Source organism: Streptomyces sp. NPDC101166 (genome assembly GCF_044768125.1).
Lineage (GTDB): Bacteria > Actinomycetota > Actinomycetes > Streptomycetales > Streptomycetaceae > Streptomyces.
This window is the reverse complement of record NZ_JBIWPF010000020.1, coordinates 52,248-109,918: the sequence shown is the minus strand read 5'-3', so window position 1 is coordinate 109,918 and position 57,671 is coordinate 52,248. Positions and strand designations below refer to the sequence as shown.

Below are 57,671 nucleotides of genomic sequence, written 5' to 3'. Positions count from 1 at the left end.
GCGGCGCACATCGTCTGGGACTGGAACGGCACGCTGTTCCACGACAACGACGCGATCATCGGGGCGACGAACGCGGCGTTCGTCGAGTTGGGCCTGGAGCCGATCACACTGGAGCGGTACCGGGCGCTGTACTGCGTGCCGGTGCCGAAGTTCTACGAGCGGCTGCTGGGCCGCCTGCCCACGGACGCCGAGTGGGAGGTCATGGACGAGGTCTTCCACCGCTACTACGCCGAGCACCGGGTGCGCTGCGGGCTCACCGAGGGGGCGGCGGAGCTGCTCGCCGGGTGGCGGCGGGCGGGGCGCAGCCAGTCGCTGCTGAGCATGTACGTGCACGACGAACTCGTGCCGCTGGTCAGGGGCTTCGGGATCGAGCCGCACTTCGTGCGGGTGGACGGGCGGACCGGGCCGTCCGGGGGCAGCAAGGCTCAGCACATGGTGCGTCATCTCCAGGCGCTGGCCGTGGTCGAGCCGGAGCGCACGGTGGTGATCGGGGACGCCGCCGACGACGCGGTGGCCGCGTTGCACGTGGGGGCGCGGGCCGTGCTGTACACGGGCGGGTCGCACAGCCGGGCCAGTCTCGAGGTGGTGGGCGTGCCGGTGGTGGACTCGCTGGCGGAGGCGGTCGAGGTGGCTCAGGAGCTGGCCGCGTAAGGGGATGGGGCCCGGGAACGCGAGCCGGGCGGCGCATTCCGACGTGGTGTCGGGACACGCCGCCCTCGGGCGGTGCGGACTGCGGGCGGCGGCCCGCGCTGTCATGGCGGTTACTTCGGGTCGCGGTGGAACTTCGCGGCCGACCAGAAGTAGCCGAGCACCGCGAGCCCCACGCACCAGGCGACGGCCAGCCATCCGTTGTGGCCGATCTCGGTGCCGAGGAGCAGCCCGCGCAGGGTCTCGATGGCGGGGGTGAAGGGCTGGTACTCGGCGATCGGCTGGAACCAGCCCGGCATCGCGTCGACCGGGACGAACGCGCTGGAGATGAGGGGCAGGAAGATCAGTGGCATCGCGTTGTTGCTGGCTGCCTCGGCGTTCGGGCTGACCAGGCCCATGCCGACCGCGATCCAGGTGAGCGCCAGGGAGAACAGCACGAGCAGGGCGAAGGCCGCCAGCCACTCCAGGGCGGTGGCGTCCGTGGAGCGGAAGCCGATGGCCACGCCGACGGCGCCCACCAGGATCACGCTGGCGACCGACTGGATCACGCTGCCGGCGACGTGGCCGATGAGCACCGAGCCGCGGTGGATGGCCATGGTGCGGAAGCGGGCGATGATGCCCTCGTTCATGTCGGTGGCGACGGACACCGCGGTGCCGATGGTGGTGCTGCCGATGGTCATCAGCAGCAGTCCCGGCACCAGGTAGGCGATGTAGGCGGAGCGGTCCCCGCCGCCGATGCCCGCGCTCATGGTGTCGCCGAAGATGTAGACGAAGAGCAGCAGCAGCATGATCGGCGTGAGCAGCAGGTTCAGGGTGAGGGAGGGGTAACGGCGGGCGTGCAGGAGGTTGCGCCGCAGCATGGTGGCCGAGTCGCGGACGGCGAGGGAGAGCCGGGTCGGGCGGGCGGGGGCCAGGGGGGTGCTCATCGGGCGTTCTCCTTGGACTGGTGGGGGACGTCGGCCGGGCTGGTGAGGGCGAAGAACACGTCGTCGAGGTCGGGGGTGTGCACGGTCAGCTCGTCCGCCTCGATGCCGGCCGAGTCCAGCCGGTCGAGGACGGCGCGCAGGTCGCGCTGGGTGCCGTCGCTGGGGATCTGCAGTGCCAGCGCTTCGTCGTCCCGGGTGGCGGCGCCGAGGGCGACGGCGGCGCCCCGGTAGGCGGCGGGGTCGGAGAAGCGGAGCCGGACATGGCCGCCGGGGACGATCCGCTTGAGCTCCTCGGCGGTGCCCTCGGCGGCGATCGTGCCGTCGTGGAGCACGGCGATGCGGTCGGCGAGCTGGTCGGCCTCCTCCAGGTACTGGGTGGTGAGGAAGACGGTGACGCCGCCCGTGACGAGTTCGCGGATGATCTGCCACATGGTGTGCCGGGAGCGGGGGTCGAGGCCGGTGGTGGGTTCGTCGAGGAAGATGACGCGCGGGCCGCCGACCAGGGTCATGGCGATGTCGAGGCGGCGTTTCATGCCGCCGGAGTAGGTGGAGGCGGGCTTCTTCGCGGCCCCCACGAGGTCGAAGCGCTCCAGCAGTTCGGCGGTCACCCGCCGGCCCTCGCTCCTGGACAGGTGGTGCAGGTCCGCCATCAGGAGCATGTTCTCCTCGCCGGTGATCAGCCCGTCGACGGCGGAGAACTGTCCGGTGACGCCGATCGCGGAGCGCACGGCCTGCGGGTCGGCGGCGAGGTCGTGGCCGGCGATCCTGGCCCGGCCGCCGTCGGCGGTGACGAGGGTGGAGAGGATCTTCACGGCGGTGGTCTTGCCGGCGCCGTTCGGCCCGAGCAGGGAGAAGATCGTCCCTTCGGGGACGGCCAGGTCGACGCCGTCGAGCACGGTCTTGTCGCCGTAGGACTTGCGCAGCCCGTTCGCCGCGATGGCCAGGTTCGTCATGGTGGGTGTCTCCTCGAAGGCCGCGGGTCAGAGGCTGCGGGCGATGATGTCGCCGTAGCCGGTGGTGGCGTGGATGGTCAGGCCGGCGTCGGCTCCGTCGGTGTTCTTCAGCGCGTTGTCGATCCGGCCGTGGCCGGTGCCGGCGTCGAGGGAGGCGGAGACGCCGCGGGCGGCGCCGACCGACACCTGGCCGTACTCGGTGCGCAGCACGACCGTGCCGCTGACGGCCTCGGCGATCCGCAGGTCGCCCTTCTGGGTGCTGAGCTCGGCGGAGCCGCCCAGGCGGCCGACCGTGATGTCGCCGGCGAGGACGGCGAGGCGGGCGCTCGCGGCCTCGTCGAGCTTGACCGTGCCCTGCGCGCTGTCGAAGGCGACGTCGCCGAGTCGTCCGACGCCCCGGAGCTCGGCGTCGGCGGTCTTCGCCTCGACACGGGAGCCGGCCGGCAGCTGGACGGTCACCTCGACCGCTCCGGACTGGCCGAGGACGCGGTTCTTCGCCGGTGCGGCCTCGATCCGCAGGACGCCGTCGCCGTACTCGACCGTCATCTGCTCCGCCGCCTTCACGTCGCGGCTCTTCGAGGCGTCCGCGGGCAGGACCTCGACAGTGGTGTCGGCGCGGTCCGCTGCGATGAACCGGATGCGGCCGGCGGGGACGTCGAGGACGGTGGCGATCGCGGCGGGGGTGTTGAACGTCTGCATGGTGTTCTCCATCGACTCGTTGCTCGTGCTTGTTTCTGACGATGGAAAAGCTACGTTGCATTCATGGATCGCTCAACACCAACATTGCAATCAAGGTGAATAAGTGCAGCTCAGAATGGCTAAATCATTGCAATGGATCAGAACTTAACGCAACATCAGGAGGTCTGATCGTTGCAATGGATGGGAGTGAACGCTAAGCTGGCGGCATTCGACGGGCGACATGAGGAGAACGCGATGCCGGGAGGCAGGCTCACCCAGCAGGAACGCCAGCAGATCGCCCTGGGGCTGGCCGACGGCCTCGCCTACGCGGAGATCGCCAGGCGCCTGGGCCGCCCGACCTCGACCGTCACACGTGAGGTGATGCGCAACGGCGGTCCCACCGCCTACCGCGCCGACCTGGCCCACCGCGCCACCGAGCGCCGTACGCACCGGCGCAGGCAGGCCGCGCCCCGGGGAGCGGACGCGTCCCCCCAGCCCTACGGGCGGGACGCCGAGGCCGTACGCGAGTTCGAGGAGACGTTCACCACCGTCATGATGGCCTCCGGCATGACCGCGATGCCGGCGCGGGTCATGGCCTCCCTCTCCCTCAGCGACGAGGGCAGCCTCACCGCCTCCGAACTGGTCCGGCGTCTCCAGGTCAGCCCGGCGTCCGTCTCCAAGGCGATCGCCTTCCTGGAGAGCCAGAGCCTCGTCCGCAGGGAGCGCGACGAACGGCGCCGCGAGCGGTACATCGTCGACGACGACGTCTGGTACCAGTCGATGATGGCCAGCGCCCGCGCCATCGCCCACGTCGTCGAGGTCGCGCGCCAGGGCGTGGACGTCCTCGGTCCCGACACCCCGGCCGCCGCCCGCCTGGAGAACGTCGCCCGGTTCCTCGACTTCGTCGCCGAGAACACCGCCCGCGCGGCGGAGCAGGCCCGGGCGGTGCTCCACACGAAAGCCACGCCCCCGTCGACCGCCGGCGCCGGCGACGCCGACGAGCCGGGAGCGGACCATGAGCCGGGAGCGGACCGCGCGTGACCCGGCCTCAGAGCGCCGGCGCCTTCGCGCGCAGGACGGCCAGGAACTCGCGCATCCAGGCGGGATGGTCCGGCCAGGCGCGGGAGGAGACCAGCGTGCCGTCGACGACCGCCTCGGCGTCCTGGAAGGTCGCGCCCGCGGTCTGCATGTCGAGCTCCAGTGCCGGGTACGCCGTGACGCGGCGGCCGGTGAGGCCGTCGACCGCGGCGGTGAGGAGCGGGCCGTGGCAGATCTGGGCGACGGGCTTGTCCGCGTCGAAGAACGACTTGAGGATCTTGCGGAGTTCGGGGTCGTTGCGCAGGTACTCCGGGGCGCGGCCGCCGGGCACGACGACGGCGGCGTACTCGCCGGGATCGACCTCGGAGAAGGCCAGGTCGGCGGGCCAGGTGTAGCCGGGTTTCTCGGTGTAGGTGTCGAAGCCGGGTTCGAAGTCGTGGACGACGAAGCGGAGCCGTTTGCGGGCGGGGGCGGCGATGTGGACCTCGTAGCCCTCCTCACGCAGGCGCTGATAGGGGTAGAGGACTTCGAGGCTCTCCGCTGCGTCGCCGGTGACGACGAGGATCTTCACGGTCATGTCGGGCGGCTCCTCACGGACGGACGCTCCTCGGACGTGCCCCTCGGCACGGCCCTGCCGAGCGGCGGCGTGTTCTCAGGGTCCCTCCGGGGCGGGCGCGCGGCGACCTCTGTCGCGGCACGCCCCTCACACATCCCACCCGCCCCCGCCCCTGTGCAGAACGTCAAACTTCGACCCCTGGTTTTGTACACATACGGCTCATGACGACCCCCGGGTCGAGGGCGATAGCCTTGTGGCGTGATCAGCGCGATAGTTCGCGGGGGCGTCGTGGCCCCTGCCCTGCGCCCGGTGACCTCGGAGGAACTCCGAGGCCGGGCGGCGGTCGCTGGTCCTCGCGGGCGGGACGGGGTCAAGAGGGCCCCCAGGACGCCGTGCAGATCCCCGGAGCCGACGGTGCAGAGAGCAGCGTCACACCCGCAGGGAGCACCGAGTATGGCCGATATCCCCCCGCTCATCTCAGCCTGCGGCATAGCGTCGAAGCAGACCGGACACCCCGCGTCGTGGCGTCACGCCGCACGGAAAGAGACCGTACTTCCTTCTACGTCACGCAACGGCGCGCGACAGGAGCCAGAGGACAATGCAGACCAAGCTGGACGAAGCCAAGGCCGAGCTGCTCGAGAGGGCGGCCCGGGTCGCTGAGAACAGCCCGGTCGGGGCGCACCTACCGACCGGGACGACGGGCGAGGGCACTGAGGGAACCCCGGGCGCCCCCGACCACGAATCCGTGCTCTCGTTCCTCCAGCGCTACTACCTGCACACCGCCCCCGAGGACCTCGCCGACCGCGACCCGGTCGACGTCTTCGGTGCCGCCTTCTCCCACTACCGTCTCGCGGAGAACCGGCCGCAGGGCACGGCGAACGTGCGTGTCCACACCCCCACCGTCGAGGAGAACGGCTGGACCTGCAGCCACTCCGTCGTCGAGGTCGTCACCGACGACATGCCCTTCCTCGTCGACTCGGTCACCAACGAGCTGACCCGCCAGGGCCGCGGCATCCACCTCGTCATCCACCCCCAGGTCGTGGTCCGCCGGGACGTCACCGGCAAGCTCATCGAGGTGCTCGCTGTGGCGCCCTCGTCCCGCGACCTGCCGCACGACGCGCACGTCGAGTCGTGGATCCACGTCGAGACGGACCGCGAGACCGACCGCGCCGACCTCAAGCAGATCACCGCCGACCTGCTGCGCGTCCTGTCCGACGCCCGCGAGGCCGTCGAGGACTGGGGGAAGATGCGCGAGGCGGCGCTGCGCATCGCCGGCCGGCTCGGCGAGGAGCCCGTCCCCGGCGACCTGCCCGGGCCCGAGGTGGAGGAGGCCCGCGAGCTGCTGCGCTGGCTCGCCGACGACCACTTCACCTTCCTCGGCTTCCGGGAGTACCAGCTGCGGGAGGACGACTCCCTGGCGGCGGTCCCGGGCACCGGCCTGGGCATCCTGCGGGCCGACCCGCACCACGCCGAGGGCGACGCCCACCCCGTCAGCCCCTCCTTCGAGCGGCTCCCGGCCGACGCCCGCGCCAAGGCGCGCGAGCACAAGCTGCTGGTGCTGACCAAGGCCAACAGCCGGTCCACCGTGCACCGGCCGTCGTACCTGGACTACGTCGGCGTGAAGAGGTTCGACGCCGACGGCAACGTGGTCGGCGAGCGGCGCTTCCTCGGACTGTTCTCCTCCGCCGCCTACACCGAGTCCGTGCTGCGGGTCCCGGTGATCCGGCGCAAGGTGGACGCCGTTCTGGAGGGCGCCGGTTTCTCGCCCGACAGCCACGACGGACGTGACCTGCTGCAGATCCTGGAGACGTACCCGCGCGACGAGCTGTTCCAGACCCCGGTCGACGAGCTGCGCTCCATCGTGACGTCCGTGCTGTACCTGCAGGAGCGCCGGCGGCTGCGGCTGTACCTGCGGCAGGACGAGTACGGGCGCTACTACTCGGCCCTCGTCTACCTGCCCCGCGACCGCTACACCACCGGCGTGCGGCTGCGGATCATCGACATCCTCAAGGAGGAACTGGGCGGCATCAGCGTCGACTTCACCGCCTGGAACACCGAGTCGATCCTGTCCCGGCTGCACTTCGTCGTCCGCGTCCCGCCGGGCACCGAGCTGCCGCAGCTGTCCGACTCCGACAAGGAGCGCATCGAGGCGCGCCTGGTGGAGGCGGCCCGGTCGTGGGCCGACGCGTTCTCCGAGGCGCTCACCGCCGAACTCGGCGAGGAGCGGGCTGCGGAGCTGCTGCGCCGCTACAACAACGCCTTCCCCGAGGGCTACAAGGCCGACCACACCCCGCGCTCCGCGGTGTCCGACCTCGTCCACATCGAACGGCTCACCGAGGAGCGCAACTTCTCGCTCAGCCTGTACGAGCCGGTCGGCGCGGCCCCCGACGAGCGCCGCTTCAAGATCTACCGCAAGGGCGACGCGATCTCCCTGTCGGCGGTGCTGCCGGTGCTGAACCGGCTCGGCGTCGAGGTCGTCGACGAGCGGCCCTACGAACTGCGTCGCACGGACCGCAGCGTCGCCTGGATCTACGACTTCGGCCTGCGCATCCCGACCTCGCTGCGCGGCGGCGCCGGCGACCACCTCGGCGACGACGCCCGCGAGCGGTTCCAGGAGGCGTTCTCGGCGACCTGGACGGGCCAGGCGGAGAACGACGGCTTCAACGCGCTGGTGCTGGGCGCCGGTCTGACGTGGCGGCAGGCGATGGTGCTGCGCGCGTACGCCAAGTACCTGCGGCAGGCCGGTTCCACGTTCAGCCAGGACTACATGGAGGACACCCTCCGCACGAACGTCCACACCACGCGGCTGCTGGTGTCGCTGTTCGAGGCGCGGATGTCGCCGGACCGGCAGCGCGCCGGGATGGAGATCGTCGACGCGCTGCTGGAGGAGCTGGACGCGGCCCTGGACCAGGTGGCGTCCCTCGACGAGGACCGCATCCTGCGTTCCTTCCTCACCGTCATCAAGGCGACGCTGCGCACCAACTTCTTCCAGAAGTCGGCGAGCGGCGCCCCGCACGACTACGTGTCCATGAAGTTCGACCCGCAGGCCATCCCCGACCTGCCGGCGCCGCGCCCCGCGTTCGAGATCTGGGTGTACTCGCCGCGGGTGGAGGGCGTGCACCTGAGGTTCGGCAAGGTCGCGCGCGGCGGTCTGCGCTGGTCCGACCGGCGTGAGGACTTCCGCACGGAGATCCTCGGCCTGGTCAAGGCGCAGATGGTGAAGAACACGGTCATCGTGCCGGTGGGCGCCAAGGGCGGCTTCGTCGCCAAGCAGCTGCCCGACCCGGCCGCGGACCGCGACGCGTGGCTGGCGGAGGGCGTCGCCAGCTACCGCACGTTCATCTCCGCGCTGCTCGACATCACCGACAACATGGTCGCCGGCGAGGTCGTGCCCCCGGCGGACGTCGTCCGGCACGACGAGGACGACACCTATCTGGTGGTCGCCGCCGACAAGGGCACGGCGACGTTCTCCGACATCGCCAACGACGTCGCCGGCAGCTACGACTTCTGGCTGGGCGACGCCTTCGCCTCCGGCGGCTCCGCCGGCTACGACCACAAGGCGATGGGCATCACCGCGCGCGGCGCCTGGGAGTCGGTGAAGCGGCACTTCCGCGAGCTGGGCGTGAACACGCAGGTCGAGGACTTCACGGTCGTCGGCATCGGTGACATGTCCGGTGACGTGTTCGGCAACGGCATGCTGTTGAGCGAGCACATCCGTCTGGTCGCCGCCTTCGACCACCGGCACATCTTCATCGACCCGAACCCCGACGCGGCCACTTCCTACGCCGAGCGGCGCCGCCTGTTCGAGCTGCCCCGCTCCAGCTGGGCCGACTACGACACCTCCCTCATCTCCGCCGGCGGCGGCGTCTTCCCCCGCACGGCGAAGGCGATCCCGGTGGGCGCCCACATCCGCGAGGCCCTCGGCATCGAGGCCGGCGTCACCAAGGTCACCCCGGCCGACCTGATGAAGGCGATCCTCAGCGCTCCGGTGGACCTGCTGTGGAACGGCGGCATCGGCACCTACGTGAAGGCCTCCACCGAGTCCAACGCGGACGTCGGCGACAAGGCCAACGACCCGATCCGCGTCGACGGGCAGGACCTGCGCGTCAAGGTCGTCGGCGAGGGCGGCAACCTGGGCCTGACCCAGCTGGGCCGGATCGAGTTCGCCCGCGCCGGCGGAAAGACCAACACGGATGCCATCGACAACAGCGCGGGCGTGGACACCTCCGACCACGAGGTGAACATCAAGATCCTGCTGAACGGCCTGGTCACCGAGGGCGACATGACGGTCAAGCAGCGCAACAAGCTGCTCGCCGAGATGACCGACGAGGTCGGCGCGCTCGTCCTGCGCAACAACTACGCGCAGAACACGGCGATCGCCAACGCCCTCGCCCAGTCCAACGACATGCTCCACGCCCAGCAGCGCTTCCTGCGCCACCTGGTGCGCGAGGGCCACCTGGACCGCGCGCTGGAGTTCCTGCCCACCGACCGGCAGATCCGCGAGCGTCTCGGAGCGGGGCAGGGCCTCAGCAGCCCGGAGACGGCCGTGCTGATGGCCTACACCAAGATCACGGTGTCGGACGAGCTGCTGCACACCTCGCTGCCCGACGATCCCTATCTGCACTCCCTGCTGTACGCGTACTTCCCGACGGCGCTGCGCGAGGAGTTCGCCGAGCAGATCGAGCACCACCCGCTGCGCCGCGAGATCACCACGACGGTGCTGGTCAACGACACCGTCAACACCGGCGGCACGACCTATCTGCACCGGCTGCGGGAGGAGACCGGGGCGTCGCTGGAGGAGATCGTGCGGGCGCAGACCGCGGCGCGGGCGATCTTCAGTTCGGCGCCGGTGTGGGACGCGGTCGAGGCGCTCGACAACCAGGTCGAGGCGGAGGTGCAGACCCGGATCCGGCTGCACTCGCGCCGGCTGGTGGAGCGCGGTACGCGCTGGCTGCTGAACAACCGGCCGCAGCCGCTGCAGCTCGCCGAGACGGTCGAGTTCTTCGCCGAGCGCGTCGAGCAGGTGTGGGCGCAGCTGACGAAGCTGCTGCGCGGCGCGGACCTCGAGTGGTGGCAGATGATCCACGACGAGCTGACCGGGGCCGGGGTGCCCGACGAGCTCGCCACCCGGGTCGCCGGCTTCTCCTCGGCGTTCCCGGCGCTGGACATCGTGTCGGTGGCCGACCGTATGGGCAAGGACCCGCTGGACGTCGCCGAGGTGTACTACGACCTCGCCGACCGGCTGCGGATCACCCAGCTGATGGACCGCATCATCGAGCTGCCGCGCGCCGACCGCTGGCAGTCCATGGCCCGCGCCTCCATCCGTGAGGACCTGTACGCGGCCCACGCGGCGCTGACCGCGGACGTCCTGGCCGTCGGAAACGGCACCTCGACGCCTGAGCAGCGCTTCACGGCGTGGGAGCAGCGCAACCAGGCCATCCTGGGCCGGGCGCGCACCACGCTGGAGGAGATCCAGGGTTCGGACTCCTTCGACCTGGCGAACCTGTCGGTGGCGATGCGGACGATGCGCACGCTGCTGCGCACGCACTCGTAGCGGGTACACGAGGCCACATGAGGACAGGGCGCCCCGAGCCGTCACGGCTCGGGGCGCCCTGTCGTCGTCGGGGGGCCGTGAGGTCGCTCAGGCGGCCTTCGGCGCCGCCGCCGGCTTGGCCTTGTTCTTGTCGGGGCCGCCGGTGAACGCCTCGTACGCCTGGAGGACCTCCTCGGTGGGCCCGTCCATGCGCAGTTCGCCCCGCTCCAGCCACAGCACGCGGTCGCAGGTGTCGCGGATCGACTTGTTGCTGTGGCTGACCAGGAACACCGTGCCGGCGTGCTTGCGCAGTTCGCGGATGCGTTCCTCGGAGCGCTTCTGGAAGGAGCGGTCGCCGGTGGCGAGCGCCTCGTCGATCAGCAGGACGTCGTGGTCCTTGGCGGCGGCGATGGAGAACCGCAGCCGGGCCTGCATGCCGGAGGAGTAGGTGCGCATCGGCAGGGTGATGAAGTCGCCCTTGTCGTTGATCCCGGAGAAGTCGACGATGTCCTGGTAGCGCTCCTTGACCTGCTCGCGGGACATGCCCATGGCGAGCCCGCCGAGGTGGACGTTGCGTTCGCCGGTCAGGTCGTTCATCAGGGCCGCGTTGACGCCGAGCAGGGAGGGCTGGCCGTCGGTGTGGATCCTGCCGTTCTCCACCGGGAGCAGGCCGGCGACCGCCTTGAGCAGGGTCGACTTGCCGGATCCGTTGGTGCCGATGAGGCCGATCGCCTCGCCCCGGTAGGCGACGAACGACACGTTCTTCACGGCGTGCACCTTGCGCACTCCGGCCGCCTTCTCGGCCTTCCCGCGGCGCAGGACGCGGTGGAGGGCGGCGGTCGCGGAGCCCCGGCCGGCGCCGGTGCCGTTGACGCGGTAGACGATGTCGACGCCGTCGACGACGACGGTGGGGATCCGCTCGCCGCCGGCGCGGCTGGTGTCGGGGGTGGTGTTGTCAGCCACGGCCGTACGTCTCCTCAGCCTTCCAGAAGTAGATGAACCCGCCGACTCCGGCGAGCAGCGCCCAGCCCGTCGCGATCAGCCACACGTGGTGCGGCAGCTGACCGGCGTGGAAGGAGTCGATCAGGGCGAAGCGCATCAGGTCGATGTAGACGGCGGCGGGGTTGGCCTGGAGAACGGGGGCGACCCAAGACGGCAGGCCGTGGTGAGCGCCGGCCAGCTTGTCGATGCTCCACATCACGCCCGAGACGTACATCCAGGTGCGCAGGACGAACGGCATCAGCTGGGCGATGTCCGGGGTCTTCGCGCCGAGCCGGGCCATGACCATGGAGACCCCGGCGTTGAAGGTGAACTGCAGCAGCAGCACCGGGACGGCCAGCAGCCAGGACGCGGAGACCGGCACGCCGAAGCAGAGCAGGATCACGACCAGCGCGGCCATGGAGAACAGCAGTTGCTGGAGCTGCTGGAGGCAGAACGAGATGGGCAGCGCGGCCCGCGGGAAGTGCAGGGCCCGCACCAGGCCGAGGTTGCCGGAGACGGCGCGGGTGCCCGCCATGATCGAGCTCTGCGTGAACGTCCACACGAACACGCCCGTGACCAGGAACGGGACGTAGTCCGGCACGCCCTGCTTGGTGCCCAGCAGCACGCCGAAGATGAAGAAGTACACCGCCGCGTTGAGCAGCGGGGTCATCACCTGCCAGAGCTGGCCCAGCTTCGCCTGGCTGTACTGGGCGGTGAGCTTGGCGGTGGCGAACGCGCCGATGAAGTGGCGGCGCGCCCACAACTGGCGCACATAGGCGGGCAGTGAAGGGCGGGCGCCGCTGACCGAGAGGCCGTGGCGGGCGGCGAGCGCCGCCAGGTCTTCGTGGGGCTCGGACCGCGTCGGGGGCGGTGTGTGGAGGACCTGACTCACATCCGCTGCTTTCACTCGGGGGGAGGGTGACGCCTCGGGGCGGCGCGCACGGGCGGGCGGCGTTCCTTTCACGCGTTCCTTGCCGTCTCCTTACGTCGGGACGGCACCGTATCGTCGCAACGCGAGAGTAAGGCGAGTCGACGTCGGAACGCAACCGTATCGTCGTCACGCCCTATGCTGGTCGGCATGACGACGAACGCCGACGAGCCCTCGACGCGTCCGCGCCGCCGGGCCCCCGCCGGAGCGGCCGTGCTGCGCGAGGACGTGACGGAGGCCATCCGGGCCGCCGTGTTCGAGGAGCTCGCGACCGTCGGCTACGCCCGGATGTCCATCGAGGGCATCGCCCGACGCGCCGGGGTGGGAAAGACCGCCGTGTACCGGCGCTGGCGCTCCAAGCTGCACCTGGTCCTGGACATCGTCTCGGCCATCGCCGTACAGGGCCTGCCCGCGCCGTGCACGGGCAGCCTGGAGGGCGACCTGAGAATGCTGTACGAGGTCACGTCACGGGCGTTGCGGCACCCGGTGGCCTCGCAGATCATCCCGGACCTCCAGGCCGAGGCGGCCCGCAACCCGGAGATCGCCGAGGCCCTCCAGAAGGCCCTGCGGGACGGGCAGGAGGGCGTCGCCCTGAAGATCGTCGCGGCGGCGACCGAGCGCGGGGAGGTGCGCCGGGACGCCGACGCCGAACTGGCCCTGGACCTGATCTCCGGCCCGCTCTACTGGCGCTCCGTGGTCATCCGCAGCCCGAAGCTCCCCAAGGACTACCTCGCGGCCCTGACCCGGGCGACCGCGGAGGCGATCAAGGCTCTGTGACTCCGCGCCGGCGCCCCGGAGCACGCCTTCGGGGCCGCCTGCCTACGAGCGGGCCGCCTCCGGGTGGAGGTGCACCCAGCCCTCCCAGGCGGAGGTGATCATGTCCTGGACGTCGTGCGCGGCCTTCCAGCCGAGACGGGTCTCGATGCGGTCGGCGGAGGCCACCACCCGGGCCGGGTCCCCCGGTCTGCGCGGGGTGACCGTCGGCGGGCGGTCGTAACCGGTGACGGCGTTGATCCGGTCGATCATCTCGCGGACGGAGACGCCCTCTCCGCGGCCGATGTTGAGGGTCAGGGTGTGCCCCGGGGAGTCCTGGAGGGCGCGGGCCGCGGCGACATGGGCCTCCGCCAGGTCGACGACGTGGATGTAGTCCCGGACGCAGGTGCCGTCCGGCGTCGGATAGTCGTCGCCGAAGATGCGCGGCGCGGTGTTCTCCGTGAGGCGTTCGAACACCATGGGCACCAGGTTGAAGACGCCGACGTCCGCCAGCTCCGGGCTCGCCGCGCCGGCCACGTTGAAGTAACGCAGCGAGGCCGTGGACAGCCCCGTGGCCCGGCCGGTCGCGCGGACCATCCACTCGCCGGCCAGCTTCGTCTCTCCGTAGGGCGAGATCGGCGCGCACGGCGTCTCCTCCGTGACGAGGTCGACGTCCGGCATGCCGTAGACGGCGGCCGAGGAGGAGAACACGAACGAGGGGACATCGGCGGCGGTCACCGCGTCCAGGAGGACTCTCAGGCCCTCCACGTTCTCCCGGTAGTAGTGCAGGGGCCGGTCCACCGACTCGCCGACCTGCTTCTTCGCCGCCAGGTGCACGACACCGGTCACCTCGTGCTCGGCGAGGGTGCGCTCCAGCAGCGGGCCGTCCAGCGTGGAGCCCGCCACCAGCGGCACACCCCGGGGCACCCGCTCGGCGATCCCGGTCGACAGGTCGTCGTACACCACGGCCCGCTCGCCCGCCTCGGTCATCGCCCGCACCACGTGCGCCCCGATGTATCCGGCCCCCCCTGTGATCAACCAGGTCATGTCGTCACATCCCCCTCACGGACGCCCGGTGCGCCCGAAAACCAGTGAATCAGGCGTCGGGCGCTCCCGCAGAGCCTGTGGATAACTCTGCGTGCGTCAATCGGCGCGTACGGTGCCGGTCTGTTCGGCGGCGTCCGGGTCCTCCTCGGCGGCCGCCGAGTCCAGTGCGGCGGTGAGCACGTCCAGGCGCTCCTTCAGCTCGCGGATCTCCTCCAGTTCGAATCCCGTCGCGGTCACGATCCGGCGCGGCACCCGCAGCGCCCGCTCGCGCAGTGCCGTGCCCTCCTGCGTCAGGCGGACCTCGACCGAGCGTTCGTCGCGCGCGCTGCGCTCGCGGTGGACGAGACCGGCCGCCTCCAGACGCTTCAGCAGCGGCGACAGCGTGCCGGAGTCCAGGCGCAGATGGGCGCCGAGCTTCTTGACGGGCAGCGCGCCCTCCTCCCACAGGACCAGCATCACCAGGTACTGCGGGTAGGTCAGCCCGAGGTCCTTGAGGATCACGCGGTAGACGCCGTTGAAGGCGCGTGACGCGGCGTGCAGGGAGAAGCAGATCTGGCGGTCCAGCCGGAGCCAGTTCGCTTCGGTGACTGCGGCGACCGCAGCGGCCCCGGCCTCGACGGCTTCCGGGGCTTCGGCGGCGCCCTGGGCGGGGGAGGCGGGTGCGGCGGAGTGGGGGGACATCGGGGTCATGCCTCCAGCGTAGCTCGGGCGGGCAATTGAGTTGTGCACAACTTAATTGTGTGCTCTACTTGTCGTCGTGAGGCCGCCCGGACGCCCGCGGCGAAAGGGCAAGGCCGCCCCTGACCACGCACGACTTCCGAGAGGGATGGTTCATCCATGGACGCGCTGTACACCGCTGTCGCCACCGCCACCCACGGCCGTGAGGGCCGCGCCGTCAGCTCCGACGGCAAGATCGACCTCGCGCTGGCCATGCCGGTGGAGCTGGGCGGCAACGGTCAGGGCACCAACCCCGAGCAGCTCTTCGCCGCCGGATACGCCGCCTGTTTCGGCAGCGCCCTCGGCCTGGTCGGCCGTCAGGCCAAGGTCGACGTCAGCGAGGCCGCCGTGACCGCCGAGGTCGGCATCGGCAAGCAGGGCGAGGGCTTCGGCCTCAAGGTCGCCCTCCGCGTCGAACTGCCGGACTCCCTCGACGAGGCCACCGGCCGCAAGCTGGTCGAGCAGGCCCACCAGGTCTGCCCCTACTCCAACGCCACCCGCGGCAACATCGAGGTCGACCTCGTCATCGAGTGACAAGAGGACCTGGTCTCACGGCCGCCGGCCTCACGGCCGCCGGCCTCACGGCCGCCGGCCTCACGGCCGCCGGCCTCACGGCCGCCGGCCCGGCCGGGCGCGGCCTCACGTCGGCGCCAGCACACCCTCGTCGGCGGCCGGCGAGAGAACCGACGTCGAGGCCTGCTCCGGCAGCGGCTCGCCCAGCAGCAGCGTCCGTACGACCCGCTCGGCGGCCCGGCCGTCCTCCCACACGCAGAACCGCTCCCGGAAGCCCGCCCGCAGCCGCGCCGACTCCTCGTCCCGCCAACTGCCCGAGGAGAACAGCCAGGTCAGCTCCCGGTAGCTGCGTGAGACACGGCCGGGCGCGTCGGCGGTGATGTCGAAGTAGGCGCCCCGGCTCGCCTTGTAGACGTCCCAGTCGTCGGCGTGGACGACGATCGGCCGGTCCAGGTTGGCGTAGTCGAACATCAGGGCCGAGTAGTCGGTGACCAGGACGTCGGCGGCGAGCATCACGTCCTCGACGTGCGGCTCGTCCGTCGCGTCGACCAGGATGCCGCGCCGGTGCAGCTCGCTGAGCCCCAGGCCGCGCGCCGGGCCGGTCGCCAAGGACGGATGCAGCCGCACCACGAGGGTGTGGCCCTCGCCGAGGTCGGCGGCGAACCGGGCCAGGTCGATCCGGTCCACATGCCCGCCGCGCCGGTACTCGCGGCGGGTCGGCGCGTACAGCACGACGGTGTGACCGGCGGGAATCCCCAGCCGTGCGCGCACCGCCGCCCCGTCCGCCGGACCGGCGTTCACCAGCACGTCGTTACGGGGGCTGCCGGTCCGCACCGACGTGAAGTGGCACGGATAGGCCCGCTCCCACACCAGCTCGGAGTGCGGGTTGGCGACCAGGCTGTAGTCCCAGCGGTCCGCGCGGCGCAGCATCTGCGGCACGTCCACGCCGTGCCGGGCGCCGGGTTTGGTCAGCAGGTCGGCCGCCATGTACTTCAGCGGGGTGCCCTGGTGGGTGTGGATGTGGACGCTGCCGGGCCGTTTGACCAGCGCGCCGGGCCAGTTGACGTTGTTGACGAACCAGCCGGCCCGCGCTGTCACCCGCCGGTAGCCGGGGGAGTCCAGCAGCACGTGCTCCACGTCGTCGGGGAGCAGCGCCGCCGTCTCCTCGTCGCGCACGACCCACACCCCGCGCAGCGCGGGGGCGATCTCGCGGGCCGCGCGGTAGACGGCGGCGGGGTCGCCGAGCACGCCGCGGTGCGAGAAGGCCGAGTACACGACGAGTTCGCGGTCCGGCGCCCGGTGAGGCCGGGCGGCCGTCAGGCCCCGGCGGGCGCGCACGGCGGCCGCCCGGCGCACCGACGCCCCGCGCCGGGCCAGTTCCCGGCCCGCCCGGCCGCTCTGCCGCCGGACCCGGTAGACGGCGTAGGGCTGCTGGAGCACGCGCAGTTCGGCGGGCGTCGGCTCGCCGGCCGGCTGGTGGCGGGCGAACAGTTCGGCGGTGCGGCGGAAGAACTCGCCCCTGTCCGAGGGCGGCAGCCGGTCCGGCTTGGCGAGGATGTCCAGACAGTGCTCGCCCATCTTGCGGTGCAGATAGGGCCGCCAGGTCGCCAGCTCCGGGCGGGAGTCGACGAAAGCGAACACCCGCTCGTACTGGTCGTGGATGTCGAAGTGCTTGCGGCTGGTGGTGGACAGGATGTTGCCCTGCCGGCGCTGGCGGTAGTTCAGGCAGATCCGGTCCAGCGTGGCGAGGCGCCCCGCGCTGAGCATGACCGGGAAGGTCCAGGGGGTGTCCTCGTAGTAGCCGGGCGGGAAGCGGAAGCCGTACTCCTCGACGAAACCGCGCCGGTACACCTTGTTCCACACGACCATCAGCAGGTCGAGGATCTCCGGGCGCTGCGCGGCGGTGAAGGTGTCCTCGCCGCACTCGGCGAGGATGTGCGCCAGGGCGTTGCGGCGGGTGCCGCCCCACCAGTACGTGCGCGCGTAGTCGAAGACCAGCACGTCGGGGTCGCCGCTCTCGTCGAGCCGGTCGGCCATCGCGTGCAGCGCGCCCTCGGTGAGGGTGTCGTCGCTGTCGAGGAAGAACAGGTAGTCGCCGCTCGCGTAGGGCAGACCGGCGTTGCGGGCGCGGCCGAGGCCGACGTTCTCCGGCAGGTGCAGGACCCGCACGCGGTCGTCGCGGGCGGCGTACTCGTCGAGGATCGCGCCGCAGCCGTCGGGTGAGCGGTCGTCGACGGCGATCACCTCGATGTCGCGGTACGACTGCTCCAGGACCGAGTCGAGGCACTCGCGCAGGAAGCCCTGCACCTTGAAACAGGGGACGATGATGCTGAAGCGAGGCACTGCTGGGGTCAGCTCCTTACGAAGGTGCGGGCGGCGGGGGCCGGGGTGCGCTCGGCGAGGGGGCGCACGGGCGCGATCGCCTCCGGCGGCAGGCCGAGCAGCACCCGCCGTACCACGCGCTCGGCGGCCCGGCCGTCGTCGAACTGGCAGAAACGGGACCGGAACGCGTCCCTGAGGGCCTGGGCCGAGGCCGACGCGTACGAGCCGTCCCTGAAGAGGCGCGCCAGCTCCTCGGGCGTGCGGGCGACCGCTCCCGGCGGCTCCGCCATCAGGTCGAAGTACACGCCCCGGGTCTCGGTGTAGACGTCCCAGTCGTCGGCGTACACGACGATCGGGCGGTCCAGGTTGGCGTAGTCGAACATGATCGACGAGTAGTCGGTGACCAGGACGTCGGCGGCCAGGCAGACCTCCTCGGAGGAGCGGTGCCCGGTGACGTCGATGATCCGGCCGGTGCCCGTGCGTGCGCCCCGGTCGTAGAAGTAGTGGGCGCGCAGCAGGACCACGACGTCGTCGCCCGCGGCCTCGCAGAACGCCTCCAGGTCCAGGCCGGCGCCGAAGCCGCTCTCGTAGTCGCGGTGGGTCGGCGCGTACAGGACGGCCGTCTTGCCCTCGGGTACGCCCAGTTCGCGCCGGATCCGGCTGACGTCGTCCGCGGTCGCCGTGCAGAAGAGGTCGTTGCGCGGATAGCCGTACTCCAGGTGCTCGTAGGAGCCGGGGAAGGCCCGCTCCCACATCTGGGTGGAGTGGGTGTTGGAGGACAGGTTGTAGTCCCAGCGGTCCACCCGGCCCAGGAGTTTGGTGAAGCTGCCGGTCGCCGCCGCGACCACCGGGTACGTCGACTGGTCGACGCCCATCTTCTTCAGCGGGGTGCCGTGCTGGGTCTGCACGTGCACACTGCCCGGGCGTTTGACGACGCCCTCGGCGAAGTTGGCGTTGTTCACCAGGTACTTGGCGCGGGCCAGGACCTGCCAGGCGCGGCGGCTGCCGAGGACGGCGTACTCGACGCCGGCGGGCATGGCGTGCGCCTGGTCGGGCTCGACGAGGAACACCTGGCGGATGTGCGGGGCGAGTTCGGCGGCCTTGGCGTGGATCGCGGCCGGGCTGCAGGCGTAGCCGCGGCCCCAATAGGCGCAGTACACGGCCAGGTTCGGATCGAGAGGCCGGCGCAGCTGACGCCGGTAGTACAGGCGGGTGCGCAGGCCGCCGGGGCGGGGGAGGCGCTGGGCGGCGGCCGAGGCCCGCTGGTTGGCGCCGCGCAGAGCGCGGAACGCCGTGTACGCGCCCGCCGCGAGCAGCCGGTGCTGCACACCCACGCTGCCGCCGGGCGTGCGGAAACCGTCCGGCCGGTGCCGGCGGTGGAGCCGGCCGGCCCGGCGGAAGAACGCCCTGCGGCTCGCCCTCGGGAGCCGCGCCGGATGCGCGGCCGTCCTCAGGACGAGCGCGAAGAGCTGCTCGAAGAGCGGCCCCGACCGCCGTTCGGAGAGCCCTTGTTCGGTGGCCGCCCGCAGCACCAGGTCGACCTGGTCGAGCAGTTCGGCGTGGTGTGCGCCCGGCAGGTTGATCCGGCTGCCCTGCCGGCGCACGTGGTGCCGTACGACGACCGAGCGCAGGACCGCGATGCGCTCCGCGCGCACGGTGACCAGCCCGCCGAAGCCGAGATCCGTGAAGTGCCCTTCGGGAAAGTCGAGTTCGTGCTCGATGAGGAAGTCGCGCCGGTAGGCGGCGCCCCACACGGGCAGTTCCACGCCGGTCACCCGGGGGGCTTCGGCGGGGGCGAAGGCGCCCTTGGGGGTCCGTGCCAGCAGCGGCGCCGCCGGGTTGGCCGGTTCGCCCTCCCACCAGGGGGTGCGCTCGTGCTCGGCGTACAGGACGTCGACGTCGCCCGTCCGCGTCAGACGGGCGTCCAGGGCGGTCAGCGCGCCCGGGGCGAGGGTGTCGTCGCCGTCGAGGAACAGCAGGTAGGCGCCGGTCGCCGCCCGCATCCCGGTGTTGCGCGCCCCGGCGAGCCCCGCCGACGGCGGGGAGTGCACCGCCGTCACGCGGGAGTCCCGCTCGGCGTACCCGGCGGCGACGGTCGCGGCCGGGGCGTCGGGTGCGTCGCAGACCGGGATCAGCTCGAAGTCGCCGAAGGACTGGGCGAGGACGGAGTCCAGCGCCTGGGACAGCCGGCCCACGACCCCGTGGGACGGGACGATGATGCTGAAGCGGGGCATTCTGCTCTTTCTCTGTCGGTGGTCGCCGGGGCCCGGTCCGCGACGAGCCGTGGACGTCTGAGGGGCTCCCGGAGGGCAAACGGCGTCAGAGGCGCACGGTGACGGGAGCGGCGCCGGCGGATCGCGGCACGGCGGTGAGCGGCGGGCGCGCCGGGGGCGCGGGCCGGGCCGCGGCGAGCGGCGTCACCCGGCTGGGCTCCGTGCCCGGCGGCGCGTCGGGACGCCGGGCACGGGCCGGGGCCGCGAGGCCGGTGGACGGGCGCCGCGGGGCCCGCTCCAGACCGAGGAGGAGGCGCCGGGCGCGGCCCCGGCGGGGCGGCTCGTGTCGGCCGGAAGGCGTCCGGGCGTACGGGAGGCGTGCCGAGCGGCCGGCGGGCGCGGACGGCCGTAGGGCCTGTTCCGGGTTTCCCGTCGTCCGCGCGGAGCGCGGGCTGCGCCGCGCGGCAGGCGGGAAACCCGCAACAGGCCCCAGCCGCAGTCGGTGGCGGGCTTCGAGGGCCGCCGCGCGCACTGCGCGGCCGGGCGTCATGCGCGGCTCGTGTGTGCGGCTCGTGGGTCCCGCCGCCCGCAGCGCGCGGCGGGCGCGGTGCGTCCTCAGCCGGGTGACGGTGTGCCGCCGCCCGGCCCGAGGCGCCGCGGGCGCGCCCGGCATGCCGGGCCGAGGCCGGACGGCGAGGGGGCCGAGGCCGTGGGCCCGCCGCCGGCGCGGGCGCACGCGGACCCGGGGCGGCACGGAGCCGAGGCGCTCGGGCCGCGGGTACGCCCGGACCTCCGACGCGGGGACGGTGACACTGAACCTGGGCAAAACACATCCATGGGTCGGCGCGGGCAGAAGACAGGGCCTTGCCCGGGAACGGCCGATGGAGTGACTTGGTTACGTTCGCCTACGGCATCCGGGGGACACCGGGTGAACGGTGGGGGCGGGCTGTTGACGGCCCACCCCCCTTGCGCCGCCGCCTACTTGACCGCGCCGGCCATCACGCCGGACACGAACTGCCGCTGGAACGCGAAGAACACGGCCAGCGGGATCACCATCGAGATGAACGCGCCGGGCGCCAGCACGTCGATGTTGTTGCCGAACTGCCGTACCTGTGTCTGCAGGGCGACCGTGATCGGCTGGCTGTCGGCGTCGGTGAACACCAGCGCGACCAGCATGTCGTTCCACACCCACAGGAACTGGAAGATGCCCAGGCTCGCGATCGCCGGACCGCCCAGCGGCATCACGACCCTCGCGAACAGGCGCAGTTCGCCCGCGCCGTCGAGACGGGCCGCCTCCAGCAGTTCACGGGGGATCTCCGCGAAGAAGTTCCGCAGCAGGAACACCGCGAACGGCAGGCCGAAGCCCACATGGAACAGGATCACCCCGAGGACGGAACCGAACAGGCCGATGCTGCCGAACAGTTCGGCGATCGGGAGCAGCGCCACCTGCACGGGCACCACCAGCAGGCCGACCACGCCCAGGAACCACCAGTCGCGGCCGGGGAACTCCATCCAGGCGAACGCGTATCCGGCGAGCGAGCCGACGACCACCACCAGGATCGTCGCCGGCACCGTGATCAGCGCCGTGTTGAGGAGGGAGCCGGTGATGTCGTCGTTCTCCAGCAGCTTCCGGTAGCTGTCGAAGGTCAGCCGGGACGGTTCCTCGAACACCTTCCACCAGCCGCTCGCGCTCATGTCCTCCGGGGTGCGCAGCGAGGAGATCAGCAGCCCGACGGTCGGCACCAGCCAGAACAGGCCCACGAGGACCAGGAAGACGCGGACCAGGCCGCCGTTGAGCCTCTCGACGACCCGCGAGGCGAGCGACCGCCGGGCTCGCGCGTCCGTCGTCCCCCCGGTCTCGATGTGGACGATCATCGCCGCACCTCCCGCCGCAGCCGACGTACGTTGAACCACATCACCGGGATCACCAGCAGCAGCAGGAACACCGCGATCGCGCTGGCCACGCCCGGCTGGTCCTCGGAGAAGCCCTTGCGGTACAGCTCCAGGGCGAGCACGTTCGCGTCGTCCTGGGAGGAGCCGGGGGCGATGATGAAGACCAGGTCGAACACCTTGAGCACGTTGATCATCAAGGTGACGGCGACCACCGCGAGGACCGGCGCCAGCAGCGGCACGGTGATCCTGCGGAACACCTGCCACTCGTTCGCCCCGTCGACCCGCGCCGCCTCCATCAGCTCCCGGGGCACGCTCGCCAGCCCCGCCGCGATCAGCACCATCGCGAAGCCCGCCCACATCCAGATGTACGAGCCGATGATCGCCGGCGTGACCAGCGACGGGCCGAGCCAGTCCACGCCGTTGTACGCCTCCTGGAAGTTGCTCGCCGGCAGCCGCAGCCGCGCCCCGTCGGCCGCTGCGGGCAGGGTGAAGCTGCCGTCCGCCGCGGCCGTCGTGGAGGCGACCACCGTGCCGTCCTTGACCGCCTCGATCCGCATCCCCGGATAGCCCAGTTCGGAGGCGTCCGGTTGCCCCGGCCTGCCGACGCCCTTGCCGCGGGTGAAGTCCTGCCAGGTCGTGCCGGTGACCTCGCCCGGCTCGGCCACCGGCAGGACGGCCCGCTTCGCGTCGTCCGGCATCAGGTCGGGCGCGACGCCGACCAGGGGCAGCGTCACCGTCTCGCCGGCGCGGACGGGCGCCCCGGTGATGAACCCGCCGCCCTTCACCGGCTCCAGCGGCGAGTTCCGCCCCGGGTGCGCCTTGGGGAAGGCCGACGACTGCGCGAACGTGTCGTGCACGCCGACCCACACCGCGTTCGCCACGCCCTTGTCCGGGTCCTGGTCGTACACCAGCCGGAAGATGATGCCGGCGGCGAGCATCGAGATCGCCATCGGCATGAAGACGACCAGCTTGAACGCCGTTCCCCAGCGCACCCGTTCGGTCAGCACCGCGAAGACCAGACCCAGCGCGGTCGCGACGGTCGGCGCGAACACCACCCAGATCACGTTGTTCTTGAGCGCCGTGCGGATGCCGTCGTCCGTGAACAGCGTCTCGTAGTTGTCGAATCCGGCGAGCCCGTCACCGGACTGGTCGTAGAAGCTGCGCACGAGCGAGTACCCGATCGGGTAGACCACGAGCGCGCCCAGCAGCACGAAGGCGGGCAGCAGGAACAGCGCTGCCACGGTCCAGCGCGTGCCGGTCACGCTCTTGCGCGACCCGGGGGCGGCGGAGGACGAGCCGTCCCTCGCCGCCGTGACGGACGCCATCGCCTCAGCCGCCGTACGCGGCCGCCGCGTCGGCCTCCAGCCTCCGCTGGGTGCCCGCGACGTCCGCCGGGTTCTTCAGGAAGTCCTGCAGCGCCTTCCACTCGCCCTTGCCGGGCGTGCCGCCGAAGGCCTGCGGGGCCTGGTCGGACATGTCGAAGCGGAAGTCGTCGCCGGCCGCGATCAGCGACTCGGCGATCTTGCGCTGCACGTCGTTCGGGTAGACGGAAGGGTCGAGGTTCTTGTTCGGTGAGAGATAGCCGCCCAGCTTGGCCTGGATGGCCGCCGCGTCGGGGGAGGCGAGGAAGGTCGCCAGCGCCTGCGCGCCCTCGGAGTCCTTCAGGATCACCGCCGCGTCACCGCCGGACACCACGGGCGCGGTGTCGCCGGCCTTCGGGAACGGGAACACCTTCGCGCCCGTGCCGACCTTCACGCCCGCCTGGACGATGTTCACCTGCGCGAAGTCGCCCTCGTAGACCATGGCGGCCTTCGGCTGGTCGCCGCCGGTGAAGGTCTGCGTCACCGAGGCCGGGAAGTCCGTCTGGAGCGCTCCGGCCGCGCCGCCCGCGACGTAGTCCTTCTTGCCCCAGATCCGCGCCAGCGCGGTCAGCGCGTCCTTCACGGACGGGTCCGTCCACTTGATCTCGTGCTTGGCCAGCTGGTCGTACTTCTCGGGGCCCGCCTGGGAGAGGTACACGTTCTCGAACCAGTCGGTCAGGGTCCAGCCGTCGGCGCCGCCCACCGAGAACGGCGTGACACCGGAGTCGTAGACCGTCTGCGCGGTGGTGAGCAGCTCGTCCCACGTCTTGGGCTCGGCGGCCCCCGCGTTCTCGAAGACCTTCGCGTTGTACCAGAACAGCGACTTGTTGGCGGCCTTGTAGTACACGCCGTACTGCCGGCCGTCGATCTTGCCGATGTCCTGCCAGCCCTGCGAGTAGTTCCTCCGGAGCTCCTTCAGGGCCGCCGCGCCCAGCGGCTTCGCCCACTTCTTCTCCACGGCCTGCTTGATCGCGCCCGGCTGCGGAAGCAGCGCGACGTCCGGGGGCTGCCCGCCCGCGACCTTCGAGCCCAGGAAGTTGATGATCGGGTCCTGCGCGGGCACGAACGTCACCTTGGCGCCCGTCCGCTTCTCGAACTCCGCCAGCACCTTCTTGAAGTTGGCCTGTTCGGCGCCGGTCCACACGGCGGCCACCTCGAGCGTCGTGCCGTTCAGCTCGGGCAGGGTCACGGTGCTGCCCGGGTCCTTCGCCGGGTTGCTCTCGCCCCCGCCGCTCTTGTCGTCGTCTCCGCCGCACGCGGTGAGCGAGAGCGCGAGCGCTCCCGCGAGGATCGCGGCGGCCGTCCTCACGGTCCTGCGTGTGCGGATGGTGCTGCTCCTGCGCATCACTGCCCCGTTCTTCGTCCTCGTCGAACGTCCGAGCGCTGTCCCGTGCCACTGGTCTACGCCGGGCGCGGGGGGTCGGCAAGAGCGCCTGCCCTGTCAAGCGGCTGATTGTGACCGCGTCGTGACGGAGTGCGCCCGCCGCCCGCGTTCTCGAGCGCCGGACACGCCTGCCACGGCCGAACAGGTGACGGAACGAGGCCTGCGCGGCCTCCTCGTCAGAGCAGGGAGGGGACCTGCGCCGCCGACACCTCCCGGGCCGCCCGTTCCAAGGCGCTCGCCAGGAGGGCGAGGTCGGTGGGGCCGTTGCCCAGCTCCCGTACGGGGCGGCGGGCCGGGGGGTCGCCCATGCGCTGCCACTCCAGGGGGACCACCGTGGGGCGCAGGGTCGCCGTGCGCGGGATGCGGCCGGTGACGCGGCCGGCCTGGAACGGCGTGAGCCGGCCGTCGGCGGTCCGCACCCGGCCGCGGCCCGGCACCGGCTCGTCCACGCCGGAGCCCGGCGGGTCGAGGGTGATCCGCAGCGTGGCCTGCCGGGCCGGTTCCGACTCCGCCGTACGGCCCCCGGGACCGGCGGCCGCCACCAGGTGCACGCCGAGCCGCTCGCCCTCGCGGGCCACCGCCTCCAGCGCGCGCATCACCGAGCCCGCGGCGGGACGTCCGGGTGAGCCGAGGGCGGGGGAGACCAGCGCGTCCAGGTCGTCGACGACGACCACCAGCCGGGGCAGCGGCGGGGGCGCCTCGGTGCGCTGCCGGGCCGCCGCGCCCGGGCGCAGACGCAGCGTCGAGCTGGGCGGGCCGTCCAGGTCGGCGGCCCCGCCCTCCTGACCGCCCGGCTGCGCGCCGCCGTGACCGCCCGGCCCCCGCTGCGGGCCGATACGGCCCGACACCGCGCGGTGCCGGTGCCACTCCGCGAAGTCCGCACGGCCCACCAGCTCCGTCCGCCGCTTCAGCTCCGCGCTCAGCGACTGCGCGAACTCCCGCATACGGACCGGGTCGTTGGCGGTGAGATGGGTCGTCACATGCGGTACGTCGGTGCACACGCGCAGACCGTCGCCCGAACCCCCGTCGCTCTTGCCCACGGTGTCCCGGCCGTCGATCAGGACGATCCCCAGCCGGTCGGGGCGCTCGGCGGCGGCCAGCGAGGCGACGACCGCCCGCAGCAGTTCCGTACGGCCGCTGCCGGGCGGGCCCTCGATCAGCAGGTGCGGGCCGTCGGCGGCGAGGTCGGCCGGGACCGGGCCGCGCGGGCCCGCCCCGAGGACCGCGCACGCCCGGCCGCCGACCGCCTCGGCGTCGTCGGCTGCGTCCGCCCACCGCGCCATCAGCGACGCGGGAGTCGCCCGGGCGAGGCCCAGCTCGTCCAGGAGCCGCGCCGAGGGGGGCAGCGGCGCGGACACACGCGTGTGCCGCTCGCCGCCGGCGCCGTCGGGGCGCAGCGGGGCGAGCGCTCGTGCGAAGCGTTCGGCCCAGGCCGCCGAGACGGCGTCCACCGTGCCGACGGTGCCGTGGCCGACCGGGCCGGGCCGCTCCCCGTCCGGCCCCCGTCCCGCCGACCCGGGTCCCGCCGTGCCGGACGGCGCGACCCGCAGCAGCCGCAGCGCCGTGGCCACGTCACCGCTGAGCAGCGCGACCGCTCCGCAGGCGCGGAACGTGGGCGCCGCCGCGCAGGCCGCCTCGTACGTCTTCGCCACCGGGGAGGCGGGGGAGGCGGAGGGCGTCTCCGCCAGGCAGACGACGTGTATCCCGGCACGGGGGCCGGCCGACGCCAGCCGGTCCATCGCCTCGCGCAGATCCGTGCCGCCGGGGTCGCCGTCCACGACCACGACCGTGTACGGGCCGGGGAAGCTCTGAGGGCTGTCGTCCGCCGATGCCCAGGAGGGCCGGTGGGCCGCGCCGCGGGGGGAGGGGAAGGGCGTGGGGGCGGCTGTCCCGGCGTCCGCGAGGTGGTCCTCCAGACGGCGCGTCAGCTCGTCGGCGCGGGCTGCGGCCTGCTCGCGGTCGTAGGCCAGGAGGAGCCGGCAGTCCTGGCCGTGCCCCGGGCGCAGATGCGGGAGCCAGCCCAGCCACGACCACTCGGCGGCGCGTTCCTCGTCCGGGCGGGCCCGGTCCGTGCTGATCAGCACGATCTCCAGGCTGTCCGGGGAGTGCAGCGCGGCGAGTTGGGCCAGCACCGCGCGCGCCAGCCCGGCCAGCCGCGGGCGAGGCCCGGCCAGGCCCAGTGCGCCGACCTCGCGCAGTCCCGCCGTCACGGGGACGGCGGGCAGCAGGCCCGAGCCGTCGGGCGCCGCGCGGTCCGCCGTGCCGAGCCGCACCGCGAGCGCCTCGGGGTGACCCGGGCCGCGCTCCCAGAGGCGGGGGCCGGGGCCCAGCGCCGTCAGCAGCAGCGAGGCGGGGTCCGGCCAGGTGTCCGGCACGGGGTACGGGGAGAGGACCACGGGGGCGGCCGGGGCGGCGACGGCGGGATCGCCCTCGTCCGGCTGCGGTCCGGCGGCGTCCTCCCGGACCTCGCCGCGTCCGCCGGTCAGCCTCCGCGCCCACGCGGAGAGACCTCCTCGACGGCGGACGCCCGGAGGTATCTCGGTGCCGCGCAGGGGCGTGCCCTTGCGGCGGGAGGCGGGCTGAGCGCCGGTCTCGTCGTCGGGGTGGTCCGCGGGGGTGTGCGCGTAGGGGCCGCCGTCGTCCTCCGTGTGCGGCACGGCGGGCGTGCTGCGGGGGTGGGCTTGGGGCGCGGGCGGGTGCGGTTCGCGCCCCTCGCGCTCCGGCGCGCCGGTGGTGAAGGAGCCGAGGCCGGACCGGCCGGCGTGCGTCTCCCCGGCGGGGGAGCGGTCCTCGGAAGGCGCGGAGGCGAGGCCGCCCCCCGGCGCCCCCGACGGGAGCGACCCGGAGTGGCTCTCGATGCTCGGCGCGCCGCCCTGACCGGGCACCAGGGGCGTGTCCCCCGGGCGCGGTGTCCGCCGCCCGTCCGCACGGGCCGGGGAGCCGCCCCAGTCGACCGTGCCGTAGGCGTGCCCGGTCGGCCCCGACGGGACGCCGTCGCTCCTGGTGCGGTCGGCTCCGCGCCCGCTCACGCGCGCGTGCGGTTCGTCCGGCTCGCCCTCCGCCGCGCCGCGCGCGGGGGCCTCGCCGTAGCGCGTCCCGGACGCGGGCCGCGCGCCGCCGTGCGGCTGAGCCGCTCGGTCGCGGTCCCCGCCCGGGGCGTCGCCGTACGCCACGCGCACGTGCCCCTCGCCGTCCGGTGTCGTCGTCACCCGTGCCCCCGGGCCCCCCGGCGGAGCCAGCCGCAGGGCGGACTCGCCCACCCGGAGGAGGGCCCCGGGCGACAGGCGGACCGGGCGGGCCCGGACCGGGCCGCCGTCGAGGGTGGTGCCGTTGGTGGAGCCGAGGTCGGCGACCGTGACCCGGCCGTCGGGCGAGAGCGTCACCGCGCAGTGCAGCCGGGAGACGTCCGGGTCGTCGAGCGGGACGTCGGCGTCGGCGGAGCGGCCCACGCGGATCTGGCCGCCGTGCAGCAGATGGACCCCGCCCGCGTCCGGGCCGGCGACCACGTCCAGCCGGGCCGGGGCGTCGTCCACCTCCGGATGCGGCTCGGGGTCGGCCGGGGCGCCCACGGCCAGCACCGCGCCGTCGGTCAGCGGTGGCTCGCCCAGCGTGCAGCGCTGCGCGTCGAGCCGCTCCGCGCCCGCGTACAGCACGGGCTGCGCACCTCCGGAGGGCGCGGCGCCGCTCTCCCCGGTGACCGCCGCGGCCAGCGCGGAGGCCACCGCGGCCAGCGCGGTGCCCGCGGGGGCGGTGACCAGCACGTCACAGCTCGCGCTGCGGCCGCGCGCCGGCGATGCCCCCGCGCGAGCGGAGTCGGGCGTGGCGGCGGGCGGGCATGTCGGGTCTACGACGGTCAGCCGGATCTGCATCGCCGTCAGCGGTCCCTTCTGCGCGGGCGCGGACTTCCCCCCACCCCTACACGAGCACACAGGCCAGTACTCCAGGCATCCTCGCACCTGTCGCCGACAACGCGCCCGCCTCCGAGCGGCAAGTGATCTTGATTGGTCGGCTCTGCCCGCAAAAGTGCCTGACAGGCGCCGCGGCGACGACCGTTCGGGAACCGCTTGAGATCGGTCACGCCCGTCTTCGGCAACCAAGGAACCAAAGGGAGCGTCTTTGTCCCGTGTTCCTTCGAAACACCTATGCGAAGGCCCACAACCGCAGGACAGCCCCGCGGCGACGCGGCGGCACTACAGTGGGTCGGAATCCGGACCTCCAGGGTCCTGGACTTCGCAGGACCGGCAGACGACCAGATCAGACCAGCGGCCGAGCAGGCAGCCGAGCAAGCAGCAGGGAGCGCATGACGTGCGTCCGGTAGGGAGCAAGTACCTCCTTGAGGAGCCGCTCGGACGCGGCGCCACGGGCACCGTCTGGCGGGCCCGCCAGCGCGAGACCGCCGGCGCCGAGGCGGCCGTGCCCGGTCAGCCCGGGGAGACCGTCGCGATCAAGGTCCTCAAGGAGGAGCTCGCGAGCGACCCCGACGTCGTGATGCGCTTCCTGAGGGAGCGCTCCGTCCTGCTGCGCCTGACCCACCCGAACATCGTCCGGGTCCGCGACCTGGTCGTCGAGGGCGATCTGCTGGCGCTGGTCATGGACCTCGTCGACGGCCCGGACCTGCACCGCTACCTGCGCGAGAACGGCCCCTTCACGCCCGTCGCCGCGGCCCTGCTCACCGCCCAGATCGCCGACGCGCTCGCCGCCAGCCATTCCGACGGAGTCGTCCACCGCGACCTCAAGCCCGCCAACGTGCTGCTCGCCCAGACCGGCGGCGAGATGCACCCCATGCTCACCGACTTCGGCATCGCCCGCCTCGCCGACTCCCCGGGCCTGACCCGCACCAGCGAGTTCGTCGGCACGCCCGCGTACGTCGCGCCGGAGTCCGCCGAGGGCCGCCCCCAGACCTCCGCCGTCGACGTCTACGGCGCCGGCATCCTGCTGTACGAACTGGTCACCGGCCGCCCGCCGTTCTCCGGCGGCTCCGCCCTGGAAGTCCTCCACCAGCACCTGAGCGCCGAACCGCGCCGCCCCTCCACCGTCCCCGACCCGCTGTGGACGGTCATCGAGCGCTGCCTGCGCAAGAACCCCGAGGACCGGCCCAGCGCCCAGAACCTCGCGCGCGGGCTGCGCATCGTCGCCGAGGGCGTCGGCGTGCACGCCAACTCGATGCAGATCGCCGCCGCCGACGGCGTCGGCCATGTGCTGGCGCCCGACCCGGCCCCCGCGACCGTCCCCGGCACGCCCCCGGGCGCTCCCGGCGGCGCGTACGACCCGAACGCGGCGACCAGCGTGCTCCCGCACACCTCAGGCCCCGGGAACCCGCCGGGCGCCGCCGACCCCACCGCCGTCCTGCCGCACACCGCGGGCCCGGGCGGCCCCGGGGGAGCCGCCGATCCGACGGCCGTCCTGCCGCCGGTCCCGCCGCACCATCCCGGGCAGCAGGGTCAGCAGCCCGAGCAGCCGCACCCGTGGCAGAACCAGCTGCGCGCCGCCCGCGACCGCAACGAACAGACCCAGATCCACTACGTCGACCCCGACGAGGACCCGCTGCGCCGCCGCCCGCAGCGCCAGGTCGCCCGCCCGCAGCAGCAGCCTCCCCGCCAGCAGCAGCAACCGCAGCAGCAGCGCCGGCAGCAGGGCGGTTACGGCCACCCGCAGCCGCAGCAGCCCCAGCAGTACGCCCCGCAGCAGCAACAGCCCCAGCGGTACGCGACGCCCCAGCCGCAGCAGCCCCAGCGCCGCCCCGCGCCGGAACCGCCGCAGCCGCGCGAGCCCCGGCAGCCCCGGCAGCGCAGCGCCAACCCGATGAAGATCCCCGGGCTCGGCTGCCTGAAGGGGTGCCTGTTCACGATCGTCATCCTGGTCGTCGCCGGATGGCTGATCTGGGAACTCAGCCCGCTCCAGAGCTGGATCGGCACCGGCAAGGGCTACTGGACGCAGCTCGGCGACTGGTTCGAGCAGGCCGCCAAGTGGATCGGCGACCTCGGCGGGGACTCCGGCTCCGGTGGTGGCGGCGGCACGGGCGGGTCGGGGAACTGACGCCGGGTTCGCGGGCGCCCGACCGGAACTCCGGCCGTTGGTTTGGGGATTTGTCGACTCCTGGCGGGTGATTTCCGTCTCCGCGGTGAAGGTTGGCGCTCCGGACGCGTAGTTTTGTCGGCTGGGGCTCCGGGGAGCCCGCGGCGCCCGCCGCCGACGTCGTCGCTGTCACGGCCCCCGGAGGGCGCAGCGTCGGCAACACGCGTCGGTAGGAGCAGTCTTGGCACGGAAGATCGGCAGCCGGTACACCGCCCACCAGATCCTGGGACGGGGCAGCGCCGGCACGGTGTGGCTCGGCGAGGGACCGGACGGTCCCGTCGCCGTCAAGCTGCTGCGCGAGGACCTCGCGTCCGACGAGGAGCTGGTGGGCCGCTTCGTGCAGGAGCGCACCGCCCTGCTCGGCCTGGAACACCCGAACGTCGTCTCCGTACGGGACCTGGTGGTCGACGGCAACGACCTCGCGCTCGTCATGGACCTCGTCCGCGGCACCGATCTGCGCACCCGGCTGGACCGGGAGCGCCGGCTCGCGCCCGAGGCCGCGGTGGCGATCGTCGCGGACGTGGCGGAGGGGCTCGCGGTCGCGCACGCGGCCGGGGTCGTGCACCGCGACGTCAAGCCGGAGAACATCCTGCTCGACATGCAGGGCCCCCTGGGACCCGGCGGTTCGCACCGGGCGCTGCTCACCGACTTCGGCGTCGCCAAGCTGATCGACACTCCCAAGCGCACCCGCGCCACGAAGATCATCGGCACGCCCGACTACCTCGCCCCCGAGATCGTCGAAGGGCTGCCGCCCCGCGCCTCCGTCGACATCTACGCGCTGGCCACGGTCCTGTACGAGCTGCTGGCCGGCTTCACCCCGTTCGGCGGCGGGCACCCGGGCGCGGTGCTGCGCCGCCATGTCACGGAGACGGTCGCGCCACTGCCCGGCATCCCCGACGAGCTGTGGCAGCTGATCGTGCAGTGCCTGGCCAAGGCGCCCGCCTCCCGGCTGCGGGCGACCGAGCTGGCGGCACGGCTGCGGGAGCAGCTGCCCATGCTGGCCGGCATGCCGCCGCTGGACGTCGACGAGCCGGACGCCGAGGCGGCCGACGACGGAGACCCGGACGAGCCGGACGAGGCGCCCCGGCCGTCCCAGGCGGCCGCTCGCGCGGTGCGGCGCGGCTCGGTGCCGCTGGTGCCGGGCGCGAAACCGGACTCCAACCGGGACACGCACACCTCGATGCGCGTGCCCGCGCCCGACGAGCTCGCCGGCGGCGCGCACGGGACGGCGCGGGTGCCGCGCGCGGCGGGGTCGCCCCGGCCCGGCTCGGCCCGGGCCCGCGCGGCGGCGCGGCGACGGCGGATCACGGTGGGGGTGGCGGCGCTGGTGCTGGTCGCGGCGATCGGCGTGGGCACGTGGGCGGCGACCTCGGACGAGGGGGCTGCGCCGCAGGACACGAAGAACTCGGCACCGGCGACTCCCTGAGGATCTTGGCGGGTGGGCGCAGGCCGGGGGCCCGGAGGCGGAGCCCCCGGGCCGTCCGCTCGCCCGCACCGGCGTTCCCGCTCGGCGGAGCCGTTACGCTGGGAGCGTGGCAGTCGTCGACGTATCCGAAGAGCTCAAGTCCCTCTCCTCGACCATGGAGTCGATCGAGGCCGTTCTGGACCTCGACAAGCTGAGGGCAGACATCGCCGTGCTCGAGGAGCAGGCGGCCGCGCCGTCCCTGTGGGACAACCCGGACGAAGCGCAGAAGATCACCAGCAAGTTGTCCCACCTCCAGGCCGAGGTCAGGAAGGCCGACGCCCTGCGCGGCCGGATCGACGACCTCGCGGTGCTGTTCGAGATGGCCGAGGAGGAGGACGACCCGGACACCCGCGCCGAGGCCGAGAGCGAACTCGCCGCCGTCAAGAAGGCGCTGGACGAGATGGAGGTCCGCACGCTGCTCAGCGGCGAGTACGACGCCCGTGAGGCGCTCGTCAACATCCGCGCCGAGGCCGGCGGCGTCGACGCCGCGGACTTCGCCGAGAAGCTCCAGCGCATGTACCTGCGCTGGGCCGAGCAGCACGGCTACAAGACCGAGATCTACGAGACGTCGTACGCGGAAGAGGCCGGCATCAAGTCGACCACCTTCGCCGTGCAGGTGCCGTACGCCTACGGAACCCTCTCCGTCGAGCAGGGCACGCACCGCCTGGTGCGCATCTCGCCCTTCGACAACCAGGGCCGCCGCCAGACCTCCTTCGCGGGCGTCGAGGTGCTTCCCGTGGTCGAGCAGACCGACCACATCGAGATCGACGAGTCCGAGCTGCGGGTCGACGTGTACCGGTCCTCCGGGCCCGGCGGCCAGGGCGTCAACACCACCGACTCGGCCGTGCGTCTCACCCACCTGCCCACCGGCATCGTGGTCTCCTGCCAGAACGAGCGGTCGCAGATCCAGAACAAGGCGACCGCGATGAACGTCCTCCAGGCCAAGCTGCTCGAGCGGCGCCGCCAGGAGGAGCAGGAGAAGATGAACGCCCTCAAGGGCGACGGCGGCAACTCCTGGGGCAACCAGATGCGTTCGTACGTCCTGCACCCGTACCAGATGGTCAAGGACCTGCGCACCGAGTGCGAGGTCGGCAACCCCGAGGCCGTGTTCAACGGTGAGATCGACGGGTTCCTCGAGGCCGGGATTCGCTGGCGCAAGCAGCAGGAGAAGTAGGTTTGTCGACAAGGCAACCGCCCCTCGAACAGGGGCGGTTGCCTTTTGGGTCACACTCGGGGTCTTCAACTTCCGGCATAGCGGGCCGTCCTGGACATTGCGTGCGCAACGGCCTTGACGTTGGTTTGAAAACTCGGAAGGGTGAAGCGTGGCATGCGTATCTCTGGGGCGCATGTGAACCGGGGGACTTGGCGAACGATCAGCTGCCCCCGTCGATCACCGCCCCGGCGCTGCCTCATTCACGATACGGCTACTGGGGGTAGCAACCATATGACAAAGAAGACGCGGATCCGGGTCGCGCGCATAGCCGCCGGCGCCGTGATCGCCGCGGGCGCCTCGCTGACCGTCGCGGGCGTCGCCTCCGCCACCGGCAACGAAGGTGGCACGAGCAACCTGGTGGAGACGATCACGGGCAAGGGCGACCGGGACCCGCACAACCCGGGCGACCCGGACCCCTGCGACGAGATCATCGTCTGCACCGACGGTGGCAGCCAGAACGGCGGCACCGAGTCCTCGGGCAACGAGAACGGTGGCGGCCAGAACGGCGGCACCGAGTCCTCCGGGAACGAGAACGGTGGCGGCCAGAACGGCGGCACCGAGTCCTCCGGGAACGAGAACGGTGGCGGCCAGAACGGCGGCACCGAGTCCTCGGGCAACGAGAACGGTGGCGGCCAGAACGGCGGCAACCAGAATGGTGGCGGCCAGAACGGCGGCACCGAGTCCTCGGGCAACGAGAACGGTGGCGGCCAGAACGGCGGCAACCAGAATGGCGGCGGCCAGAACGGCGGCAACCAGAACGGTGGCACCCAGAACGGTGGCGGCCAGAACGGCGGCAACCAGAACGGTGGCGGCCAGAACGGCGGCAACCAGAATGGTGGCGGCCAGAACGGTGGGGGCCAGAACGGCGGCACCTCCACCAACGGCGGCGCCGCCATCGGCGGTTCCGACACCACCGGCGGCTCCGCCACTGCCGGTTCCACCACCGGAGGTTCGACCGGAGGTTCCGGTACCACCCCCGACGGTGGCAACAACACCTCCCCGCAGGACGCCGGCACCTCCGCGCTGACCGACACCTCGGACACCGTCTCCGACGCCTCCGCCCAGGGCGGTGGCAAGGAGCTGGCCGAGACCGGTGCCGGGCAGACCACGTTCCTGATCCTCGGCGCCGCGACGATGATCGCCGGCGGCATCGGCTTCCGTGTGCTGCCGCGCCTCGTCGAGGGCCGTGGCGGTGCGGCCGCCTGACGGCAGCCGCACCCGCACGCACCGTAAGCGCGCACACCGAGAGGCCCGGAGCTCGCAGCTCCGGGCCTCTCGGGCGTCCTGAGGTCTCGTCCTGAGGTTTCCGCGGTGTCCCGGCCGCAGGCCTAGGCGGTCTGGTGGGCCAGCAGTGCCACCGCCGCGACCAGCACCGCCAGCAGCGCGATCAGCGCCATCGGGTTCAGCCCCGCGAAGAAGTTGTCCTGCTGCAGCCGCTCGCGGTTCGCACGGCACACAGGGCACCGGCCCTCGTTCACGGGCGCGGCGCAGTTAGCGCACACCAGCCGGTCGTACGTCATGCGCTCGCCCTCCTTGCACCGGTTCCACAGACACAACGCTCGCGCGGGCGCGAACGTTCCCCCCACCACTGTGCCAGGTTCCCCGGGACCCTGCGCGGGCGCTCGGGCAGAGCGCCGCCCGTACAAAAGGGCACAACCCCCGCGCAACCGCAACCGGTGACTGCGCGCGCGTACCCGGTTCGCGTAAGGTCACGCTCATCTACCCCCGGCGACCCGTGGTGCACCCGTGATCCGATTCGACAACGTATCCAAGGTCTACCCCAAGCAGACCCGCCCCGCACTCAGGGATGTCTCCCTCGAAGTGGAGAAGGGCGAGTTCGTGTTCCTGGTGGGGTCCTCGGGCTCCGGCAAGTCCACCTTCCTGCGGCTCGTCCTCCGCGAGGAGCGGTGCAGCCACGGCCAGGTGCACGTGCTGGGCAAGGACCTCGCGCGCCTGTCCAACTGGAAGGTGCCGCAGATGCGCCGCCAGCTGGGCACGGTGTTCCAGGACTTCCGCCTGCTGCCGAACAAGACGGTGGCGGAGAACGTCGCCTTCGCGCAGGAGGTGATCGGCAAGTCCCGCGGCGAGATCCGCAAGTCCGTTCCGCAGGTGCTCGACCTCGTCGGGCTCGGCGGCAAGGAGGAGCGGATGCCGGGCGAGCTGTCCGGCGGTGAGCAGCAGCGCGTCGCCATCGCGCGCGCGTTCGTGAACCGGCCCAAACTGCTGATCGCGGACGAGCCCACCGGCAACCTCGACCCGCAGACCTCCGTCGGCATCATGAAGCTGCTCGACCGGATCAACCGCACCGGCACGACCGTCGTCATGGCCACGCACGACCAGAACATCGTGGACCAGATGCGCAAGCGCGTCATCGAGCTGGAGAAGGGCCGCCTCGTCCGCGACCAGGCACGCGGCGTCTACGGCTACCAGCACTGACCGCGACCGTCCACGGAAAGGCCCCGAGAACCCGCCATGCGCGCCCAGTTCGTACTGTCCGAGATCGGTGTCGGTCTCCGTCGCAACCTGACGATGACGTTCGCCGTCATCGTCTCCGTCGCCCTGTCGCTCGCCCTGTTCGGCGGGTCGCTCCTGATGAGCGACCAGGTCAGCACGATGAAGGGCTACTGGTACGACAAGGTCAACGTCTCGATCTTCCTCTGCAACAAGAGCGACGCCGCCTCCGACCCCAACTGCGCCAAGGGCGCGGTCACCGAGGACCAGAAGAAGCGGATCAAGTCGGACCTCGACAAGATGCCGGTCGTCGACACGGTCACGTACGAGACCCAGGACCAGGCGTACAAGCACTACAAGGAGCAGTTCGGCGACTCGCCGCTCGCCGCCTCGCTCACGCCGGACCAGATGCAGGAGTCGTACCGCATCAAACTGAAGGACCCGGAGAAGTACCAGGTCATCGCCACCGCCTTCGACGGCCGGGAAGGCGTGCAGTCGGTGCAGGACCAGAAGGGCATCCTGGACAGCCTGTTCACGATGCTGAACCTGATGAACCGGGCCGCGCTCGGCGTCATGGCGCTCATGCTGATCGTCGCGCTGCTGCTGATCGTCAACACCGTGCGCGTCTCGGCGTTCAGCCGCAGGCGGGAGACCGGCATCATGCGTCTGGTGGGCGCGTCCGGCTTCTACATCCAGGCCCCGTTCATCGCCGAGGCTGCGGTCGCCGGACTGATCGGAGGGTCCCTGGCGTGCACCTTCCTCGTGGTCGGGCGGTACTTCACGATCGACCACGGCATGGCGCTGTCGCAGAAGCTGACGCTCATCAACTTCGTCGGCTGGGACGCCGTGTTGACCAAGCTGCCGCTCATCCTGGCGGCGAGCGTGCTGATCCCCGCCCTTGCCGCGTTCGTCGCTCTGCGCAAGTACCTGAAGGTGTGACGCACGCCAATGGGGTCGTACGGTCAAGCGAACGTACGGCCCCTTCGCGTTCCCCTAGACTCACGGCCATGTCAGGCCATGACCCGTTCTGTCCGTCCCGTCGCCCGAGCCGGGGAGTCGCCCTGACGTTGGTGTTCGCCGGTGTGGTCGTCGCAGGCGCGGCGACCGGCTCGCTGCCGGGAGAGTTGCGCGGCGGCCGGGAGTCGGCGGTCGGCGAGGGGCGTACGACGGCCACGCTCTCCAGTCGCCCCGAGGCGGTGACCCGGGCCGCCGAGGAGGCGATGGCCGACGGCAAGTCGCCCCTGGAGGCCGCCGAACGCGCCGTGAGCCGCAGCGGGGACCGATGGGCCGCGGTGTACTCGGAGGGCGAGTACGAGGAGTTCGCGCAGTCCCTCGACGGGCGGTACACCGGCGTCGGCCTGGAGGCGCGGCGCGAGCGGGACGGCAGGATCGAGATCACCGAGGTGCGGTCCGGGTCGCCCGCCGCCGCCGCGGGGATCCGCGCGGGAGACCGGCTGAGCAGTGTGGACGGCACGAAGGTCGAGGGGCGGCCGGTCACCGACGTCGTCTCGTTACTCCGCGGCGACGCCCTGGACGCGCCCGCCGGCACCACCGTCCGGCTCGGTCTGGAACGCGGCACGCGCGCGTGGACCCAGACGCTGCGCCGGACCCGCCTGTCCACCGACTCGGTCACCGTGCGCCGGCTCGCCGACGGCGTCACCGTCATCACGATCGCCGCGTTCACCAGGGGCGTCGGTGACAGCGTCCGCACCGCCGTCCGCGCGGCCCCCGGCGACCACGGGATCGTCCTGGACCTGCGGGGCAACTCCGGCGGCCTGGTCACCGAGGCGGTCTCCACCGCCTCCGTCTTCCTCGACGGCGGTCTCGTCGCCACCTACGACGTCGACGGCGACCAGCGCGTCCTGCACGCCGAGCCCGGCGGCGACACCGCCAGGCCCCTGGTCACGCTCGTCGACGGCGGCACCATGAGCGCGGCCGAGCTGCTCACCGGCGCCCTGAAGGACCGGGGCCGCGCGGTCGTCGTGGGCTCGCGCACCTTCGGCAAGGGCTCGGTGCAGATGCCGAGCAGACTGCCCGACGGCTCCGTCGCCGAGCTGACCGTCGGCCACTACCGCACCCCGTCCGGCCGCAGCGTCGACGGGCAGGGCGTCACCCCCGACCTGGAGGCGGACGACGGCGCGCTGGAGCGCGCGGAGAGCGTCCTGGGCGGCCTGGGCGACACGGCGTGAGCAGGCAGGCGGTCCAGGCGGGCCGGGCGGCCCCCGTCCTCCCGTCGCGAACCTCGTAATCGGCTTTCCCCCCGGCCCCCTCCTGGTGCGAAAATGGCCGCACTATGAGCAAGGGAATGTACGTACCGAAAGAGTCCCAGCCGAAGCAGGGCAAGCCGGCCGAGGGCAAGGCCAAGGACGGCAAGCGCAAGATCGTCGCGCAGAACAAGAAGGCCCGGCACGACTACGCGATCATCGACGTCTACGAGGCCGGGATCGTGCTCACCGGCACCGAGGTGAAGTCGCTGCGCCAGGGCCGGGCCTCGCTGGCCGACGGCTTCGTCCAGATCGACGACGGCGAGGCGTGGCTGCACAACGCCCACATCCCGGAGTACTTCCAGGGCACCTGGACCAACCACTCCGTGCGCCGCAAGCGCAAGCTGCTCCTGCACCGCGAGGAGATCGACAAGCTCGCGGCGAAGTCCGAGGAGACGGGGCACACGATCGTGCCGCTCGCCCTCTACTTCAAGGACGGCCGGGCGAAGGCCGAGATCGCGCTGGCGCGCGGCAAGAAGGAGTACGACAAGCGCCAGACCCTGCGGGAGAAGCAGGACCGCCGGGAGACGGACCGCGCGATCGCGGCGGCGAAGCGGCAGCAGCGGGGCGCGTAGGAATGCGCTGGCATCGGCGTGCGTCGGTCACGTACGATGGCAACTGCACCCCACAGCGGGTGCGCTTCCCTCTTCGGAGGGGTTGAAAAAACAACATGGGGATGATCGGTTTCGACAGCGGATGTCGAAGCAGGGGAAGCGTGTCGAGGAAGCGGCCATGATCTCGTAAACCACAGGCCGAAAAAAATAATCGCCAATTCCAAGAGCGATTCTCCCGAGCAGTTCGCTCTCGCCGCCTGATCTCAGGTAGCGACAGCGTCTGCTCTCTCATGGGAGTGTCAGCCCGGGGGTGTTCCCGACCCGGATCCTGGCATCAGCTAGGGGACTAAACCTTGATCCCGGTCACGGGGTGAAGAGGGAAACCAAACAGTGACTGGGCCCGTCGGCGACTTGTTCGCGTGATCGCCGGGGCCGAGAAAATCGCAGCGAACTGCACACGGAGAAGCCCTGGTTCCGCACCGTTGGACGCGGGTTCGATTCCCGCCATCTCCACTCATCCCATGTGGGCGAAGCCCCGCTGCTTTCGAGCAGCGGGGCTTTCGCCGTTGGTGAGCGACGTCAGCAGGGCCGCCGCGGACGCCGCCACCGGGACGGCGAACCCGGCCGCCGGTGACATGTGCTCGACCGCCCAGCCGCCGGCCGCGCTGCCACAGGCGATGCCGCCGAGCAGCCCGGTCACCGCCAGGGTCATGCCCTCGTTGAGGCGCCCCTCGGGAGTGCGTTCCTGGACCAGCGCCATGGTGGTGATCATGGTCGGCGCGGTCGCCGTCCCCGCTGTCAGCAGCGCGCCGGCCAGCAGCGGCAGCGACTCCGCGGCCGCGGCCGCGAGCAGGGGGAGCGTCAGCAGGACGGTCATCGCGGCCACGTTCCACGGGTGCCGCCGGGAGGCCGGCCCGGACGGCCGCACCGCCCCGTGAACCAGACCGGCCGCGCACGAGCCCGCCGCCTGCAGCGCCAGGACGGCCCCGGCCGCGGCGGTGTGCCCGCGCGCATCCGCGAACGCGACCGTGGCGACCTCCGTCGACCCGAACACAGCCCCCAGAGCGAGACAGACGGCGAGCAGCCCCGGCACCCCGGGAGCGCGCAACGGGGACGCCGAAGTCGCACGGGGACGGACGGGCGGCTCGGTGGAGCGCTGGGCGGCGAAGACGAGGACGCCGGTCACCAGCAGCGCCACGCCCGCCAGCGTGCCGGCCTCGGGGAAGAACGTGCCGCACAGGAAGGCCGCGAGGACCGGCCCCAGCATGAAGCACAGCTCGTCGGCGGCCTGTTCGAAGGAGGCGGCGGTGTGCAGGGCGTCCTGGTCGGGGCCCAGCAGGTGGGCCCAGCGGGCCCGGCACATGCCGCCGGTGTTGGGCGTGGTCGCGGTGGCGGCGTAGGCGGCGAACAGGGTCCAGTCGGGGGCGCCGGTCCGCACGCACAGCACCAGGGCGAGGCTGCCCGACGCGGCGCACAGGGTGGCCGGTACGGCGACGCGGGCCTGTCCGTGCCGGTCGACGAGCCGCGCGATCCAGGGTCCGGTCAGCGCCGCCGCCGCGAGCCCGGTCGCGGTGACGGCGCCGGCGAGAGCGTACGAGCCGCGGGTGCCGGCGATCATCAGGACCGCGCTGACGCTGAACATGCCCATGGGCAGACGAGCGGCGAGACTTCCGGCGGTGAAGGCGCGCACGCCGGGGAGGGCGAGCAGGCGGCGGTAGGGGTTCGCGCGTGACGGGGCGTCCTGCGCGGGTCTCGGTGTGGGCATGCGTCAACCGTCGCCCGCCGCGGATCGCGGCGTCCAACACCATCTCGACGCCAACTCACGCCGATGCGTTGTGAATCGGGGTTCTGCGCGCCGGGCCGCTAGTTTCACCGGATGCCCGCACACCTTGATCCCCGACTCCTGCGCTCCTTCCTGGCCGTCGCCGAGGAGCTGCACTTCACTCGGGCCGCGGCCCGTCTCTACGTCGCCCAGCAGGCTCTGAGCCGGGATGTGCGCCGACTCGAACGCGACCTGGGCGTCGAACTGTTCGTGCGGACGACCCGGCAGGTGACGCTCACCGCCGACGGTGAGCGGCTGGTGCCGCACGCGCGTCGTGTGCTCCAGGCGCAGGACGACCTGCTGGCCGCGTTCGGATCTGCCCGCCCTCTGCTGGTCGATCTCAACTCCCCGGGACTGGCCACCGGTCGTCGTGTGCTGCTCCGGGCGCGTGAACTCGCCCCGGAGCAGGAGTTGATGGCCCGCTACGAGAGCGGCCTGACCGGTGCGGCGGTCGAGATCGCCGCAGGGCGGCTGGATGCGTCGTTCGGCCGGTACGCGGGCCTGGACCCCGCGCTGCGGCGGCAGTTGGACCACCAGATCGTGCGCTACGAACCGATGGCGGTCGTGCTGCCCGAGGACCACCCGCTCGTGGCGCTCGCGGAGGTGCCGCTGGCCGCGCTCGCGGGGGAGCACGTGTACGCCGGGGCCGGCAATCCCCGGACGCCGGAGTGGACCGGTCTGGCTCGGTCGCTGTTCGAGGGGCGCGGGATCGAGGTCGCGGCGCCTGTTCCGCTGGCCGTCGGCGACGAGGAATTCCGGCGCATCATGACAAAGACCCGCAACCCGATTCTCGCTGTAGTCGACTTTCCGGCCATGCCTGGAACGGTGGTGAGACCGCTCGTCGAGCCGGTCCCGCTGTCCCCCGTGTCGCTGGTGTGGCGAAAGGGGCTGGTCCATTCGGCGCTCGACGCGTTGCGCCGGGCGGCGCTCGAACTCGGGCTCGCGGAGTCCTGGCTCGAGCGGCCGGACGGGGCATGGATTCCAGCCATAGACATGAACATGACCTCTGACCATAAATGCGACAACGTGAACATCGGCCGCACGTCTGCGCTAGATTCGTCGACCTGAGCAAAGTCCGGGTAAATGGGGCGTGTTGACCGGGTGGGGGTCCGGATTCGCGGCATGTGCTCGCCGTTGTAGACGCGCCCGGTACAGACCCGTGGTGTCCCATGGGGGGAATCGCACACGTGAGCAAATGGCTGGAAGACGCCTTTCCGGAGTGGCCGGAAGCGGCGTCGCCGACCGGAAACGTACCGATGGCGGAAGGGAGCGCGCAGGCGCTTCCGGGGTCCGCGCGGTGGTCGTCGAGAGGGGTTGTGGAGGGGGGAGCGCGGGCGTCCTACCCGGAGCTCTCCGCCGGCGGCGGCTGCCGGGCATTACCGGGCGATCCGCTGGAAACCGGGACGCCGTCGCTCTCGAACAACCTTTCCGAAAATGAACGGTTGAGCGGTGGGCTCCGGGATCCCTGGGCAGAGAGCGCGGGGGAGGCGTCCGGCGTCCTGGGCGGCGGCGCCGGCGCATCGAGCGCGGGCGGAACGGGCCTCAGCGGTCCCACGGGTGTCGCGACCGAGGCAGGCGGAGCGGACGGCGACGACCACGACCCGGACGAGGTGACCGTCCAGCTCGACTCCCCGCCCGGCGGCTCGCGCGGCAACGGCCCGGACGCCTCCGAGGTGCCCGTGTTCGTCGACGAGTCCGGCCGCCGCAGCCGCACCTTCCGCCGCATCGGCATCGCCGTCGGGCTCGCCTGCGCCGCCTACGCCGTCGTCATCGTCGGCACGCTCCTGTCGGGCAACTCCAGCGCGCCCTGGCTGCCGGTGCCGGGCCCGAAGGACGACGAACCGGCCAGTCAGGTGGACACCGGCCCGAAGCCCTCGGCGTCGTCCGGCGGCACGAGCGACCCGGAGGCCACGGCGCCCGACCGCCCCGGGAGCACCGCCTCCGGCACCGCGTCGGCGTCACCGGCCGCGAGCGCGTCGCCCAGCGCAGGGGGGAGCGCCGCCCCGCCGAGCGCGTCCGCCTCCCCGGGGCCTTCGGCCAGCGCCTCCCTCCTGCGGCCCAGTCCGGAGGCCTCCAGCCGTGAGCCGTCGCCCCAGGCGCCGAGCAGCCCCGCCGCGTCCTCCGCGCCGCCACCGTCGCCCTCGCCCAGCGCGTCGCCGTCGCCCGACGCCTCGCCCTCACCGGCGGGAGGCTCGGGGACCACCGTGGCGGGCGGCGCCCCTCAGCCGGCGCCCGCCCACGACACGTCGACGGCGCACACCACGACGTCGTCCGCCACCGTGCCGACCACCGGCGCCATGACGACACTCCTCCCGCCGGCCCTCACCGGGCTGCACCGGGCGCTGACCCCCGGCCCGGGGGTCGCGGCGCCCGGTCCCCTCTCCGCCGCGCGGCTCCACTCGCCCGTGCCCGGCTCCGCGGCCACCGTGCCCGTCCTCGCAGCCGTCCCCGGCTCGACGACCGCCGCGCTCCCGTCCGCTCCCCGCTCCGTCGCCCTCGCCGGGCTGCACCGGGCGCTGACGCCCGGCCCGGCGGTCGCGGTGCCCGGTCCCCGCTCCGCGGCCACCGCGGCCGTCTTCGCAGCCGTCCCCGGCTCGACGACCGCCGCGCTTCCGTCCGCTCCCCGTGTCACGGCCGCTCCCCGCTCCGTCGCCGTCCCCGGCGTCCTCGCCGTCTGACTCTGATCCCCGGAGAAACGTCCCCCTCATGGCATCCCACACCGGCCGGCGTGCGACCCGACGGTCCGCCGGTCACTCACCTCAGTCCGTCGCCTCCGCTCCCTCACCCGACGACGCACCGGACACGCCCCCCGACCACCGCGCCGGCGGCGACCACAGCTCGGGCGACCACCGTCCGGGCGGCGGCCACCGCTCCGCGCGGCGCTCCGCCCCCCGGCGGTCGCGCGGCCGCCGGACATCGGGCGGGCGGGCCGCCGACGGCGACAGCCGGGCCGCCGCCGCACGGCGGCGCCTGCTCCCGCCCCTGCGCCTGCGCCACCTGCTCCCGCTCCTCGTCCTCGTCGCGATGATGGCGATGCTGATGCTGCGCGGCTACGTGCACAGCGAGGTCCTCGCCGACCACCGCATCCGCCCCGAGGCCGCCGCCGACCACGTCCCCCGGAAGATCCTGGAGGGCGGCCCGGTCGTCGACACCCGCGGCGGACAGCCGACCAGCATGGACGTGCCGGACCGCCGGATCGTCCTCACCTTCGACGACGGCCCCGACCCGCGCTGGACGCCGAAGGTCCTCGACGTGCTGAAGAAACACCGCGCGCACGCCGTCTTCTTCATCACCGGCACCATGGCCTCCCGCTACCCCGAACTCGTCAAGCGGATGGTGGACGAGGGCCACGAGATCGGCCTGCACACCTTCAACCACCCCGACCTCTCCTACCAGTCGAAGAAACGCATCGACTGGGAGCTGACCCAGAACCAGCTCGCCCTCGCCGGCGCCGCCGGCATCCGCACCTCGCTGTTCCGCCCGCCGTACTCCTCCAGCGCCTCCGCCCTCGACGACAGCTCCTGGCCGGTGACCGAGTACGTCGGCAGCCGCGGCTACCTCACCGTCCTCACCGGCGCCGACAGCGAGGACTGGCGCAGGCCCGGCGTCGAGCAGATCATCCGCAACGCCACGCCGCCCGAGGGCAAGGGCGCGATCGTCCTCATGCACGACTCCGGCGGCGAACGCAGCCAGACGGTAGGGGCGCTCGACGTCTACCTGCCTCGGCTGCAGAGCCAGGGCTACCGGTTCGACAACCTCACCGAGGCGCTCGACGCCCCGAGCGCGCACACCGCCGTCGCCGGCCTCGACCTGTGGAAGGGCCGCGCCTGGACCGCCCTGGTCGGCGCGGCCGACGACCTCACGGGCGTCCTCGTCGTAGGCCTCGCGGTCATCGGCTTCCTCGTCTTCGCCCGCTTCGGCCTGATGCTGCTGCTGTCCGCGATCCACACCCGCCGCACCCGCCGCCGCGACTTCGTCTGGGGCCCCGACGCACCGGTCACCGAACCGGTCTCGGTCCTCGTCCCGGCCTACAACGAGGCCAAGTGCATCGAGAACACGGTCCGTTCGCTGGTGAAGAGCGACCACCCCGTAGAGATCCTGGTCATCGACGACGGCTCGGCGGACGGCACCGCCCGCATCGTCGAGGACCTCGACCTGCCCGGCGTACGCGTCGTCCGCCAGGTCAACGCGGGCAAGCCGGCCGCGCTCAACCGGGGCATCGCCAACGCCCGGCACGACATCATCGTGATGATGGACGGGGACACCGTCTTCGAGCCGTCGACCGTCCGCGAACTCGTCCAGCCGTTCGCCGACCCCGAGGTGGGCGCCGTCGCCGGCAACGCCAAGGTCGGCAACAAGAACAAACTCATCGGCGCCTGGCAGCACATCGAGTACGTGATGGGCTTCAACCTGGACCGCCGTATGTACGACGTCCTGCGCTGCATGCCCACCATCCCCGGCGCGGTCGGCGCCTTCCGCCGCACGGCCCTCAACCGCGTCGGCGGCATGAGCGACGACACCCTCGCCGAGGACACCGACATCACCATGGCCATGCACCGCGACGGCTGGAAGGTGGTCTACGCGGAGAAGGCGCGTGCCTGGACCGAGGCCCCGGAGTCGATCCAGCAGCTGTGGTCCCAGCGCTACCGCTGGTGCTACGGCACCATGCAGGCGATCTGGAAGCACCGCCGCGCCCTCGTTGAGCGGGGCCCCTCCGGCCGCTTCGGCAGGGTCGGGCTGCCCCTCGTCTCGCTCTTCATGGTCGTGGCCCCGCTGCTCGCCCCGCTGATCGACCTGTTCCTCGTCTACGGCCTGCTGTTCGGCCCGACCGGCAAGACGATCGCGGCCTGGTTCGGCGTCCTCGCGGTCCAGGCGGCCTGTGCGGCGTACGCGTTCGTCCTCGACCGCGAACGCCTGACCCCGCTGGTCTCCCTGCCGCTCCAGCAGCTCATCTACCGCCAGCTGATGTACATCGTCCTACTCCAGTCCTGGATCACGGCGCTCACCGGCGGCCGGCTGCGCTGGCAGAAACTGCGCCGCAAGGGGCAGGTCGCCGCGCCGCCGGGCGAGCCGGCCATGGAGAGGGGAGCGGCCTGATGCGTCCTCAGCCCTCCGACGCCCCGCCCGGCGCGACGGCCCCCGAGGCCCGGCCGGGCCGGAGCCGGCACGCGGCGACGCGCTGGGGCAGCCCCGCAACGCCCGACCGGGATCCGCACCCGCCGGCGGCCGGGCCGTCCGCCCCAGCCGCCGACGCGGCACGGGCCGCGCCCCCGCAGGCCGGTCCCCGCCCGCGCGCCCGGGACCGCTACTTCGACCTGCTCCGCGCGATCGCCCTCTTCCGCGTCGTCTTCTACCACCTCATGGGCTGGGCCTGGCTGCCCGTCGTCTTCCCCTCCATGGGCGTGATGTTCGCCCTGGCCGGCAACCTCATGGCCCGGTCCCTGGCCAAGCGTCCCGCGGCCGCCGTCATCCGGGGCCGCGTCCGCCGCCTCCTGCCGCCGCTGTGGCTGCTGGGGGCGATCGGCGTGAGCGGCATGCTGCTGGGCGGCTGGGGCCCCGAAGACGGCGAGGCCCACCCCGTCGGCTGGTGGCTGCACCTCGTCTTCTGGATCCTCCCGGTGAGCGACCCGCCCTACGGCGAAGGGCTGCCCGGCGTCCACGGCCTGCTCGGGGAGGACTGGACGGCGGCGATGGGCGTGCCCCTGTGGTACCTGCGCGCCTACCTCTGGTTCGTCTTCCTCTCGCCCCTGCTGCTGCGCGCACTGCGCGCCGCGCCCTGGCCGACGGTCCTCGCGCCGATCGCGCTGTCGGCGGCCCTGGAGTACGGGCCGCTGTCCGTCCCGTACTGGCGCGTGGACTCGGCGCTCAGCGACATGGGCGCGTTCGGCGCGTGCTGGCTGCTGGGCATGGCCCACCAGCAGGGCGTGCTGCGCCGCGTTCCCCGCTACGCGGTGCTCTCCCTCGCCCCGGCGGTCGGCGCCGCCGGCCTCTGGCACGCCCTGTCGGACGGCCTGCGACAGGGCCACGACCTGGACGACATGCCGTTCGCCCAGTCCCTGTGGTCCTTCGCGACCGTGCTGCTCCTGCTGCACATCAGCCCCGCCTGGCAGGAGTGGCCCCGCCGGCTGGGCCGCTGGGACGGCCTGATCACCCTGCTCAACTCCCGGGCGGTGACGATCTACTTGTGGCACAACGTGTGCATCGTCCTGGCGGAGTCCCTGTGGGACCACCTGTGGGACGTCCCGGCCCTGGAGACCCACGCCGCCTGGCTCCTGCAGAGCCCCTGGCCCCAACTCCCCCTGGTCTGGCTCCTGACCGCCCTGTGCGTGCTCTGCTTCGGCTGGACAGAAGACCTGGCGGCCTCCCGCACCCCCCGCCTGTGGCCGACCGGCGACCCGGGCGCCCACCGGTCCCGGTGAAGCCGAACGCCGCTTCGACGACCCGCCCGACGGAACGGGACCTCTCATCTCGCCCCCCGGCGAGGTGAGAGCAACGTTCCCTTGCGGTCACTCGTGGGCACAGGGTGGAAACGCGTGCTGCCTACCTTCGGGACTCATACCGCTCGTTCCCCCGAAGCACCCGAGCCCCGGAGCACGTGGAGGCGTCATGACGACCGTCGGGACAGGTCCCGCAAGCCAGGAATCCTCACCATCTTCCCCGAAGCGAGGGGGCCGCTGGATCGAGCAGTGGGATCCGGAGGACGAGGGCTTCTGGAAGGCCACCGGCGAGAAGGTCGCCCGCCGCAACCTCCTCTTCTCCGTCTTCTCCGAGCACATCGGCTTCTCCATCTGGACCATGTGGTCCGTGCTGGTGCTCTTCATGGGCCCGGAGTACGGGCTGACCCCGGCCGACAAGTTCCTGCTGACGTCGATGGTCACGCTGGTCGGGGCCGTCGTCCGGGTGCCCTACACCTTCGCCGTCGCCGTCTTCGGCGGCCGCAACTGGACGATCGTCTCGGCCGGGCTGCTGCTCATCCCGACGGTCGCCGCCTTCGCGGTGATGAAGCCGGGGACGTCGTTCGGCACGTTCCTCCTCATCGGCCTGCTCGCGGGCATCGGCGGCGGCAACTTCGCCTCCTCCATGACCAACATCAACGCCTTCTTCCCGCTCCGCAAGAAAGGCTGGGCGCTCGGCCTGAACGCCGGCGGCGGCAACATCGGCGTGCCGGTCCTCCAGCTGGCCGGCCTCGCCGTCATCGGCGCCGGCGGCGGCCCGCGCGTACTGCTCGGGATCTACATCCCGCTGATCGTCGCCGCCGCGACCCTCGCCGCGCTCTGCATGGACAACCTCGCGTCCGTCACCAACGACACCGGCGCCGCGATCGACTCCGCGAAGGACGCCCACACCTGGATCATGTCCTTCCTCTACGTCGGCACGTTCGGGTCGTTCATCGGATACTCGTTCGCCTTCGGGCAGGTCCTCACCAACCAGTTCGGCCGCACGCCCCTCCAGGCGGCCTACCTCACCTTCATCGGCCCGCTCCTCGGCTCCCTGATCCGTCCCGTCGGCGGCTGGCTCGCCGACCGCTACGGCGGCGCCCGCATCACCCTCTACAACTACGTCGGCATGGCCGCCGCCACCGGTGTCCTGATCTTCGCCAGCATGCAGAAGTCCCTGGGACTCTTCGTCGCCGTCTTCGTGGTGCTCTTCGTGCTCAGCGGCCTCGGCAACGGCTCGACGTACAAGATGATCCCCGGCATCTTCCAGGCGAAGGCCCTCGCCAAGGGGCTCGTCGGCGAAGAGGCGGCCGCCCACGGACGCCGGCTCTCCGGCGCCTCCATGGGCCTCATCGGAGCGGTCGGCGCGCTCGGCGGCGTGGGCATCAACATGGCCTTCCGGCAGTCCTTCCTCTCCTACGGCTCCGGAACCGGCGCGTTCGTCGCCTTCCTCGCCTTCTACGGCGCCTGCTTCACGGTCACCTGGGCCGTATACCTTCGCCGCCCCGCCGGGCGGATCACCGCCTCCGGCGCCTCCTCCGAGGCGAAGCCCCAGCTCAGCTACGCCGAGGTGTGACGTAACACTGACGACATGAACCCGAACCGAGCCTGTCACGCACCGTTGACAGGCTCGCTCGGCATGCAGGTGAGACACCACCTCGTGTAGGTGCTTCGACTCGAGCGCGGGACGAGAGTTATGTACGAGCAGCAACAGCAGGGACCGAAACAGGGCGGCGACAGCCGGGACGCGGAAGGGCACGGGCCCCTCGCCGGGTTCACCGTCGGCGTCACCGCCGCACGCCGGGCCGACGAGCTCGGAGCGCTGCTCCAGCGGCGCGGTGCGGCGGTGCTGCACGCGCCCGCCCTGCGGATCGTGCCGCTCGCCGACGACGGCGAACTGCTCGCCGCCACCGAGGACCTCCTCGACCAGGCGCCGGACGTCGTCGTCGCCACCACGGCCATCGGCTTCCGGGGCTGGGTGGAGGCCGCCGACGGCTGGGGCCTCGGCGAGCGGCTCCTCGCCCGGCTGCGGGACGTCGAGCTGCTCGCCCGCGGGCCCAAGGTCAAGGGCGCGATCCGCGCCGCGGGACTGACGGAGCACTGGTCGCCGTCGAGCGAGTCCATGGCGGAAGTGCTCGACCGGCTGCTGGAGGAGGGCGTCGACGGGCGCAGGGTCGCCGTCCAGCTGCACGGTGAGCCGCTGCCGGGGTTCGTGGAGGCGCTGCGGGCCGGGGGAGCGGAGGTGGTGGGCGTGCCGGTGTACCGGTGGATGCCCCCGGAGGACCTCTCCCCGCTGGACCGGCTGATCGACGCGAGTGTCGCCCGCGGGCTGGACGCGGTCACCTTCACCAGCGCGCCCGCCGCCGCCTCGCTGCTCTCGCGGGCGGAGGAGCGGGGCCTGCTGTCCGAGCTGCTGGCCGCCCTCCACCACGACGTGCTGCCGGCCTGCGTCGGTCCGGTCACCGCGCTGCCGCTCCAGGCGCGCGGGGTGGAGACCGTGCAGCCGGAGCGGTTCCGGCTCGGCCCGCTGGTGCAACTGCTGTGCCAGGAGCTGCCGGCGCGGGCGCGGGCCCTGCCGATCGCCGGGCACCGGGTGGAGATCCGGGGGCACGCCGTGCTGGTCGACGGCCGTCTGCGGCCCGTGCCGCCGGCCGGCATGTCCCTGCTGCGGGCGCTGTCCCGGCGGCCGGGGTGGGTCGTGCCGCGGGCGGACCTGCTGCGCGCGCTGCCCGGCGCGGGTCGCGACGAGCACGCGGTGGAGACCGCGATGGCCCGTCTCCGCACCTCCCTGGGCACCCCGAAGCTGATCCAGACGGTGGTCAAGCGGGGCTACCGCCTCGCCCTGGACCCGGCGGCCGACGCGAAGTACGCGGACGCGTGAGGGGACGCTCCGCGGACGGCGACGACCGGCGCCCGAAGCGGGGCTGACCGGAGGTGCGCCGAGCCGCGGCCCGGGCGACTTCGCTCCCGATACGGCGTCGGCACGGGGTCTTCCGCAGGGCGTCGCCCGCCCGGCACTGTGGGAAGGACCCCGAGAGGCCTTTCGCGAGGCGGTGACAGCAGATGGCGCTGGCTACCCACCCGGCCGCCCCGGCCCCGTACGGCCTGCGGTTCGACGCCGGGCGGATCTGTCTGGACCTCCTCGCCACCACCCATCCCCGCGAACGTCTCGACGCGCTCCCCGCGTTGCGCGCCTGGATCAGCGGTTCCGGACTCGTCCCGCCGGGCACCCCCCTCACTCACGCCGATCCCGCATGGCCCGCCGCCTTCCGTGAACTGAGGTGGCATGTCGGGCAGTTGGTGCGCGGCTGGCTGGCCCGCGAGGCGTACGACCTCGCCCTCACCCGCGCCCTCGCCCGCGTCAACGAGGCGGCGGCCCGCACCGCGCCCCCGGCCCTGCGCGCCGTGCACACCCACGACGGCACGCTCACCCGCGAGTTGGCCGGCCCTCCGTCGTGCGCCGAACTGCTCGCCGAGGTCGCGCGGGACGCCGTGGAGCTGCTGACCGACCCCACCGCGCGGGCCGCGCTGCGCCAGTGCGAGGGGGACGACTGCCCGATCGTGTACGTCGACACCTCCCGTGGGAGAAGGAGGCGCTGGTGTTCCAGCGAGGTCTGCGGCAACCGGGAGCGGGCGGCCCGCCACCGCAGACGCGCGGCGCTCCACCGCGCGCCGCCCGCGTCGGACCGGGCGTGACGGCCTTCAGCCTCCGCAGGTCCCCCCTCCCGCTGTCCCTGTCGACCCCTCAACTCTCCCTGCCCGCAACCGGAACCCCGATCGCGGCAACCTTCACCCCCGTCCGCGGCAACCCGAAGACGACTCCGGCATCTCACGGCCCTGTCTCCGGCACCCCCTCGGTCGTCCCCTCCAAACACCCCCAACTCCGCCGTCTCACACACCTCAAGGACACGCCCGCCCAACTCCCCCGTCCTATATGCGGCGTTCGCTCCCCCCTCGTCGAAGTGATTTCGATTACACCCCGTTTACCTTTACGGCAGGCCGGGCAGCGCCCTCACTTGTTCCGGTGTGGCGGAGTTGTGAAGGAAGGGGGGTGGGAATGTGCCCCCATGTCCCCCTCGTCATGACACCGCGAAGAAATCTGTCGCCTCACTTTGAACACTCAACTCATTGCTTGCGTACCGGTGTGGGAGCGACCGACTGGGGGAACCCCCGGACACCGGAGGTGGGCGTGCGCAAGGATGCGGCCGTGGCCAATGAACGTGGATCGAGGGCCCGACATCGCATGTCCCAGCCCTCGGAGCCTGACGAGGAGCTGATGCGTGCCCTGTATCGGGAGCATGCCGGACCCCTGCTTGCGTATGTCCTGCGCCTGGTTGCCGGAGACCGTCAACGAGCCGAAGACGTCGTGCAGGAGACGCTCATCCGGGCCTGGAAGAACGCCGGCCAGCTCAATCGAGCGACCGGATCGGTACGCCCCTGGCTGGTGACGGTCGCACGCCGCATCGTCATCGACGGCCACCGCAGCCGGCAGGCCCGGCCGCAGGAGGTCGACCCGTCGCCGCTGGAGGTCATTCCTGCGGAGGATGAGATCGACAAGGCGCTGTGGCTGATGACCCTGTCGGACGCTCTCGACGACCTGACCCCCGCCCACCGGGAGGTCCTCGTCGAGACGTACTTCAAGGGGCGTACCGTCAACGAAGCGGCCGAGACGCTGGGCATACCCAGCGGCACCGTGCGCTCACGGGTGTTCTATGCCCTGCGGTCCATGAAGCTGGCTCTGGAAGAGCGGGGTGTGACGGCGTGATGAGTATTTACGGGGGGTTCGGAGCGGGAGGGCCGGGTATGTCTGGCCCCATGCAGGGATCTGTGGGATCTCCGAGCCCGAGCGAACACGAGACCGTGGGCGCCTACGCACTCGGCATCCTGGACGACGCCGAGGCGACCGCTTTCGAAGCGCATCTCGCCGGTTGCGAGTGGTGCGCCCAACAGCTCGACGAGCTGGCCGGGATGGAGCCGATGCTGGCCGCGCTCGCGGACCTGCCCGGTTCCGGGACGCCCGCGATCGGTGAGTCCCTGTCCGCCAAGCCCAACCCGCGGCTCGCGGAACGGCTGGTCGACGAGGTGGCCGACCGCCGCGCCGCCAAGCGCCGCCGCTCGTTCTTCATGCTTGCGGCCGCGGTCGCGCTGATCGCCGGCGGCCCGCTGGGCGTGCTCGCGATGACCGGCGGCGACAGCGGCAGCGACGCCAAGACGCTGCAGGCGGACACCGCCAACCCCGCCAAGGGCGTCTTCGACGCGCTGCCCGACAAGAAGTCGGCCACCGACGCCTCCAGCAAGGTGTCGGCGACCGTCGCCATGGCGGAGAAGGCGTGGGGCACCCAGGCCGTCGTCCAGCTGTCGAACGTGGCCGGCCCGAACAAGTGCTCGCTGATCGCGGTGGGGAAGAACGGCGAGCGTGAGACCGTCTCCTCCTGGTCGGTCCCGGAGTGGGGTTACGGCCTCCCCGGCGCCAAGACGGACCAGGCGAAGCAGCCCCTGTACGTCCAGGGCGGCGCGGCCTTCACCCCGAACCAGATCGACCACTTCGAGGTCATGACCTTCGACGGCAAGAAGCTCGTCCAGATCGACGCCTGAAGGCACTGAGCGGTCCCTTTCCGCGCTTTCCCCCTGTTCCTTCCCGCAGCTTCGGGGCCTGTCCGGCGAGTCCGGGCAGGCCCCTCGCCTCGACCGGTCCCCTTCGCGTACGGTTGACGGCTGCCCAGCACGTCAGAAGGGGGCCCGGTGGCCGCTCAGGCTCAGCAGGAAACCGCGGTCGGCCCGGTACGGGACGCGGTCCAGGACTCAGTCCAGGACTCGGTCCGCGACCGGGAGATCAGCGTCGAACAGGTACACCTTGACCGGGTGTACCGGCGGCTCGAGGAGAAGATCCACGAGGCCGAGTTCCTCATGCACGACGCGGCCCAGCGCGGCCACGTCGGCACGCCCGGCGCGCTCGCCGAGCGGGACGCGCAGGTCTTCCGGGCGGGCATCCACCTCAACCGGCTCAACAACGAGTTCGAGGACTTCCTCTTCGGCCGCATCGACCTGCTCGACGGCAAGGACGGCGAGAAGGGCCCCGACGGCGCCTACACCTCCGTGGAGCCCGCCGAGGGCGCCGTGCGGGACGACAACACCGCCGACATCGCCGAGACCCTGCACATCGGGCGCATCGGAGTCCTGGACGAGGACTACGCCCCGCTGGTGATCGACTGGCGGGCGCCCGCGGCCGCCCCGTTCTACCGCTCCACCCCGGTCGCCCCCGGCCGGGTCGTACGCCGCCGGGTCATCCGCTCCAAGGGCCGCCGCGTCCTCGGCGTCGAGGACGACCTGATGCGCCCCGAGCTGAGAGCCTTCCTCGACGGGCGGGAGCTGCCCGTCGTCGGCGACGGCGCCCTGATGGCCGCCCTCGGACAGGCCCGCGGCCACACCATGCGGGACATCGTCTCCTCGATCCAGGCCGAGCAGGACCTCGTCATCCGCGCCCCCGCCGCCTCCGTCACCTACGTCGAGGGCGGCCCCGGCACCGGCAAGACGGCCGTCGCCCTGCACCGGGCGGCCTACCTGCTCTACCAGGACCGCCGCCGCTACTCGGGCGGCATCCTGATCGTCTCGCCCACCCCGCTGCTCGTCGCCTACACCGAGGGCGTCCTGCCCTCCCTCGGCGAGGAGGGCCAGGTCGCCATCCGCGCCATCGGCTCCCTGGTCGACGGCGTCCAGGCCACCCTGTACGACTCCCCGGCGGTCGCCCGCGCGAAGGGCTCGTACCGCATGCTGAAGGTGCTGCGGAAAGCGGCCCGCGGCGCCCTCGAACAGGGCCGCCCGGCCCCCGGCGCCGGACAGCTCACCCTCGATGACGGCGGACCTGCGGACCAGACCCCCGCCGGTCCGCCCACCCGGCTGCGCGTCGTCGCCTTCGGACGGCGGCTGGAGCTGGAGTCGCAGGAACTGGACCGGATCCGCCGGGCCGCGCTCGGCGGCACCGCGCCGGTGAACCTGCTGCGCCCCCGCGCCCGCAAGCTCCTCCTGGACGCGCTGTGGGAGCGCTCCGGCGCCGCCGGCCGGCACAGCGACCCCGAACTGGCGGCCGAGCTGCGCTCCTCCTTCGACGAGGACGTCACGAGCGAGGACTCCTTCATCGGGTTCCTCGACGCCTGGTGGCCGGAGCTGACGCCGAAGGCCGTCCTGGCGGCCATGGCCGACGAGCGGCGGCTCGGCCGGTGGGCCCGCCGCGTCCTCAACCCCGGCGAGGTCCGCAGGGTCGCCCGCTCCCTCAAGCGGGACGGCCACTCCGTGCACGACATCGCGATGCTCGACGAACTCCAGGCGATCCTCGGCGCTCCGGCCCGCCCGAAGAAGCGCCGCGACCTCGACCCGCTGGACCAGCTCACCGGCCTGGAGGAGCTGATGCCGGTGCGCGAGGAGTCGCAGCGCGAGCGGGCCGAACGGCTCGCGCAGGAGCGCACCGAGTACGCCCACGTCATCGTCGACGAGGCGCAGGACCTGACGCCGATGCAGTGGCGCATGGTCGGCCGCCGCGGCCGGCACGCCACGTGGACGGTCGTCGGCGACCCCGCCCAGTCGTCGTGGTCCGACCCCGACGAGGCGGCCGAGGCCCGCGACGAGGCCCTCGGCACCCGGCCGCGCCGCCGCTTCCAACTCACGGTCAACTACCGCAACCCCGCCGAGATCGCCGAGCTGGCGGCGAAGGTGCTGGCGCTGGCCATGCCCGGCGCCGAGTCCCCGACCGCGGTCCGCTCCACCGGCGTCGTCCCCCGCTTCACGGCCGTCTCCGGCTCCCTCGCCGAGACCGTGCGAGGGGAGGCCGCACGCCTCCTGGACCGGGTCGACGGCACGGTCGGCGTCGTCGTCGCCATGAACCGCCGCGAGGAGGCCGCCCGCTGGCTCGCGGGTCTCGGCGACCGTGTGGTGGCGCTCGGCAGCCTGGAGGCGAAGGGCCTGGAGTACGACGCCACGGTCGTCGTCTCCCCGGCCGAGATCGCCGACGAGTCGCCGGCCGGCCTGCGGGTGCTGTACGTGGCCCTCACCCGGGCGACCCAGCAACTCACCGTCGTCTCGGGCGAGCGCGACGAACCCGACGCCGACGGGCTGCCGGACCTGCTGCGGGAGTGACCACCGGCGCCCCCCGGGGCCTGCCCGGCGAGGCCGCGCAGAGAAGGCTTTCCGTGAACTCGCCGCACGGGAATGGCCTTCCCGCTTCCGTTTGTTAGCCTGGACGTGACACCGGCCCGATCCAAGCCCCCGGGCCCAACCTTCGTCGCTACGAGCGACCACTTGCCGCGAGGCGAGCATGGCGGGTCGGTGTCATCTCCGTACGGGAGAGGCCCACGTCAGATGTGACGTGGGCCTCTTTCGTCGTGAACAAAACGTTCGCAATCCCACGTGGCTAACTCCTACTCGACAGTAGGTGCGACGATCGGACCGCAATCCGCGTCACCGGTTAAAGCAGAGGAAGTCGGCCATGGCAACGGCGCCCAGCGTCTCCTACTCGATGACGGTCCGGCTGGAGGTGCCCGCGGGCGGAACCGCGGTCTCGCAGCTCACCACGGCCGTCGAGTCCCACGGAGGCTCGGTCACCGGCCTCGACGTCACTGCTTCCGGCCACGAGAAGCTCCGCATCGACGTCACCATCGCGGCCACCTCGACCGCCCACGCCGACGAGATCGTCGAACAGCTGCGCGGCATCGAGGGCGTCACGCTCGGCAAGGTCTCCGACCGTACGTTCCTCATGCACCTCGGCGGCAAGATCGAGATGGCGTCGAAGCACCCCATCCGCAACCGCGACGACCTGTCCATGGTGTACACGCCGGGCGTGGCCCGCGTCTGCATGGCGATCGCCGAGAACCCCGAGGACGCGCGCCGCCTCACCATCAAGCGCAACTCCGTCGCGGTCGTGACGGACGGCTCCGCCGTGCTGGGCCTCGGCAACATCGGCCCCAAGGCCGCGCTGCCCGTCATGGAGGGCAAGGCGGCCCTCTTCAAGCGGTTCGCCGGCATCGACGCCTGGCCGATCTGCCTCGACACCCAGGACACCGACGCGATCGTCCAGATCGTCAAGGCGATCGCCCCCGGCTTCGCCGGCATCAACCTGGAGGACATCTCCGCGCCGCGCTGCTTCGAGATCGAGGCCCGGCTGCGCGAGGCCCTCGACATCCCCGTCTTCCACGACGACCAGCACGGCACCGCGATCGTCGTCCTCGCCGCCCTCACCAACGCCCTGCGCGTCGCCGGCAAGGCCATCGAGAACATCCGCGTCGTCATGTCCGGCGCCGGCGCGGCCGGCACGGCCATCCTGAAGCTGCTCATCGCCGCGGGCGTGAAGAACGCCGTCGTCGCCGACATCCACGGTGTGGTGCACGCCGGCCGCGAGGACCTCGTCGACGCCGCCCCCGGCTCGGCGCTGCGCTGGATCGCCGACAACACCAACCCCGAGAACCTCACGGGCACCCTCAAGGAGGCCGTGCGCGACGCCGACGTGTTCATCGGCGTCTCCGCCCCGAACGTCCTCGACGGCGACGACGTGGCCGCCATGGCCGACGAGGCGATCGTGTTCGCGCTCGCGAACCCCGACCCCGAGGTGGACCCGGCGATCGCCCGACAGACCGCGGCCGTCGTGGCCACCGGCCGCTCCGACTTCCCGAACCAGATCAACAACGTGCTGGTCTTCCCGGGTGTCTTCCGCGGCCTGCTGGACGCGCAGTCCCGCACGGTCAACACCGAGATGATGATCGCGGCTGCGAAGGCCCTGGCCGACGTGGTGACCGAGGACGAGCTGAACCCGAACTACATCATCCCGAGCGTCTTCAACGACAAGGTCGCGGGCGCGGTCGCCGGCGCGGTCCGCGAGGCCGCGAAGGCGGCGGGAGCCTCGGCCGTCTCGCAGCCGTAGCCGCGATCGGGTGGCGCGCGGGGGCCTGTGAGGATCGCCACGACCGGCCCCCGGCGCGTCGTGGAACCCCCGTCGCGGGGCAGGCCTCTACTGTGACGGCCGGGTCAGGCGCTCTTCGTGTGACTCCCAAGGGTGTTCTCACGACTCCTACGGGTGCCGGATTGGCTTTCCCGCCGCAGGTAGGGGCAGGATGCGTTCCTGGGCGCGTGGGCATCGACTTCGCTGTGCCCCCCATGCGGCTCCGCCGCGTGGCACGCCTCAATGGCAAGAAGAACACGGGAGTAACAACATGAACCGCAGTGAGCTGGTGGCCGCGCTGGCCGACCGCGCCGAGGTGACCCGCAAGGACGCCGACGCCGTCCTGGCCGCGTTCGCCGAGGTCGTCGGCGACATCGTCTCCAAGGGCGACGAGAAGGTCACCATTCCCGGCTTCCTGACCTTCGAGCGCACCCACCGTGCCGCTCGCACCGCGCGCAACCCGCAGACCGGCGACCCGATCCAGATCCCGGCCGGCTACAGCGTCAAGGTCTCCGCGGGCTCGAAGCTCAAGGAAGCGGCCAAGGGCAAGTAAGGCTCCGCCGGACGCGCCGTGAGCAGCGGGCGCCGTGGGTGACTGCGGGTCGGCCCTTCGCTGGTCGCGCAGTGCCCCGCGCCCCTTCGGGGGCGCATCCGCCGGCAGTGACAACACGCCGATGGGGCGGCCACCCGTTCACACGGGCGGCCGCCCCATCGGCGTATCGGCGACCACGGAGATCAGCCGCTCCGCGGGGCGCCCCCCCCGGACCGTCGAGGGTGCGCCCCCGGCCGGGGTTGCGAGGCGGGGGCTGGGTCAGCCGAGTGCCTTGCCGGGCAGTTCGGCCTTGGCGCCCAGCGCCGCGAGCTTCTCCATGCTGTGCCTGCCCGGGGGCGACCCCCGGACCCCCGGCAGTCGGGGGTGTGGCCCTGGCCGGGGTTGCGAGGCGGGGGCTGGGTCAGCCGAGTGCCTTGCCGGGCAGTTCGGCCTTGGCGCCCAGCGCCGCGAGCTTCTCCATGCTGTGCC

Annotated in this window: 41 protein-coding genes and 1 other RNA gene (1 of these 42 only partly in view); 26 read left to right on the top strand and 16 right to left on the bottom strand. The window is 72.4% G+C overall.

Annotation, left to right across the window (positions count from 1 at the left end):
• Nucleotides 1–651, top strand: the 3' portion of a protein-coding gene (locus ACIRS4_RS29680) for an HAD family hydrolase (RefSeq protein ID WP_404201831.1). It extends 12 nt beyond the left edge of the window; the window shows 651 of its 663 coding nt (coding positions 13–663); its start codon lies beyond the left edge, outside the window; it ends in the stop codon at nt 649–651.
• 110 nt (nt 652–761) lie between these two features.
• Here the strand turns inward: ACIRS4_RS29680 and ACIRS4_RS29675 are convergent, their stop codons facing one another.
• From ACIRS4_RS29675 to ACIRS4_RS29665, 3 genes are read right to left on the bottom strand one after another with little or no spacing between them, the layout of a single operon-like run.
• Nucleotides 762–1,574, bottom strand: a complete 813-nt coding sequence (locus ACIRS4_RS29675; RefSeq protein ID WP_404201829.1) for an ABC transporter permease — start codon at nt 1,572–1,574, stop codon at nt 762–764.
• Nucleotides 1,571–2,527, bottom strand: a complete 957-nt coding sequence (locus tag ACIRS4_RS29670) for an ATP-binding cassette domain-containing protein (RefSeq protein ID WP_404201827.1) — start codon at nt 2,525–2,527, stop codon at nt 1,571–1,573. The genes ACIRS4_RS29675 and ACIRS4_RS29670 overlap by 4 nt, the downstream gene beginning before the upstream one ends.
• 27 nt (nt 2,528–2,554) lie before the next feature.
• Complete coding sequence (locus ACIRS4_RS29665; protein ID WP_404201825.1) at nt 2,555–3,226, bottom strand: DUF4097 family beta strand repeat-containing protein; 672 nt, start codon at nt 3,224–3,226, stop codon at nt 2,555–2,557.
• A gap of 234 nt (nt 3,227–3,460) precedes the next feature.
• Between ACIRS4_RS29665 and ACIRS4_RS29660 the strand changes: the two genes are divergently transcribed.
• Complete coding sequence (locus tag ACIRS4_RS29660; protein ID WP_404201823.1) at nt 3,461–4,246, top strand: helix-turn-helix domain-containing protein; 786 nt, start codon at nt 3,461–3,463, stop codon at nt 4,244–4,246.
• Between the two features lie 7 nt (nt 4,247–4,253).
• Here ACIRS4_RS29660 and ACIRS4_RS29655 read toward each other — a convergent pair whose 3' ends face one another.
• Nucleotides 4,254–4,820, bottom strand: a complete 567-nt coding sequence (locus tag ACIRS4_RS29655) for a DJ-1/PfpI family protein (RefSeq protein ID WP_404201821.1) — start codon at nt 4,818–4,820, stop codon at nt 4,254–4,256.
• A 577-nt stretch (nt 4,821–5,397) separates the two neighbouring features.
• On the opposite strand from ACIRS4_RS29655, the gene ACIRS4_RS29650 reads away from it, so the two are divergent.
• Nucleotides 5,398–10,353: an NAD-glutamate dehydrogenase gene (locus ACIRS4_RS29650; protein WP_404201819.1), complete on the top strand. Its 4,956-nt coding sequence runs from the start codon at nt 5,398–5,400 to the stop codon at nt 10,351–10,353.
• Between the two features lie 87 nt (nt 10,354–10,440).
• Here the strand turns inward: ACIRS4_RS29650 and ACIRS4_RS29645 are convergent, their stop codons facing one another.
• On the bottom strand, nt 10,441–11,295 hold the full coding sequence (locus tag ACIRS4_RS29645) for an ABC transporter ATP-binding protein (protein WP_404201817.1): 855 nt from the start codon (nt 11,293–11,295) through the stop codon (nt 10,441–10,443).
• Entirely contained in the window at nt 11,288–12,205 is a 918-nt protein-coding gene (locus ACIRS4_RS29640) for an ABC transporter permease (RefSeq protein WP_404201815.1), read from the bottom strand. Before ACIRS4_RS29640 ends, ACIRS4_RS29645 begins: the two co-directional genes overlap by 8 nt.
• Before the next feature lie 186 nt (nt 12,206–12,391).
• Between ACIRS4_RS29640 and ACIRS4_RS29635 the strand changes: the two genes are divergently transcribed.
• Nucleotides 12,392–13,018 carry a TetR/AcrR family transcriptional regulator gene (locus ACIRS4_RS29635; RefSeq protein WP_352252144.1) on the top strand — a complete coding sequence of 209 codons (627 nt, stop codon included), beginning with the start codon at nt 12,392–12,394 and terminating at the stop codon, nt 13,016–13,018.
• A 42-nt stretch (nt 13,019–13,060) separates the two neighbouring features.
• Here ACIRS4_RS29635 and galE read toward each other — a convergent pair whose 3' ends face one another.
• Nucleotides 13,061–14,041 (bottom strand): UDP-glucose 4-epimerase GalE, encoded by a 981-nt coding sequence (galE, locus tag ACIRS4_RS29630; protein ID WP_404201813.1) that lies wholly within the window; start codon nt 14,039–14,041, stop codon nt 13,061–13,063.
• A gap of 96 nt (nt 14,042–14,137) precedes the next feature.
• On the bottom strand, nt 14,138–14,722 hold the full coding sequence (locus ACIRS4_RS29625; RefSeq protein ID WP_404201870.1) for a MarR family winged helix-turn-helix transcriptional regulator: 585 nt from the start codon (nt 14,720–14,722) through the stop codon (nt 14,138–14,140).
• Nucleotides 14,723–14,878: 156 nt separating this feature from the next.
• Here ACIRS4_RS29625 and ACIRS4_RS29620 point away from each other — a divergent pair, with 156 nt between their 5' ends.
• Nucleotides 14,879–15,292, top strand: coding sequence for an organic hydroperoxide resistance protein (locus ACIRS4_RS29620; protein WP_351099124.1), 414 nt, complete (start codon nt 14,879–14,881; stop codon nt 15,290–15,292).
• 105 nt (nt 15,293–15,397) lie between these two features.
• On the opposite strand, the gene ACIRS4_RS29615 is transcribed toward ACIRS4_RS29620, so the two are convergent.
• The 6 genes from ACIRS4_RS29615 to ACIRS4_RS29590 form a co-directional block, all read right to left on the bottom strand.
• Nucleotides 15,398–17,614 carry a CDP-glycerol glycerophosphotransferase family protein gene (locus ACIRS4_RS29615; RefSeq protein ID WP_404201811.1) on the bottom strand — a complete coding sequence of 739 codons (2,217 nt, stop codon included), beginning with the start codon at nt 17,612–17,614 and terminating at the stop codon, nt 15,398–15,400.
• Nucleotides 17,615–17,622: 8 nt separating this feature from the next.
• Nucleotides 17,623–19,827, bottom strand: a complete 2,205-nt coding sequence (locus ACIRS4_RS29610) for a CDP-glycerol glycerophosphotransferase family protein (RefSeq protein WP_404201809.1) — start codon at nt 19,825–19,827, stop codon at nt 17,623–17,625.
• A 957-nt stretch (nt 19,828–20,784) separates the two neighbouring features.
• Nucleotides 20,785–21,681 (bottom strand): carbohydrate ABC transporter permease, encoded by an 897-nt coding sequence (locus ACIRS4_RS29605; protein ID WP_404201807.1) that lies wholly within the window; start codon nt 21,679–21,681, stop codon nt 20,785–20,787.
• Nucleotides 21,678–22,961: a carbohydrate ABC transporter permease gene (locus ACIRS4_RS29600; RefSeq protein WP_404201868.1), complete on the bottom strand. Its 1,284-nt coding sequence runs from the start codon at nt 22,959–22,961 to the stop codon at nt 21,678–21,680. The genes ACIRS4_RS29605 and ACIRS4_RS29600 overlap by 4 nt, the downstream gene beginning before the upstream one ends.
• A gap of 67 nt (nt 22,962–23,028) precedes the next feature.
• Nucleotides 23,029–24,405 (bottom strand): ABC transporter substrate-binding protein, encoded by a 1,377-nt coding sequence (locus tag ACIRS4_RS29595; RefSeq protein ID WP_404201805.1) that lies wholly within the window; start codon nt 24,403–24,405, stop codon nt 23,029–23,031.
• Nucleotides 24,406–24,620: 215 nt separating this feature from the next.
• The gene (locus ACIRS4_RS29590; RefSeq protein WP_404201803.1) at nt 24,621–28,313 is read right to left on the bottom strand and encodes an FHA domain-containing protein; all 3,693 of its coding nucleotides are present in this window, start codon (nt 28,311–28,313) and stop codon (nt 24,621–24,623) included.
• A 436-nt stretch (nt 28,314–28,749) separates the two neighbouring features.
• Between ACIRS4_RS29590 and ACIRS4_RS29585 the strand changes: the two genes are divergently transcribed.
• From ACIRS4_RS29585 to ACIRS4_RS29570, 4 genes are all read left to right on the top strand, one after another.
• Nucleotides 28,750–30,480, top strand: a complete 1,731-nt coding sequence (locus ACIRS4_RS29585; protein ID WP_404201801.1) for a serine/threonine-protein kinase — start codon at nt 28,750–28,752, stop codon at nt 30,478–30,480.
• 220 nt (nt 30,481–30,700) lie between these two features.
• Nucleotides 30,701–31,945: a serine/threonine-protein kinase gene (locus ACIRS4_RS29580; RefSeq protein WP_404201799.1), complete on the top strand. Its 1,245-nt coding sequence runs from the start codon at nt 30,701–30,703 to the stop codon at nt 31,943–31,945.
• Nucleotides 31,946–32,051: 106 nt separating this feature from the next.
• Nucleotides 32,052–33,158 (top strand): peptide chain release factor 2, encoded by a 1,107-nt coding sequence (gene prfB / locus ACIRS4_RS29575; protein ID WP_404201797.1) that lies wholly within the window; start codon nt 32,052–32,054, stop codon nt 33,156–33,158.
• A 270-nt stretch (nt 33,159–33,428) separates the two neighbouring features.
• A complete protein-coding gene (locus ACIRS4_RS29570) occupies nt 33,429–34,403 on the top strand; it encodes a hypothetical protein (RefSeq protein WP_404201795.1) in 975 nt (324 codons plus the stop codon).
• Between the two features lie 122 nt (nt 34,404–34,525).
• Here the strand turns inward: ACIRS4_RS29570 and ACIRS4_RS29565 are convergent, their stop codons facing one another.
• A complete protein-coding gene (locus ACIRS4_RS29565) occupies nt 34,526–34,717 on the bottom strand; it encodes a hypothetical protein (protein ID WP_404201793.1) in 192 nt (63 codons plus the stop codon).
• 226 nt (nt 34,718–34,943) lie between these two features.
• Here ACIRS4_RS29565 and ftsE point away from each other — a divergent pair, with 226 nt between their 5' ends.
• From ftsE to ssrA, 5 genes are all read left to right on the top strand, one after another.
• Nucleotides 34,944–35,633 carry a cell division ATP-binding protein FtsE gene (gene ftsE / locus ACIRS4_RS29560; RefSeq protein WP_130436517.1) on the top strand — a complete coding sequence of 230 codons (690 nt, stop codon included), beginning with the start codon at nt 34,944–34,946 and terminating at the stop codon, nt 35,631–35,633.
• Nucleotides 35,634–35,669: 36 nt separating this feature from the next.
• Complete coding sequence (gene ftsX / locus ACIRS4_RS29555; protein WP_351099103.1) at nt 35,670–36,587, top strand: permease-like cell division protein FtsX; 918 nt, start codon at nt 35,670–35,672, stop codon at nt 36,585–36,587.
• Nucleotides 36,588–36,655: 68 nt separating this feature from the next.
• Nucleotides 36,656–37,837, top strand: coding sequence for a S41 family peptidase (locus ACIRS4_RS29550; protein WP_404201790.1), 1,182 nt, complete (start codon nt 36,656–36,658; stop codon nt 37,835–37,837).
• A gap of 116 nt (nt 37,838–37,953) precedes the next feature.
• On the top strand, nt 37,954–38,487 hold the full coding sequence (gene smpB, locus ACIRS4_RS29545) for an SsrA-binding protein SmpB (protein ID WP_404201788.1): 534 nt from the start codon (nt 37,954–37,956) through the stop codon (nt 38,485–38,487).
• Nucleotides 38,488–38,584: 97 nt separating this feature from the next.
• Nucleotides 38,585–38,982, top strand: a transfer-messenger RNA (tmRNA) gene (gene ssrA / locus ACIRS4_RS29540).
• Here ssrA and ACIRS4_RS29535 read toward each other — a convergent pair.
• Entirely contained in the window at nt 38,981–40,231 is a 1,251-nt protein-coding gene (locus ACIRS4_RS29535) for an MFS transporter (protein WP_404201786.1), read from the bottom strand. The genes ssrA and ACIRS4_RS29535 overlap by 2 nt on opposite strands.
• Before the next feature lie 111 nt (nt 40,232–40,342).
• On the opposite strand from ACIRS4_RS29535, the gene ACIRS4_RS29530 reads away from it, so the two are divergent.
• The 12 genes from ACIRS4_RS29530 to ACIRS4_RS29475 all read left to right on the top strand — a co-directional run bounded on the left by ACIRS4_RS29530 (nt 40,343) and on the right by ACIRS4_RS29475 (nt 57,203).
• A complete protein-coding gene (locus tag ACIRS4_RS29530) occupies nt 40,343–41,356 on the top strand; it encodes a LysR family transcriptional regulator (protein ID WP_404201784.1) in 1,014 nt (337 codons plus the stop codon).
• Nucleotides 41,357–41,730: 374 nt separating this feature from the next.
• A complete protein-coding gene (locus ACIRS4_RS29525; protein ID WP_404201782.1) occupies nt 41,731–42,966 on the top strand; it encodes a hypothetical protein in 1,236 nt (411 codons plus the stop codon).
• A gap of 346 nt (nt 42,967–43,312) precedes the next feature.
• On the top strand, nt 43,313–45,385 hold the full coding sequence (locus ACIRS4_RS29520; protein ID WP_404201866.1) for a bifunctional polysaccharide deacetylase/glycosyltransferase family 2 protein: 2,073 nt from the start codon (nt 43,313–43,315) through the stop codon (nt 45,383–45,385).
• The gene (locus ACIRS4_RS29515) at nt 45,385–46,707 is read left to right on the top strand and encodes an acyltransferase (protein WP_404201780.1); all 1,323 of its coding nucleotides are present in this window, start codon (nt 45,385–45,387) and stop codon (nt 46,705–46,707) included. Before ACIRS4_RS29520 ends, ACIRS4_RS29515 begins: the two co-directional genes overlap by 1 nt.
• Before the next feature lie 187 nt (nt 46,708–46,894).
• A complete protein-coding gene (locus tag ACIRS4_RS29510; RefSeq protein ID WP_404201778.1) occupies nt 46,895–48,301 on the top strand; it encodes a nitrate/nitrite transporter in 1,407 nt (468 codons plus the stop codon).
• 120 nt (nt 48,302–48,421) lie between these two features.
• Nucleotides 48,422–49,606, top strand: a complete 1,185-nt coding sequence (locus tag ACIRS4_RS29505; RefSeq protein ID WP_404201776.1) for a uroporphyrinogen-III synthase — start codon at nt 48,422–48,424, stop codon at nt 49,604–49,606.
• Between the two features lie 182 nt (nt 49,607–49,788).
• Nucleotides 49,789–50,421 carry a CGNR zinc finger domain-containing protein gene (locus ACIRS4_RS29500; protein WP_404201774.1) on the top strand — a complete coding sequence of 211 codons (633 nt, stop codon included), beginning with the start codon at nt 49,789–49,791 and terminating at the stop codon, nt 50,419–50,421.
• A 547-nt stretch (nt 50,422–50,968) separates the two neighbouring features.
• Nucleotides 50,969–51,490, top strand: coding sequence for a sigma-70 family RNA polymerase sigma factor (locus tag ACIRS4_RS29495; RefSeq protein WP_010039908.1), 522 nt, complete (start codon nt 50,969–50,971; stop codon nt 51,488–51,490).
• A 50-nt stretch (nt 51,491–51,540) separates the two neighbouring features.
• Complete coding sequence (locus tag ACIRS4_RS29490; protein WP_404201772.1) at nt 51,541–52,320, top strand: anti-sigma factor family protein; 780 nt, start codon at nt 51,541–51,543, stop codon at nt 52,318–52,320.
• Nucleotides 52,321–52,467: 147 nt separating this feature from the next.
• A complete protein-coding gene (locus tag ACIRS4_RS29485) occupies nt 52,468–54,855 on the top strand; it encodes a HelD family protein (RefSeq protein ID WP_404201770.1) in 2,388 nt (795 codons plus the stop codon).
• Nucleotides 54,856–55,204: 349 nt separating this feature from the next.
• The gene (locus ACIRS4_RS29480) at nt 55,205–56,632 is read left to right on the top strand and encodes an NAD-dependent malic enzyme (RefSeq protein WP_404201768.1); all 1,428 of its coding nucleotides are present in this window, start codon (nt 55,205–55,207) and stop codon (nt 56,630–56,632) included.
• Nucleotides 56,633–56,921: 289 nt separating this feature from the next.
• On the top strand, nt 56,922–57,203 hold the full coding sequence (locus tag ACIRS4_RS29475) for an HU family DNA-binding protein (protein ID WP_004000874.1): 282 nt from the start codon (nt 56,922–56,924) through the stop codon (nt 57,201–57,203).
• Nucleotides 57,204–57,671 lie beyond the last annotated feature (468 nt).

Bases quoted from the DNA above. Each gene is read 5' to 3' on its own strand.
- ACIRS4_RS29660 (WP_404201823.1), top strand. From the start codon at position 3,461: ATGCCGGGAGGCAGGCTCACCCAGCAGGAACGCCAGCAGATCGCCCTG.
- ACIRS4_RS29480 (WP_404201768.1), top strand. From the start codon at position 55,205: ATGGCAACGGCGCCCAGCGTCTCCTACTCGATGACGGTCCGGCTGGAG.
- ACIRS4_RS29650 (WP_404201819.1), top strand. From the start codon at position 5,398: ATGCAGACCAAGCTGGACGAAGCCAAGGCCGAGCTGCTCGAGAGGGCG.
- ACIRS4_RS29595 (WP_404201805.1), bottom strand. From the start codon at position 24,405: ATGCGCAGGAGCAGCACCATCCGCACACGCAGGACCGTGAGGACGGCC.
- ACIRS4_RS29570 (WP_404201795.1), top strand. From the start codon at position 33,429: ATGACAAAGAAGACGCGGATCCGGGTCGCGCGCATAGCCGCCGGCGCC.
- ftsX (WP_351099103.1), top strand. From the start codon at position 35,670: ATGCGCGCCCAGTTCGTACTGTCCGAGATCGGTGTCGGTCTCCGTCGC.
- ACIRS4_RS29565 (WP_404201793.1), bottom strand. From the start codon at position 34,717: ATGACGTACGACCGGCTGGTGTGCGCTAACTGCGCCGCGCCCGTGAAC.
- ACIRS4_RS29520 (WP_404201866.1), top strand. From the start codon at position 43,313: ATGATGGCGATGCTGATGCTGCGCGGCTACGTGCACAGCGAGGTCCTC.
- ACIRS4_RS29495 (WP_010039908.1), top strand. From the start codon at position 50,969: ATGTCCCAGCCCTCGGAGCCTGACGAGGAGCTGATGCGTGCCCTGTAT.
- ACIRS4_RS29675 (WP_404201829.1), bottom strand. From the start codon at position 1,574: ATGAGCACCCCCCTGGCCCCCGCCCGCCCGACCCGGCTCTCCCTCGCC.
- galE (WP_404201813.1), bottom strand. From the start codon at position 14,041: ATGACCTGGTTGATCACAGGGGGGGCCGGATACATCGGGGCGCACGTG.
- ACIRS4_RS29515 (WP_404201780.1), top strand. From the start codon at position 45,385: ATGCGTCCTCAGCCCTCCGACGCCCCGCCCGGCGCGACGGCCCCCGAG.
- ACIRS4_RS29475 (WP_004000874.1), top strand. From the start codon at position 56,922: ATGAACCGCAGTGAGCTGGTGGCCGCGCTGGCCGACCGCGCCGAGGTG.
- ACIRS4_RS29625 (WP_404201870.1), bottom strand. From the start codon at position 14,722: ATGTCCCCCCACTCCGCCGCACCCGCCTCCCCCGCCCAGGGCGCCGCC.
- ACIRS4_RS29510 (WP_404201778.1), top strand. From the start codon at position 46,895: ATGACGACCGTCGGGACAGGTCCCGCAAGCCAGGAATCCTCACCATCT.
- ACIRS4_RS29535 (WP_404201786.1), bottom strand. From the start codon at position 40,231: ATGCCCACACCGAGACCCGCGCAGGACGCCCCGTCACGCGCGAACCCC.
- ACIRS4_RS29505 (WP_404201776.1), top strand. From the start codon at position 48,422: ATGTACGAGCAGCAACAGCAGGGACCGAAACAGGGCGGCGACAGCCGG.
- ACIRS4_RS29550 (WP_404201790.1), top strand. From the start codon at position 36,656: ATGTCAGGCCATGACCCGTTCTGTCCGTCCCGTCGCCCGAGCCGGGGA.
- smpB (WP_404201788.1), top strand. From the start codon at position 37,954: ATGTACGTACCGAAAGAGTCCCAGCCGAAGCAGGGCAAGCCGGCCGAG.
- ACIRS4_RS29490 (WP_404201772.1), top strand. From the start codon at position 51,541: ATGCAGGGATCTGTGGGATCTCCGAGCCCGAGCGAACACGAGACCGTG.
- ACIRS4_RS29530 (WP_404201784.1), top strand. From the start codon at position 40,343: ATGCCCGCACACCTTGATCCCCGACTCCTGCGCTCCTTCCTGGCCGTC.
- ACIRS4_RS29500 (WP_404201774.1), top strand. From the start codon at position 49,789: ATGGCGCTGGCTACCCACCCGGCCGCCCCGGCCCCGTACGGCCTGCGG.
- ACIRS4_RS29655 (WP_404201821.1), bottom strand. From the start codon at position 4,820: ATGACCGTGAAGATCCTCGTCGTCACCGGCGACGCAGCGGAGAGCCTC.
- ACIRS4_RS29610 (WP_404201809.1), bottom strand. From the start codon at position 19,827: ATGCCCCGCTTCAGCATCATCGTCCCGTCCCACGGGGTCGTGGGCCGG.
- ACIRS4_RS29620 (WP_351099124.1), top strand. From the start codon at position 14,879: ATGGACGCGCTGTACACCGCTGTCGCCACCGCCACCCACGGCCGTGAG.
- ACIRS4_RS29665 (WP_404201825.1), bottom strand. From the start codon at position 3,226: ATGCAGACGTTCAACACCCCCGCCGCGATCGCCACCGTCCTCGACGTC.
- ACIRS4_RS29605 (WP_404201807.1), bottom strand. From the start codon at position 21,681: ATGATCGTCCACATCGAGACCGGGGGGACGACGGACGCGCGAGCCCGG.
- ACIRS4_RS29590 (WP_404201803.1), bottom strand. From the start codon at position 28,313: ATGCAGATCCGGCTGACCGTCGTAGACCCGACATGCCCGCCCGCCGCC.
- ACIRS4_RS29670 (WP_404201827.1), bottom strand. From the start codon at position 2,527: ATGACGAACCTGGCCATCGCGGCGAACGGGCTGCGCAAGTCCTACGGC.
- ACIRS4_RS29635 (WP_352252144.1), top strand. From the start codon at position 12,392: ATGACGACGAACGCCGACGAGCCCTCGACGCGTCCGCGCCGCCGGGCC.